The sequence below is a fragment of the Bizionia argentinensis JUB59 genome, assembly GCF_000224335.1.
In the GTDB taxonomy this organism is placed as follows: Bacteria; Bacteroidota; Bacteroidia; order Flavobacteriales; family Flavobacteriaceae; genus Algorimicrobium; species Algorimicrobium argentinense.
On sequence record NZ_AFXZ01000029.1, the window covers coordinates 1 to 57,671 of the forward strand.

Genomic DNA, 57,671 nt, shown 5'->3' on the forward strand with positions numbered 1-57,671 from the left:
TACTTATTTATTACGTAGCGTCTTTTTTATTGGATTATTTTGCTTGCTTTTTTTGAGAGTGTTTTAATTAATAGCGCCATTTTTTATACTATAAACTTCTTGGTTTAGTGTTGAGGTGTTTATTTTAGCTATTAGAATTATCAACCACAAATAATTGCTGAATTGAGAAATGATTATTTCTGGAATTTTTTCAAAGTATTTCATCTGACAATAAACCACTTTATTACTGCTCATTTAGCGACTAGAAATGCTTGATTTTATTGCGGCAAAGCCGAGGCTCATAATTGCATTTGCATTCATTAAGCGCTTTCCTACAGTGTAGTTTCTGCTTACAGATTTGTTTCCAGCCATCTTCAAACGCTATTAATATTTAATAATTAAGGTTTTAAAACATCACTAAGCTCTAGTGTGTTGACTATGTGTTGATTAACAGGATTTTGGATGCTTTAAATCTAAATTTTATTTAGATAAAAAAAGTATAAAAAAGGCTTGAAAGTCAAAAAAATATATTTCTTTTGCATCGCATTTAGCTGAACAAATTGAGAACTGTTTTTATGTTCGGGCCCTTGAACATTGGGAAGTCATATTCAAGAGCCGCTTACCGATTAAGCAACCGAATTTTAGAGCTAACTTCCGTGACTTATATTTACGCAAGCCAACATTTATATGGCTTTATTCCTACGACCCATTTTCAAATTCAAGTTTGATAATTTTAATTTTTAACGTTATATTAATTCTGAATATAGCATTCAGTTCGTATCTTTAAATTTTAAATATTCAAATAAATGAACACTAAATATATTGACTTAATCAGTCAGACCTTCGATTTTCCACAGGAAGAGTTTAAACTGGAAAACAAAACATTGGAATTCCATGATATCGACCTTATGCAATTGGTGGAGGATTATGGGACACCTTTAAAATTTACTTATTTACCACAAATATCTAATAATATTCAACGTGCTAAGGGGTGGTTTAAAAAAGCTATAAAAAACAATAAATACAAAGGCAAATATAATTACTGCTACTGCACTAAAAGTTCACATTTTAAACATGTCTTGGACGAAGCGTTAAAAAATGATATTCACATTGAAACATCATCTGCTTTCGATATTGATATTGTTGAAAGCCTAAAAGCGGAAGGGAAAATCACCAATGACACATATATTATTAGTAATGGATTCAAACGTGCCCAATACGTTACAAATATTGCACGCTTGATTAATGATGGACATAAAAATGCTATTCCAATTATTGATAATTATGAGGAGATCGATTTGCTTTCCGAAGAAATAAAAGGAAAGTTTAATATTGGTATACGTATCGCTTCAGAAGAGGAACCTAAGTTTGAATTTTATACGTCACGTTTAGGTGTTGGCTATAAAAATATTGTACCGTTTTATAAAAATCAAATTCAAGATAATAAGAAAGTTAAACTTAAAATGTTACACTTTTTTATAAACACAGGAATTCGTGATAATGCCTATTACTGGAATGAATTGGCAAAATGTTTAAAAGTTTATACGAGTTTAAAGAAGATTTGTCCGTCTCTTGATAGTTTAAACATTGGCGGTGGATTCCCAATTAAAAACTCATTGGCTTTCGATTTCGATTACGAGTATATGATTGATGAAATAATCAATCAAATTAAATTGGCTTGTGAGAGTGAAGATGTTGCCGTTCCTCATATTTTTACGGAATTTGGAAGTTTTACAGTTGGAGAAAGTGGTGGTGCCATTTACGAAGTACTGTATCAAAAACAACAAAACGATCGTGAAAAGTGGAACATGATTAATTCATCATTTATTACTACCTTACCTGATACTTGGGCCATAAATAAGCGTTTTATTATGTTGCCAATTAACCGTTGGCATGAAAGCTATGAACGTGTGCTTTTAGGTGGATTAACCTGTGATAGTGATGATTATTATAACAGCGAGCAACACATGAATGCTATTTACTTGCCTAAATATAATAAAGAGAAACCCTTGTATATAGGTTTCTTTAATACAGGTGCTTATCAAGAAACGATTGGCGGTTTTGGGGGCTTACAACATTGTTTAATTCCGTCGCCAAAACATATTTTAATTAATAAAGATGCTGATGGAAATATTAGCACAAAATTATTTGCTGAACAACAAAAAAGTGAAGACTTACTTAAAATATTAGGTTACGATGGACAATAAAACGTATGCGGGAATAGACGAACAATATTCCAAATTAGATAGTTCAAAAATTGTGCTAATTCCAGTGCCATATGATGGTACAAGTACTTGGCAAAAAGGTGCTGATAAAGGGCCTGAAGCATTTTTAAGTGCATCGGAAAACATGGAGCTTTACGATATTGAAACAGGTACTGAGGTATACAAACAAGGTGTATATTTAACAAAGCCTATAACCGAAAACTCTTCGCCAGAAAAAATGGTGGAAGCGGTTCATGAAGCAACTAAAAAGTATATAAAACGAAATAAATTTGTAACGGCTTTTGGTGGCGAACATTCCATTTCTATTGGAACAATTAGAGCTTTTAATGAATGTTTTGAAAACTTAACAGTTTTACAAATTGATGCTCATGCCGATTTACGTAAAGAATATGAAGGCAGTAAATGCAACCATGCTTGTGCGGTTTATGAGGCAAGCCAGACAACTAACTTAATACAAGTTGGTATTCGAAGTATGGATGTTATTGAAACGACGGTTATGGATTTCGATAAAACCTATTTTGCGCATGATATGGCTGTGGATGATACTTGGATGGATTCTGCAATCGACCAAATGACAGAAAACGTATTTATTACAATCGATTTGGATGCTTTTGATCCGTCTATAATGCCAAGTACAGGAACACCAGAGCCTGGTGGATTATTATGGTATGAAACACTTGATTTTTTACGTCAGGTTTTTGCTGAAAAGAATGTAGTAGGTTTTGATATTGTGGAATTATGCCCAAATGAAACAGAACGTTCTTCGGACTTTTTAGCAGCCAAGCTATACTATAAAATGCTATCTTATAAGTTTCTAGATGAAACTGCAGAAGATAGTTTCGATAATAATTTTAATGAATCAAAAGAAAATACCAATAAATTTTCTAAATTTAATGAAGACAATGACAACTAAAGGACACATATCACAATTTATAGAAAAATACTATTTACACTTTAACGCAGCTGCTTTAGTAGATGCCGCAAAAGGGTATGAAGATCAATTAAACAATGGTGCTAAAATGCTAGTATCTCTTGCGGGAGCAATGAGTACTGCAGAAATCGGGAAAATTTTTGCCGAAATGATTCGCCAAGATAAAGTTCAAATTATTTCTTGCACAGGTGCAAACTTGGAAGAAGATATTATGAACTTGGTAGCACATTCACACTACAAACGTGTTCCAAATTATCGCGATTTAACACCACAGGATGAGAGGGACTTAATGGACAAAGGTTTAAACCGAGTAACGGATACCTGTATTCCTGAAGAAGAGGCTTTTAGAAGAATTCAAGAACATATTGTAAAAATCTGGAAAGAGGCTGAAGCGAAAGGTGAACGTTATTTACCTCATGAGTATATGTATAAATTATTACTTTCTGGTGTTTTAGAAGAGCATTATGAAATTGATATTAAAGATTCTTGGATGTATGCTGCAGCCGAAAAAAATCTACCAATTATCTGCCCAGGTTGGGAAGATAGCACAATGGGTAATATTTTTGCTAGCTATGTTTTAAAAGGTGAATTAAATCCAAGTACTATGAAGTCTGGAATTGAATACATGACTTTTTTAGCTGAATGGTATACGAATAATTCTGAAAATGGTATCGGTTTCTTCCAAATTGGAGGTGGTATTTCAGGGGATTTTCCAATTTGTGTGGTGCCTATGTTATATCAAGATATGGAACGTACAGATACACCATTCTGGAGTTATTTCTGTCAGATTAGTGATTCTACAACAAGTTACGGATCGTATTCTGGAGCTGTTCCTAATGAGAAAATTACATGGGGAAAATTAGATGTTGATACCCCTAAATTTATAATTGAAAGTGATGCAACCATCGTTGCACCATTGGTTTTTGCTTACTTGCTAGGAATGTAATAATGGATACTCAAAAAATAGAGAATATTGAATTAAAATATCTAACGGTTGATGATTATGAGGAATTAAAATCAGCAACTTTAGAGTCTTATGGCGGTGTTTTAAATTCTTACTGGAAAGAACAACATATTAAAGATTTAACCACCAAGTTTCCAGAAGGACAAGTGGTTATTAAAATTGATGGTGATATTGCTGGTTGTGCTCTGTCCATTATTGTCGATTTTGATAATATTGATGATGAGCATACTTATGAGGATATTATTGCTGGAGAATCTTTTAAAAATCACGATCCAGATGGCGATGTTCTTTATGGTATTGATGTGTTTATAAAACCAGAATATCGCGGATTGCGATTAGGTAGACGACTTTATGATTACCGGAAAGAGGTTTGTGAAAACTTAAATTTAAAAGGAATTGTATTCGGTGGTCGTATGCCAAATTATCATGAGCATAAGAATTTATCACCTAAAGAATATTTTGAAAAAGTAAAGCGTAAAGAAATCCATGATCCGGTTTTAAACTTTCAAATTTCGAATGATTTTCACCCAGTTCGTATACTAAAAGGGTATTTAGAAGGCGATACGGCCTCTAATGAGTATGCTGTTTTAATGGAATGGGATAATATTTATTATACCAAACCAAATAAAAAGGCAAGCACCGTAAAAACCGTTGTGCGTTTAGGTCTTATTCAATGGCAAATGCGTACTTATACTGGTTTGGATGAACTCATGCAGCAAGTAGAATATTTTATTGATAGTGTTTCTGCTTACCGATCTGATTTCGCCGTGTTTCCAGAGTTTTTCAACGCACCATTAATGGCGGAGTTTAATCATATGCACGAGCCAGAGGCCATTAGAGAGTTGGCCAAGTTTACCGAAGTAATTGTAGAAAAGCTGAAGCAATTATCAATCTCCTACAATATTAATATCATTTCGGGAAGTATGCCTGAATTGGTGGATGATAAGCTATATAACGTTGGTTATTTATGTCGCCGTGATGGTAGTGTGGAACGCTATGAAAAAATTCATGTTACACCAGATGAAGCTAAAGTTTGGGGTATGCAAAACGGGAACAAATTACAAACTTTTGAAACCGATTGTGGGAAAATCGGTATTTTAATATGCTATGATTCGGAGTTTCCAGAATTATCACGTTTATTAGCAGATGAAGGCATGGATATTTTATTTGTTCCTTTTTTAACGGATACACAAAATGGCTATTCTCGTGTTCGCTTATGTGCACAAGCACGAGCAATAGAAAATGAATGTTATGTTGCTATTGCTGGAAGCGTAGGTAATTTACCCAACGTAAATAATATGGATATTCAGTATGCGCAATCGGCTGTTTTTACGCCTTGCGACTTTTCATTTCCAAGTAATGGAATTAAAGCGGAAGCAACGCCTAACACCGAAATGATTCTTGTAGCGGACGTTGATTTGAGTTTATTAAGAGAACTTCATTCGCATGGAGCTGTTAAAAACTTAAAAGATAGGCGAAAAGATTTTTATGATGTTATCCGAATTAATAACAATAAATAGTAATTTTGTTTTTTTAAAATGCATAAATATTGACCAAGTAATGAAAAAAAGAAATGATAATTTAAAACGCGTAATTGTCGACTTTAAAAAGTTAACACCAGAAATTTTAGCGTTACTCGTTGAAAAATATCCTGATGGTTATGATGAAGATCAAATTTTCTCCTTTAAAAATGCGAAAAACGAACTTATTGAAGCTGTCGAAGTTACTACGAGTGACACGAAGTATTTAGTGAAAGTAAGTACCAAGTTGGCGGCAACCATGGAGAATTATGATGAAGACGATTATGAAGATTTTGATGTTGCGGATCCAGAAGCTATCCAAGATCCAGAGCTTGAAATAGCTGACGAAGACGCTGAAGACGAAATAGATTAATTAATTTATAATGAGAACAGCTGTTTTTAAATCTTACGAGAATGGATATTATACCTTCTGGTTCGATAACGGGGAAGAGCTTGCTTTTGAAGAAGTGAGTCCTCGCGTATTAAAACAATACGATTTAAAAAATGACGAGAACTACGTCGATCAGGAGTTTAAAATAGTTTTTGTTGAAGCCCCTGATGGAAATGATGAAGATTCAGTTATATATAGAGTCGAAAGTTTAAAACCGCTTTAATTCCATTTAAATGGAAGATATTAAATGGTTGTTTTAACAGCTTTTGTCTATCAGATAGCATACGAAAATTTTAATAAAACAGGAAAGCAGCAATTGTATAACAGTTGCTGCTTTTCGTTTTTATAAATGAGTTATTATGATTTTAAAGCTGTTTTTTTAGCTCTTCATAATACTGTTTGGTAATATGCAAACCATTATGGGCGCCATCGATAATAGGAAACAATTGGATGTTGTCTGGAATTAAAGCTTTAAGTTTTTTAGCATTTGTTTCTGGGTTAATTAAATTATCACGTGTGCCATAAAATATAAGAATTGGGCACTTTACTTTTGTGATAAATTGATAGGTAGGAATATCATATCGTATTATAAACTCGGGAATCGGTGGTGCAATTTCTTCTGCAACTAAAATTTTCCACGAATAGTATGGTGCGTTTAAGATAAGTTTTTTAGGATTGTTTTTAGAAGCCACATAAGTGGCAATCCCTGATCCTATAGAATACCCTAAAATCACTATTTTATCCTCGGAATAACGCTTTTTTATGGCGTTGTAAACCGCTTCTCCATCATCAAAGAGTTCTTGAGTTTCAGAATAGGAGCCATCGCTTTTACCATAACCACGATAATCAAAAAACAGAATATCATAACCATTGTCAAGGTACAAAGGAGCGCGTTTTCCCCAATCGTGAATGGCACCAGCATTTCCATGGAAATAAACTATTACACCTTTCCGCGTTTGTTCAGTTTTAAATAGAAGAGCGTTTAAAGATATACCTTCCGATACCGGAATATTAAGTTCTTCAAAAGATTCTTTAAAGTTGAACACGTAATTTTTTTCTAAATGCTTCGGATTAAAAAAGAAACGTTCCTGTTTAATATATAAAAAAACTAAAGACAATATATAAAGCACAAAAAACAGTGCTATAATGCGAAATAAGCGTCTAAATAATTTTAGAAAATTAAGTTTCAAGTGGTTTGGGTTTAAATATATCGTGCAAAAATACACTAAAAACCACGAAGTATTCAAATGCAATAATCCAAAGGTTTTCAGAGTTTTTGGCATTAGAATAGGACAAATAGCTGAAAATAATCATAAAACTCCATACTAACGGGAATTTATAATTGGTGAAAACTCCTAATAAAACAAGTGTAGCCACATACCAAGGATGAACGGTTGTAGCTGTAAAGTAATAAACAGTTAAAACAATAAGCATGGTAAAAATAAGCTGTTTCGTGTTTTTTGGTTTTTTATAAATCGCCAAAATAATAACAAAGATAAATACAAAAATAGCAGTGAATTTTCCAATAATAGCTATCTGATTATAACCTGAAATCCAAAAACCTATTTGGCGAAAAATATAGTACAAACTAGCATTAAATTCAAAGTTTTGAAACCATAAAGCCACCGTGTTTGTGTAATTTGTTAAGAATTCAGTTGAATAAAAGGGTATAAAAAAGCATACAGTCGTTAGTCCAACAATCCCATAAAACATCAATAATTTAAGGATGTCATTTCTAGAAGTTTTTGTCAATTTATCTTCGATGCAGTGTTCTTTCCTAAACCACGTAAAAAGTAATGGTAAAAACAGTAGCGGAATTAATTTAACCGAAACGGAACAAGCAAAAACAACAGCCGCAAAAGGCCATTTGTGCTTCTCTAACAAGTATAAACTCCAAATTAGGAAGAACAACATTACACCTTCAAAATGAAGATTTCCGGTGAGTTCAATAATAATAAACGGGTTTAAAATATACCAGAAAATGAGGTGTGTAGGGAGTTTTAACTTCATCAATAACTTCTTGCCAAAATATAGTATTCCGAAATCGGCAGCAATTATAAGTAGCCGTAAAACGATAACAGAACCTAATATGCTTTGACCAGCAAATAGTCCTGCAATTATAAAACACAACTGATTTAAAGGTGGATAGTTGGTGAAGTTACTGGCACTTAATGAACCCATGCCATTATAAAGTTCTTGTGCTTGAGCAATGGGGAATTGGGAGTTAGCAATAAAAAATTCCGGTGTATATAAATACGGATTAAAACCTTCTAATATCATGCGTCCGTCCCAAATAAAGCGATAAAAATCTTGTGATAAACTAGGGATGGATAATATGAAAAGGGCACGAAAACCAAAAGCAAGCCACGTTAAAAATTTAATATTGTGTTTGGTGAGTTGGATGATTTTATAGAAAATGACGAATAAAGATGTATAAAGTATTAGTAGTTTTATACTGTCGGTTCGTTCCAGTTTATAAGCGAAGCTAGCATAGAATAACAAACTTGTAAAAGCGAGTAGGAGTGGGAATTTATAAAACTTAATAAAATTTGAAACTTGCATGGTTCAAATATACATTTTTGTTGCGTGTTGCATATGTTTATAGTCTTTTCATTAAATTAGTAAAATAGAATTTATGATTTAAGTGAAATTTAGAACCAAAATTCAAATGAATACGCAAGCATTAAGTCAGTACTTAAGTAAAACTATTATTTTTACTATAATTCTATTTCTAACAATTTTAACGAGTACTTTTGCTCAAGAAAATGAGACTTATATTAAAGCAGGTATTTTTTACGATAGCGAAAACAATATGCTACTGAAAAATAAGCTAATTCATATTCGAGGGAATAAAATAGTGAGCATAGTGACTTTTCCTGAAATTCCTAAAAACGCTAAATTTATTGATTTAACGAATTATACCGTGCTTCCAGGTTTAATTGATGCACATACTCATGTACTATTTTCTCAAGATTCAAATGTTGATTTTTCAGAACACAGTATTCAATCATTAACTATGGAAAGCGATGCCTTGCGGGCGTTGCGTGGTGCTAAAAGAGCAAGGTCTTATTTAGATGTTGGCATTACAACCATTAAGGATTTAGGTAATTCAGGGCTTTTTTTAGACGTTGCACTGCGGGATGCTATAAGTGAAGGAACTATTACCGGACCGAGAATATTAGCTTCTGGCCCTATCATGGGCGCTGCTGGTGGGCAGATTTACGGGGTATCTCCTAGTCATCAAAATCTTATCGATTTGGAATACCGTATAATAAAAGGCGTTGAAGATGCTAGAAATGCTGTGCGGGAACATGCAAATCAAAATGTGGATGTCATTAAAATCTGCGCTGATAATCTTCCCAACAAAACGTTTCTTACTATAGAAGAAATGAAAGCTATTGTTAACATGGCTCATGATTATGGATTAACCGTTACAGCGCATTCAGTTTCAAATCAATCTGCGTGGAATGCCATTCAAGCAGGAGTAGATGGTATAGAACACGGTTTTAACATAGCTGATTCTACCTTAACTTTAATGGCGAAAAAAAAGGTGTTTCTGGTGCCAACAGAAAACAGTCGGAAATATATGGAGGTTTATGCAGAACTTGCCGGCTATAAGAAAGGAGAGACAGCTTGGATTGAAAATTATTTGAATAATATGTCGAAAAGATTAAAACAAGCAATAAAATTAGGCGTTCCCATAGTAGTGGGTTCTGATAATTATACGGAAATTGGAACTACAAGAGGCTGTTCCTCTCAAGATATGTTTCGGGCTTATTTTGAAGCAGGTATGAAACCTCTAGATATTTTGCAATCGGCAACCTATTTGTCGGCAAGTCATTTAAATATGCAGAATGACATTGGAGTCTTAAAATCAAAATCGAAAGCAGATATAATTGCTGTTAAAGGTGATATAATTGCTAACTTTGTAAACACAATTGAAAATGTTGTTTTTGTTATGAAAGATGGTGTCATTTATAATCAAGAAACAAATTGAGAGACATTTAATCAAAAAAAAATCAACTAGTATTTAGTTGATTTTTCTATATACAAATGATTTACTTACAAGTTTTTTAAGCTTCCATTTTTGACACCTTATGCAAAGCATCGGCAATAAGCATATCACCTTTTATTATTTCGAAAGTTACTTTATTGGCAACATCATCGTTTAGTGTTCTAACCAAAGTTTGGGCGACATCATTTCTGCTAATTTCGCCGCGTTTATTAAGCTTCTCTTCTAATTCTATTTTATTTAATAATTCGTCATTCGTTAAAGCACCAGGCCTTACTATGCTGTAATTTAAACCACTTTCAGTTAAATGGGTATCTGCGATTTGTTTCGCTTTTAAATAGGCCTCTAATTCTGGGACAGATTCTGGCTTGTCCGCTCCCATGGAACTTAACATAACAAATTTCTTAATATTGTTGTTTTTAGAAGCATCAATCAGTTTTATAGCACCGTTTTGGTCAACGGCCTCTACATTTTTTCCGCCAGAACCGGCAGCAAAAATGACTTTATCAATGGGTTTTTTAAAAGCGTGAGATACATCTTTTTCTAAATCTGCTAAAACGGTTTCCACGTTTTTCGCCTTAAAAAAAGGAATTTGCTCCTCTTTTCTCACCATGGCTATGGGATTAAAATATTGCGATTCACTTAAAAGATTAACTATTTTTTTTCCTGTGGTACCGTGAGCACCGGCTACTAAAATATTTTCCATGTCTTAATATAACTATATATGAAGAGCTTTACAAGAAATTTAGGCTGTTTAACGAGACTTTAATAGTATTGCTAATGGATGATTAGTTTTTTAAAGACTTGAAGAACACGAAGCCAAATCCAAGAAATAGCATGAGGTGAAATGGGAATAATCCAAAATCGCCGCCACCATTTCCAACAACAAAAGCGCTGTACATACCAAATGCGAAATAAAGCATCAACAAACCTTCAAAAATAACATACCAAGATATTTTTTTCTTCAGATAGATATTCTGTTTCCAAGAGTCTTTATTGTTTGAATTAATATTAAATTTTGGTGTGCGAATAAAGTCACTCGGCTTTCTAAAATGTCCTTCAATAACGGCTATTGTATTATGCAGGGAAAACCCCATAGCAACAGAAAAGAAGGCGAAAAACATGCTGATGTATTTTATGAGATTTTTAATGCCAGAACCCTGTAAGCGCTTGTAGATAATCCAATAACTAATAAAGAAAATAATAGAACTAATTACAAAAAAACTAGTGGCATAGAAATACATTTTTAGCGTTTCATTTTGGTGCTTTATGTAAAGCATAGGCACACTTAAAACAGCCACGATTAGAATACTTAAAAACATGGTGCTATTTAACAAATGTAGAAAACCGTGCATTTTTGATTTAGCAGACATGTTTTCACTCTTTAGAATTCTAAAAAACATCTTCTGAAAATTCTCTGCACCACCTTTATTCCATCGAAACTGTTGTGAACGAGCTGCACTTATAACTATTGGTAATTCGGCAGGTGTTTCAACATGTTCTAAATATTTGAATTCCCAGCCTTTTAATTGGGCTCGGTAGCTTAAATCCAGATCTTCTGTCAATGTATCGCCTTCCCAATTTCCGGCATCTATAATACATGTTTTTCTCCAAACACCAGCCGTACCATTAAAGTTGATAAAATGTCCTTTCGTATTTCTACCTGTTTGTTCTAAAGTGAAATGCGCATCTAAAGCAAAAGCCTGAATTTTAGTTAAAATTGAATAATCGCGATTAATGTGTCCCCAGCGGGTTTGAACTACGCCAATGTTTTCATTTTTAAAATAAGGGATTGTTTGTTGTAGCCAATCTGATTTCGGCATAAAATCGGCATCAAAAATGACAATAAACGTACCTTTGGCATATTCTAAAGCGGCCTTAAGTGCGCCAGCTTTAAAACCTGTCCTATCGGTTCGGTGAATATGTGTAATATCGAAACCTATTTGCTTTAACTCGATTATTTTTTTTGCAGTAATTGTATAAGATTCGTCTGTGGAATCATCCAAGACTTGTATTTCTAATTTGTCTTTCGGATAATTAATTTTTGAAATATTATCTAACAAACGTTCCACCACATAAAGTTCATTATAAATTGGTAGTTGAATGGTAACAAGCGGAATTTCTTTAGTATTTGTTAAATCGAATCTAGCCGCATCTTCAATTTTTTTTTCAGCTGATAAATAGTTGAATAATAAATTTAATTGCGCCAAAGCAAACATGAAAATCAGGATTAATGCTAACGTGTAAATTGTTATAATGATGCCTTCAATAATCATTTTTTGAAACCGTATTTAAAAATCCATGCTAGAATTTTATATCCAGCAAATACAGCACCTTTAACTGTTCCAGATACTTTAGAAACGCCGATGCGGTTTCTATACGGCACGTCGATTTCCGTATAAGAAATATTTTGTTTTAAAACTTTTAATTGCATTTCCACCGTCCAACCATAAGTTTTGTCTTCCATGTTTAAAGCTAACAATTGATTATATTTAATTGCACGAAACGGGCCTAAATCGGTAAACTTGGAGCCAAACATGAATCGCATTAAAGTTGTTGCTAACCAATTACCAAATATCTGTGGCATGGTCATGGAGCCTTTTTCACGTAATTCTTTGCATCTAGCACCTACTACAAAATCGACTTTGTTATCTAGAATAGGTTGAATGATATTGGTGAGTTGTTCCGGGAAATCACTGTAATCGCCATCCAAAAAGACAATAATATCCGGTTTCGGGTTTTGTTGCGCCAGATAATCCATTCCCTTTAAACATGCCCAGCCATAACCTTTTCTGTTTTCTGTTAATACGGTTGCGCCTGCCACTTTTGCATTTATTTCTGTCGCGTCTGTAGAGTTATTACTCACCACAATAATTTCACTTACGATGTCAGGAATATCTTTAATAACTAATGATATGGCATCGGCTTCATTATAAGCAGGAATAATAACTTTTATATTGGGCATTTATTGTTTTCTTTGAAAGTGCAAAAATAGGCTTAACCGACTCAAGTTACCATAACTTGTATGGCTTTGTTTATTTTACTTTTGATTTACTAAATCTATTAAATCGACATCATTTCCTAATAAAATTTCGGTCGGATTAATACGTCCTTTCGTGCTGTCATTTTCTAGTTTTAAAACACCACGCGGACAAACAGCACTGCAAATACCGCAACCTACACAGCTAGATCTGACAATATTTTCGCCTTTTTGAGCATAAGCTCGAACGTCAATACCCATTTCGCAATAAGTAGAGCAATTTCCACATGAAATGCATTGTCCGCCATTAGTCGTAATTCTAAATTTAGAAAAAATACGTTGTTGAAATCCTAAAATAGCAGCCATTGGGCAACCAAAACGACACCAAACGCGATTTCCAAAAATAGGGTAGAAGCCTGTTCCAATCACACCCGAAAAAATTGAACCAATAAGAAAACCATAAGAAGATCGTAAAGTTTCTGCTTCAAATAAAAATAATTGTGAGCCATTCGAGAAATAATGCATGCCAATAAGAACCATAATAATTACAAAGTATCCAATAGCACCATAACGCGCATCTTTACCTAATTCATGGCGTTTGTAAATCATGGTTAATGTAAAAATAAGTGTCAAAAAACCAGCTACTAAAAATAAGAAAACTTCTTTTGTAAGCCAGTAATTCTCTGCATCGTAACCTAAATACGTATAAATAACGGCAGTCGTCATTAGTACAACGAATACTAATACACTATGAACCACCCAACGTTCAATTTTCCAGGCAGCTTGAGTTTTATCACTTAAGTGCCGGAAGGGGTCTCCTGCCGTTTCAGCCAATCCGCCGCAACCACAAACCCAGGAGCAATACCAACGCTTACCATATTTGTAGGTCAGAATTGGTGTAATAATAAGAATAGACGCCACACCGAAAATTAAGATTCCTACGCCAACATCGCCAGCGCTAATCATATCGTCTACGCGATATTGCTCGAAATTATAATAGTTTAAAGGCCAGATGTTTTTTAAATCATAATAAGGTAGACTAAAACTTTCGGAGTTTAACCTTGACATGAATTCAGGAATCAAAAAAGCAAAACCTAACTGAAAGAACATCACCGAGTACGTTCGCAATTGCTCGTAACGATTATGTCTGTATTTTAATAAAAACTTATATCCGAAAGCTAAAATTGCCAATGTGTAAAGAGTACCATAAACAAACCACTGACTTGCAGGACCACCGTTTAAAAGTCTACTTAAAGGATCGAAAAAAGAGATTAGTCCGGTGTTTGCCGCGCCATCTGTTCCTAAACCTAATAGGTGTGGGTAAAAGTATAACACAATGTAGAATAGTGTTAAAACAATTCCTGTTAACCAACCAACAGCTCCATGCGATGAAATAGATTTGAACCAAACACCATCATTTTTAATGCCTTTAGGTTTATTTAAGTAAGCGTCTGTTGTAAACCCGCCAATTCCTAAAGTTATAGCGCCAAGCGCGGCTGTTAAAGCCCAACCTGACATAATATCTAAATTAAATAAAGCCAGAACTAACGTGAATAAACCAATCAAACCAATGGTCAAAAATACTTTTTGTTTGGCCGATGTGTGATAGCCATCGGGTTTGGCTAATGATAAACTATGGTTTAATTTTTGACTCATGGTTGTTTTCTTTTTGAGACCTCACAGGTTTTTAAAACCTGTGAGGTCTGGAATATTAAATTCATTCTAAAAAATACGTTTCTGAAATATGAATTTTCTTTTGTTCATGGACATAGTTCAAATTATCTTCATTATCGAAAAGTTCTAAAACGAAACTTCTATCTAGTTTTGTTGGTTGTTTCGATAAAAGAGATTGAAACGATGAATATTTATAGGTTTTGAAATTATCTGTAAATCCATGATGAACAGGATTCAAATGAATATAAACCACTAAAGACTTCAAATAAGCCTCAACAGAGATTTTAATTCGAGAAAATCGATCTTTAAATAGGCCTCCAGTTCTTTGATGTTTTTTATTAAAAGCTTTCGCATAAGCATTGAAAAAATTAGAAAATGCTTGCGAAATTTTCTTCTGCTCTTGATTTTCTTTGGTTTTAACTAAAAAATGAAAATGGTTTTTCATTAAACAGTACGCTAATATATCCACCACATCCAATAGATACTTTTTTGTTAGCGATAGAAAATAAAGATAATTATCGTCCTCTAAAAAAATATCTTCTTTATTATTGCCACAATTATAAATGTGGTAATAATTATCTTCTATTAACGGTTCGTATTTCATTTAGATTAAATTAAAGCTTTTCATAAGACCTCACAGGTTTTTGAAACCTGTGAGGTCTGGAACGCGAATGTTTAAGCTTTTTTCAAATTCCTCTCGAATTCTTCTTTCAAAACGCTTATAAAATTCAGGATCAAAATTGGCTTCAGAAAGATGTTCCACAACATAATTAACGGAGCGATTCTCTGTCAGCCATCTATCAAAAACTTCGTGTTTCATGCGGATTCCAAAGGTGTTGATGCCTTTAAAATCTTGTGTTTCTTGGTTATATTCAATCGTAATGCATTTATCTTCAGTCGTATGTTTCCAATGAAAATGCGCGTGATTTTCTTTTAATTCAGGAAATACCCAACCATAAGTTTGATATTCGATATCGAAAAATTTAGCCGAATTAAACCAATGACTTGGATTATACGCCATGCGGTTTCCACAAATAGTTTGCGCCACCACTTCGCCCATCATGCGTCCGGTATACCAAACCGCTTCAATGGGTTTTCTGTTACCAATAGGTTCGTGTTGCTCGGCACAATCGCCAATAGCATAAACATCGGGGATATTGGTTTCTAAATATCGGTTCACTAAAACGCCTCGTTTAGTTTCCACGTTAATATTTTTTACGACTGAAATATTGGGTGAAACACCAGCGGTTAAACCCACAAAATCACAGATTATTTCTTCACCTGTTTCTTCAATAATAATAGATTTAACACGACCATTCTCATCCGATTTAATTTCTTTTAAATTTGTTTCCAAACGTAAATCAATTCCATGTTTTTTAATTTCATAATTAACCAACTTGCTATCGCCTTTTGGTAATACATTATTCCAAAAACTAGGTTCGCGGACTAAAAGTGTAACTGGGATATTGCGACTATTTAGCATTTCTGCGAGTTCAATACCAATTAAGCCACCGCCAACGACAACGGCACGTTTACAAGCTGAATTATTAGGCGCATAAACTTCCAAGTTATCTAAATCTTGTTTACTGTATAAGCCTTGAACACCATTTAAATCTTGACCTGGCCAACCAAATTTGTTAGGTTTGCTACCCGTTGCAACAATAAGTTTATCATAAGTTATGGAATCGCCTTCTCGAAAATGAAGTGTTTTTGTAGCTGTATCAATATCATCTACAAATCCCGATTTTAGTTCAATACGGTTTTTCTTCCAAAACCAATCTTCATACGGCTTCGTATGCTCGTATTTCATATGTCCCATGTAAATATACATCAGGGCGGTACGTGAGAAAAAGTGTTCGGTTTCAGCAGAAATAATAGTTATTTTATTTTGTGAAAGCTTACGAATATGCCGCGCAGCAGTCACGCCAGAGATGCCGTTTCCAATAATAACAACGTGTTCCATAAGATGGTTTTAATAACTCGTTGGTCGAAGGTTTATGTCCAACCTTAATGTTTTTTGTACAATTTGTTTAAAAATAAACATTATTAATCAGTTATGCCAAGTTATTAAGCGTGGTTTTAGCCCTTTCTGATATGTAAAAATTAAAAAAATCGAGAATATGTTTAATACACATTCTCAATATCTTCTTTTCTATTGAAATTAAAAACATTAATTTGAAGTTTCAATAATCTTGAAATTCTTGATTGCTGTATTAGGCTCAATAATATTATAGCCTTTCCAAAACTCTGGATCGTAGGCAGGAAGGTAAGTGGGTATTACATCTGCAACTTCTGTAAAATCATTGAATTCGGTTTCAGAAATTGGTGTGGATTCAAAAATAATCAATTCTTTTTTATCAATATTTCTAACGATAAAATGAATATCGGCAGCCAATTCATTTTGCTTACGTCGGCCTTTTACATTTTTATTCTTTTCAATTATTTTTAATGGTCGTTTAATCCCAACTTGCTGCCCATTTGTTTCATCAGCATATTTAAGTGTGTATTTATCCTTCGCATTTTTTTGAAAAATAATAGTACCTTCTTTTAAATATTCCTTCATTGAAATACCTAATAAGCCGAATTTTCGAAGCGGTTTTACATTTTTATAGTCTACACGTACAATGGCAAAATCCTGCGTGTTAATATATAAAGTGCCTTCAAAATCCGCGCTACGTTTGGGTTTGAAACTTATAGTGTAAACGAATTCATTATTGAAATAGACGAAATCGAGCATTTCAAATTCGTAACGACGAGACTTTTTAATAAAATTTAAATCTGAGTCTTCATTTAAAAAATTGGCATTCTCTAAATTATGAGCGGTACTTTTTTTCCACTTTAGGAAATTCTCTTGGCGTTTCGCTTCTTGTTCCTTTTTCTTTTCTATGAATTCAGCAGTCTCTTTTTGCTCTTGATTATCTCCAAAAAATGTGGAGTCGATTTCCTCTTTCGTACCAAACCAACCTGATTTTATTTTAAAATATGAATCACGTTTTACATGTTTTCTGATGATTTCGTTAAAGCGCTTTTCATAATTTTCTAATGTAATTTCAGTTTGCTTATCATATAAGCGAGACGCTTTTAAAATTTCCATTTTTTGAGGCTGTGAAGCTTTAACTTGGCCATATAATTCACCTAAAACTTCTGTATGTTGGTCTGTGTTTTTCGGAACTGACGTAATAATGCTATCTACAAAAGCTTGGTTGAATTCGGGAATTGTCGTTTTTTCAATTTTCACATCGGTTTTTAGCATTTGCGTGTAATACGATTCTCTGTAAAACAGTTTCCGTTTAGCGTATCCGAAATCGTAATTGATTTTTAAACCCTCTTTTACTTTGTCTAATATTTCATCAAGGGTATAATTTTTATTGGTGATAAAAACTTCACTTAAATCAATGTTTTTTGCGTTTAATGTAATAGTGCTTTCTGTAAAATTTTGAATGGCAAATGTCTTTTGCTCATAACCCATACAACTAATGTAAAGTGAATCGCTTGTAGAAATAGGACGATTAATTGTAAGATTAAATTCGCCTTTATCATTACTAATTGTGCCTGTTTTATCGTCTATTGAAATGGTAACAAATGGAATTGGCTCGTGTTTAGTAGAATCGATGATTTTTGCGGAAATAGTCTGTTGGGCTTTTGCAGAAAAAATTGTTAAGCAACAAAGTGCTAGAATAAGTTTGGTTAATGTCATTGGTTATAGTTTAGAAGGGGAAAGTATTCTTTTCGAACGTATGAAAGCAGTCTTTTTTATTTTTATTAAGTAAGATTTATCTTAATTTTAACATATAACCAATAGTGCATCAGGAAATTAAGAAATATGATTCTGGTAATATTTGTAGAGTACGTCCGGCGAAGCGCCAAGCCATTTCTTAACATAAATAGTCCAGAAATGATATTGTAAAGTCCAAATACCATGTCTTTCATAAAGTCTGGCAGAAGTTTTAATTTTATAGGGAATAACGACAAATTGCTTTCTGGAATACAATTCATTAATCAATATATTATCTTCATAGATGACGTATTCTTCACTGAAACCTCCTATTTCATAGAAGAGCTTTTTCGTGATAAATTGACTTTGATCGCCACCACGACAAGCGCGCCATGAAAATTGAGTTAGCCAACCAGCCAGACGAAGCCACCAATGATTATTGTTAAATTGGAGTCGGAAACAGCCCGCTAAATTTCCTTTTGAAACTTCATTGATAATGAGATCATCAAAATGTTTCGGTGGAAATGAATCCGCATGTAAAAAATAAAGAATATTTCCTGTTGCTTGTTTTGCGCCAAGATTCATTTGTTTTGCGCGGCCTTTTTCGGAATTTAGAAGAATTAGCTTTTTGTTATTGGATGAGGGCTTTTTAGTTATTTGCGGGCGACTTGATATAAATGCCATTACCAATTCTTGTGAATTATCCGAACTTCCGCCATCCACAATTATAATTTCTGCACTATTTTTTGAAGATGAATTAATAATAAGATGCTTCAAAACCGAAACAATATTTTCGGCTTCGTTGAGCATAGGGATAATAATGGAAATGCTATTAGTCATTTAATTCCCAGCTGTAATCCATGTATTTTGTTTTGGCATCTGATTGAATAGTTATTTCAGAATAGCTGTTTAGAAAATCGATTAAACTGGAGTTTTGTTTAAAATCTTTAGAAAACCATTTGAAGATTTTGGAAAGTTCTAATTTATCTTTCTCAATGTTATTTTTAGATGCATCATTTAAAAACTCTTTAGTTGTAGCCGTTAATTGTTGATCCAGTTTTTCAGAAACAAAAGCTTCATTTTGCAACTTCGGACAAGAAGTGGATGCGCAAACAATGGCAAAATGAATGCGTGGTTCATTCATGTTGCGTAAAATTTCATGTTCTATATAATTTAATGATATGTATTTTCCGTTAATAGGAATAAATTCCTGATCCCAAGGATTTTTAATGTCTTTGATACTTTTTAAAGGATAATTGTCTATAATTAATTTGACTGTAAAAGCATTATAAGCATTAATCCAATACGCTAATATTTCATTGTTGCTCCAAGAATCTTTAGGTGAAATTTTAATGAATTGGTTGAGGTAATTATTTAATTCAACATCATTCGCTTTGATGCTTATATAATTGACAGCTCCTTCTTTAGAAACATGTTTCTTGAGGAAGTTTGTCCAATCCGAGTGGTCTATGTTTTGACTAATAGCCGATATGCTCATACCAAAAGTAATAATAAAAATAATGATTTTGATTTTCATGATATAGATTTTGGATGTTGATATCGGGCTTTAAATTAGCGTCTTAGAGTGTTTTAATTAGCTCTTTAAATAGCGCAATCATTTGTGGTTCTGCTTTGCCAGCCATTGCAATAATTTCAGAAATGTTGACGGGTTTTAAATTATCTGGATCACATTCATCGGTTAAAACAGAAACAGCAGCCACCTTTAAATTTAAATGATTGGCGACAATAATTTCAGGAACCGTACTCATACCAACGGCATCTGCACCAATAATTTTAAGCATTCGGTATTCTGCACGCGTTTCCAATTGTGGGCCAACTACACTGGCATAAACACCTTTGTGAAGTGTGATACCTTTATCTTTGGCAATGGTTTCAAATTTCTTATTGATTTCTAAATCGTAAGGTGCACTCATGTCGGTAAAACGCTCACCCAGTTGTTCTACACCTCTAAACGCTAGAGGCGAACTGCCTTGCAAATTAATATGATCATCAATTAGCATCAATTCGCCTTTTTTAAAATTGGAATTAATGGCACCAGACGCATTTGAAACTAATAGAGTTTTAATACCTAACTGCTTCATAACACGAACTGGGTACGTAACATCTTGAAGCGAATAACCCTCATAAATATGAAAACGGCCTTGCATAACCACTACTTTTTTACCGGAAAGTGTGCCGTATATTAATTTACCTTTGTGAAACTCTACCGTTGCTGTTGGGAAATTTGGAATGTGATTATAGCTTACTTCAGCAATAATATCAATGTCATCTAGTATTTTCCCCAATCCTGTTCCTAGAATAATACCCAATTCAGGGCTTTCAAAACCTTTACTAATTAAGTAATCCGCAGTTTCTGTAATGTATTTAAGCATATTTTAATAGTATTTTTTTAGTGATTCAATACCTTCCATATCTTCAAAGGTGTCAATATCATTTAATGTTTTTAATAGATAAACGGTCTCATTTTTTAAATCGTTTAAGGTGGCTTCACGAACTGTTTGAGTTCCCCAATCTTTATTTTTGAATATTTTCGGATGCAATCTTTTCATTCCGAAAAGATAATACCCACCATCTTCGGCAGGACCTAAAACGTAATTATGCTGGTTTAATTTTTGAAATCCTTCAGTAACGATTTCGGCATTTAAATCTAATAAATCGCTACCAATTATCAGCACTTTTTCATAGCCTAATTGAAATAATTCGGAAAAGGCATTTTCCATACGCTCACCTAAATCTAAACCTTCTTGTCTTTTTTTCTTAAAGAATTCTGGATGCCAAATGTCATTATCTTGAATCATTTCTGAATAAAACACATAGCGATCGGCTGTAACATTTTTAGCAATTTCAACCGTATGATTTAATAAGTGTTTATAGATTTCTAAAGCAGATTCATCGCCAATTGTTTTGGCTAATCGGGTTTTACACTTTCCTAATTCTGGATTTCTAGTAAAAATAATCAGCGCACTTTTAGAAGTAGGAAAATAGAAATTTGTAACCTGATCTAAATCGCTATTGGTATTGTTATTTGTTGAAATACCCATTCAATATTAATTCTAATTATAAACTTTTTTGCCTTTATGTAACCATTTGCCCCACGTTTTTGAAAAGGCATGGACACTATCTGTTTCCTTGTTTTTTAAATTATAAACGGGGAAGTCGTTATTTTTCCATTCGAAAATACCGCCATATAAATTATATACAGCTGTATAACCAGCTTCTTTAAGTTTTTTTGAAATGTTTTCAGATCGGACTCCTAACGAACAATACACCACGATAGTGTCGTTTTTATTTGAGACTTCTTTTAATACGTTTTCTAGCTGAAAATGATCATGCCCTACAAATATAGCATCCTTTAAATGACTGACTTTATATTCATTGGGTTCACGAGCATCTAAAACTTTATAGTCGGTTTTAGGCACGGCTAATTCATGAACTGAAATATAAGGGATTTCGTTTGTGTTATAACGTTTAAGTAATCCATCTAATGAATCCTGCGCAAAACTGATTTGAATGCTTGATAAAAATATAACTATATAGAAAATGGATGTTCTCATATTGGTGTTCTTTCAATAACTATTCCACAACGCTTCCCTGACAACTGCTTCCTGCTCCTGCCGTGCAGCCATAACAATGTTGAGAAATCATAATGTTTCTACCTTCTAATAATTCATTATTATACTCGGAAATATGTTTTACAGAACTATTAACTGGTAGTTGTAACATTTGATTGAAATCACAATCATATAAATAACCGTCCCAACTAATTGACAATGTATTTGTGCACATTACATTTTTTACTGCAGCGGGATTATAGGCTTCCACCAAACTGTACATATAATCTTCATAATTTTCTGAAGCGATTAAATAGTCTAAAAAGCGTGCAATTGGTAAATTTGTAATTGTGAATAAATTATGAAACTGAATATCAAAGTCTTCTAAAAGTGCTTTTTTAAAGTCTTTTTCCATGGCTGCTTGATTGCCTGGTAAAAATGCACCGGACGGATTATAAACCAAATCCAAGCGTAAATTGCTGCCCGGTAAACCATAACCAACAGCATTTAACTCTTGCAATGCTTTAATAGATTTAGCAAAAACACCTTCGCCCCGTTGTTTGTCGGTTTTCCCTTTAGTCCAATGTGGCATCGAACTTACCACATGCACATTATGTTTTTTAAAGAACTCAGGTAAATCGTAATACTTTTTATTGGCACGAATAATAGTTAGGTTGGATCGTACAATAAAATCTTTAACGCCAACCTTGGCCGCCTCTTCCACAAACCAACGGAAATCGGGATTCATTTCAGGAGCGCCACCTGTTAAATCCAAGGTATGTGCTTCGGTATTTTTTATTACTTCCAAGCATTGCAACATGGTTTCCCGAGTCATAATTTCCTTTCGGTCAGGCCCGGCATCTACATGGCAATGCGTGCAAACTTGATTACACATATATCCGACATTTATTTGAAGAATTTCTAGCTTTTTCGCTTTAAGCGGAAACTGATTACTTTCAGAAATTTTATCTTTAAACGTTGGCAATTCACCCGATTTAAAAATGCCATTAGATAAAATTTCTAATTGGCGTTTACTATCGGCTAATGCGTTTTTTTGTTTTTTTAAGGATTTAATCATAAACTATTTACTGATCTAATTTATTTACTTTATTCATCATCTGAACGCCATGAACCAAAGATGCTCCACCTCGAATAGCCGCGGCTACATGCAAAGCTTCCATCATTTCTTCTTTGGTTATACCACGTTGCAATCCGTCACCTGTGTACGCATCAATACAATAAGGACATTGAATAGTATGAGATACGGCTAATGCAATAAGCGATTTTTCACGTTCAGATAAAGCACCTGCTTCAAAAACCTTTCCGTAATAATCAAAAAATTTAGCACCTAGCTCTTCATTCCATTCAGATATTTTACTAAATTTTTTAAGGTCTGCGGGATCGTAATATGTTTTTTGCATGATAAATTGGATGTATAAATAGTTATGTGAAAAATGAATATACGGTTTTATGTCGTAGAAATAAGTCAAAGATTACATAAAAGGATAGGTATATCATCCACATTCACCATTTAAAAAATAACTATCTTGCAACCTGAAACTTTTAATTTATGATCCAAGATTTAGCAGCACAATATGCACCGTTTTTTGAGAAAGAGTTAATCGATGAAATTAGTCAGATTGGTATTGTAAAAGATGTTCGCGAAGGTGAAACCCTTATTGAAATTGGGTCTTATGTTAAATCAATGCCTTTGCTAGTTACAGGTGCTATTAAAATTTTACGCCAAGATGATGATGGTGATGAGTTGTTGCTCTATTTTTTAGAAAAAGGCGATACTTGTGCTATGACATTAACATGTTGTTTGGGTCGTACAAAAAGTGAAATTAGAGCCATTGCCGAAACGGACGCAAGACTGATTATGATTCCTATTGAAAAGATGGAAGAATGGTCTGGTAAATATAAAAGTTGGCGAAATTTTGTCTTTGAAAGCTATCATAGTCGCCTGAACGAAATGCTGGATACTATTGATAGTATTGCCTTTTTAAAAATGGATGCCCGCTTGCTAAAATATCTTAATGAAAAAGCGCGTGTTTCTGAAGATCATGTTATTTATAGTACGCATCAAGAAATCGCTTATGAGCTAAATACTTCGCGTGTGGTAATTTCTAGATTACTGAAAAAATTAGAAAACATGGGCAAAGTTCAATTAAACCGAAATCATATTATTCTTCATTTAGATTAAAACGCTATGTAGCTTTCGATACTGTCTAAAAGAAATTTAAACTCTATTTTGGCAATTAATATTCGAAAACTATATTATGGAACTATTTGAAATTTTAGGATATTTAAGCGCGTTATTTTTGGGTGTTTTTATTGGGTTAATTGGAGTTGGCGGATTTATATTGGCCGTTCCAGTTTTAGCATACTTATTCTTATTCAATGAGAAGGTTACCACGGCTTATGCCTTGTTTATTGTAGGAATTACTTCATTAATTACTGGTTTACAGCAAAACAGAAAAGGCTTGGTGGATTGGCGAACAGCCATTTTTTTTGGTCTGCCAGCAATAATTGGTAGTATATTAGTCAGACGTTATCTTATTCCTGCACTTCCCGTAATAATGTTCACAATCACCGATTATAAATTTACTACACGCATGCTTATTTTTGGCATATTTTCAATTTTAATGATTCCTGCAGCTTTTTCTATATGGAAAGAACGCAATGAAACATCTTATTGTACGCTGGTTAGTTATAATTACAAAGGTATTCTTATACAAGGATTTTTAATTGGTGGAATTACCGGATTATTTGGAGTAGGCGGAAGTTTCTTAATTATTCCAGCATTAGTAATGTTGGCTAATATTCAAATAAAAGTAGCGGTTGCAACGTCCTTTATTGTTATTGCTATGAATGCTTTATTTGGCTTTTTTATAGGCGATGTTATGACGATGATTATCGATTGGAAATTTCTGGCAAGCTTCACATCAATTTCAGTAATCGGGGTTTTTATAGGCATTTATCTAAACGATTTTGTCAATGTGAGAAAAATTAGAAAAGGCTTTGGTTATTTTGTCTTTGTTCTAGCTTTCTTTATATTTTACTTGGAAATTTTAAGCAAAAGCCTATTGTAACTTTGGTTACCCGCCATATCAATAGTTATTTGTAATTTTGAAAATATATTAAAACGTAAAACGGAATAGTTATGAAAATAGAACAGATATACACCGGTTGTTTAGCACAAGGTGCGTATTACATCGAGAGTCAAGGCGAAGTGGCAATCATTGACCCACTGCGTGAAGTTAAACCTTACATAGATCGAGCGAAGAAAGACAACGCGAAAATCAAATATATTTTTGAAACGCATTTTCATGCCGATTTTGTAAGTGGACACGTAACATTAGCTAAACAAACAGGTGCCGATATCGTTTTTGGTCCTACAGCTAAAACGAGTTTCGATGCTGTTATAGCAGAAGATAATCAAGTATTTAAATTAGGAGATATTACCATAACCGCTTTGCACACGCCAGGGCATACTATGGAAAGTACAACCTATTTATTAAAAGATAAAAATGGTAAGGATTATGCTATTTTTAGTGGCGATACCTTATTTTTAGGGGATGTAGGTCGACCAGATTTAGCGCAAAAAGCAGCTAGTATGACGCAAGAAGAATTAGCAGGAATTTTATATGAAAGCTTACGAACTAAAATCATGACCCTTGCCGATGATGTTATAGTATATCCAGCACACGGTGCCGGATCTGCTTGTGGTAAAAATTTAAGTAAAGAAACCGTTGGGAGTATTGGTGATCAGAAGAAAACTAATTATGCGTTAAGAGCTGACATGACGAAAGAAGAATTTATACAAGAAGTAACGGATGGTTTAGCACCACCACCAAAGTATTTTCCTTTGAATGTGCAGATGAACAAAGAAGGTTATGACGATATTGACGTGGTTTTAGAACGCGGTACGCAAGCCTTGTCACCAGATGCTTTTGAAGCAGCAGCTAATGAAACTGAAGCTGTTATGTTAGATGTTCGTCATCAAGATAATTTTGTAAAAGGTCATATTCCACGCTCTATTTTTATTGGTATTGATGGCGGATTTGCTCCTTGGGTTGGTGCCTTAATTGCCGATGTCAAACAGCCTATTTTATTAATTGCTCCTGAAGGTCGCGAGGAAGAAACGATTACACGTTTATCTCGCGTTGGATTCGATTATACGATTGGATATCTAAAAGGTGGTTTTGACGCATGGAAAGCGGCAGGAAAAGATACGGATTCTATCAAATCTATTCCAGCCACCGAGTTTAAAACACTTTTAGACACAGATAATATTCCGGTTTTCGATGTTAGAAAAGAAAGTGAATTTACGGCCGCTCATATAGAAGGGGCGAGTTTAACCTCATTAGATTTTTTGAACAGTCATTTAAGCGAGTTTCCAACTAAAGAAAACTTCTATGTGCATTGCGCTGGTGGTTACCGAAGTGTTATTGCAGCCTCTATTTTAAAGAGTCGCGGTATACATAATTTAGTCGATGTTGCTGGTGGTTTTTCAGCTATTAAAGACGCTGGAATTCCAGTAACAGATTTCGTTTGCCCATCGACATTGAAATAATTATTATAATTTTAGTATATTGAAAAGAGTGGCGAAAGTCACTCTTTTTTAGTAACAAATGTTACGTATAAGGTTAAATTATCGATGTAAATTTATAGTAAATTAAAAACAATTAAAATTATGTCATTATTATCTATGCTATTCGGGACAGCTCAAAATTCCGCAGTTAAAGTTTTATCGGCAGAAGAATTTAAAGCCCAAATAGGAAAAGGAAAGGTTCAATTGGCTGATGTGAGAACGCCTGGCGAATTTAATTCGGGACACATTAAAAACGCGAAAAATATTGATTTCTTTACGGGATCATTTGCTGATAAATTCGAGAAATTAAGCAAAGAAAAACCTGTATACTTATACTGTCGTAGTGGCGCAAGAAGTAAAAAGGCTTCCAACAAATTAGTCACTATGGGGTTTACAGAAATTTATGATTTAAAAGGAGGTTATAATAACTGGAAATAAGAAATATTATGAAACGAGCATGCTAAAAGTATTATCGCCCTAGGGAATGATTAACCTGCCTGCCGGCAGGCAGGTAGCGAAAAGCATGTGACAATCAAAAACAAATAAATATAAACACATGAAAATAACATTAGAAATACAGAACTTAAAATGTGGTGGTTGCTCAAATACAGTTACAACTAAATTAGCAAGCGTTGCTGGTATTGAAAACGTATCTGTAATAGTAGAAACAAGCGAAGTTACTTTCAACTATACAACAGAAGATGCATTAGTAGCAGCTAAACAAAAATTAAAGTCTTTGGGTTATCCTGAAGCAGATACAGTCAATTCAGTAATAAGTAAGGCTAAATCTTTTATTAGTTGTGCAACCGGAAAAATGGCGACCAATGAATCTTAAATGGACAATTTTAAGTTTCGCATTCTTGCTGGTTGTTAGTTGTAAAAATAACAATGAAAAGAAATCTGATTATGTTGATACCGTAGCAATCAATAAGCAACAGGAGCATCCAGGAAAAAAACTCATGGAAGTTAATTGTTACGTATGCCATAGTCCAACAGCGAGCCATGACGACCGTATTGCGCCGCCAATGGTAGCTATTAAAAGACATTATCTAAATGATGGTATTAGTAAAGCCGACTTTATTAGCGACATTCAAAGTTATGTTAAAAATCCTAATGAAGCTGATTCCAGAATGCGCGGTGCAGTTAAGCGATTTGGTGTTATGCCAAAAGCACAGTATCCAGAGAAAACAGTAGCGCAAATTGCCGATTATTTATACGATTATGATGTGGAACAACCGGAATGGTTTGATGACCATGTAAAAGAACAAGGAGACAAAGGTAGAGGGAAAGGTCGCGGTAAAATGAACGGTGCTGGAAAGCAAAGAATGAATCAACAGCGGGCTTCTTTATGGGATTCTGCAATGACCTATGAAGAAATAGGTTTAAAATACGCCATGAGTACGAAGGCACAATTGGGTAAAAATTTAATGCAAACCATTCAAAAGAAAGGCACTTTAGCAGCTGTTGAGTTTTGTAATGTAGCCGCTTATCCGCTAACGGATAGTATGGCTGTTGCACATCAAGCCAATATAAAGCGTGTTTCAGATAAACCAAGAAATCCAGATAATCGAGCAAATAGTCAGGAACTTGAGCATATTGAAAAATTTAAAGCGTCTGTGGCTGCAAATAGGGAGCCACAAGCTATAGTTGAAGAAACCGATGATTTGGTTAAGTTTTACTATCCAATTGTTACCAATACCATGTGTTTACAATGTCATGGTAAAACGATAGAACCTGAAGTTTATAAAAGTATTAAAGCCTTATATCCAAAAGATGAAGCTATTGGTTATATGGAAAATGAAGTTCGTGGTATTTGGAGTATTTCTTTTGATAAAAATAGATAATTATGAGTCATTTTGAAATTAATTTATCATTCTGTTTTGGCATGTTTCAAGAGGTTTTCTAAAGCACCAAATAGATTATGTCAATCATGATATCTATATGGTACGTATTTGAAATCCAGTATATGTAGTATTCTTAAATTTCAACAAAACATTAATAGTTATTAAAACAGATAATTATGAGTAATTTTTCGAGTATAATAAATAAGGATAAGCCAGTCTTAGTTGATTTTTTTGCTGAATGGTGTGGCCCATGTAAAACCATGAGTCCTATTTTAAAAGAAGTGAAAGATGAATTTGGTGAAGGCGTTACCATTTTGAAAATTGACGTGGATAAAAATCAACAGTTAGCAGCGCAATTTAAAGTTCGTGGTGTGCCAACGCTTATTCTGTATAAAAGCGGAAAGCAGTTATGGCGCCAATCTGGATTATCTTCTAAACGCGATTTGATTTCCCTAATTAAATCACATGTTTAAAATGATGGATTTATCAGAATCGTTTTGGGATGGACGTTATCAAAATAAGGATACGGGTTGGGATTTAGGCGAAATTTCGTCGCCATTAAAAGACTATTTTGATCAGTTAGAAGATACATCGCTAAAAATATTAATTCCAGGTGCTGGTAATTCTTATGAAGCCGAATATTTGTTTAAAAATGGGTTTCAGAATGTCTTTATCGCCGATTTATCACAAACCGCTTTAGATAATTTTAAAGCACGTGTTCCTAGCTTTCCTTCTGAAAACTTGCTGCATACAAATGTCTTTGATATGTCATCCAAAACATTCGATTTAATTATTGAACAAACCTTCTTTTGCGCTTTAAATCCTGAACTTCGGAGTGGTTATGCTAAAAAGATTCACAGCTTACTAAAACCCCAAGGAAAGTTAGTTGGTGTCATGTTTGATGCGGCTTTAAATACGGATAAACCACCATTTGGAGGTTCTAAAGCAGAATACATCACTTATTTTAAACTGTATTTTAATATGGCTATTTTTGAACCGAGTTATAACTCTATGGAAAGTAGGAAAGATAGTGAGCTGTTTATTAAACTTATTAAAAAGTAAGGGTTTTAGATTGCTATTTTATAATTTTGAACACTGTATTGCTTTTAGACACGGGTTGTTTGCTAAAAAGGTTTGACACGAATACTCACGAATTTAATCGTGCTCTGAAAATACATGTGAGAATTACACTATTCATTTTACAAATTAACCAAGCTCTTCGCTCGTTTAAAAAATAAAATTCTATAGTGATTTAGTTTTTACTTCTTTTTTCCGAAGAAACCATATTTCATTTGTCCCCAGAAGGTTTTAGGCATCCACTCATCGCCTTCGTAGCCTAAAGTAATGGTGCCGCTTTCTTCAGGAATATAATCTGTTTTGAATATATAATCCCAAAGACTTAAACTAATGCCGTAATTCATACCGTATTGTTTCCCTTCTGGTAAATTATACGCGTGATGGTATAAATGCATTACTGGATTATTGAAAATATATTTTAATGGTCCGTAGGTGATTTTAATATTAGAATGGTTAAAATGTCCGATGGAAATAGCAATAAAGTGAACAATATAAGCTTGTTCAGGTTCAAAGCCTCCAAGAATCATCACCCCAAAAATTTTAAGTGGTTTGTATAGTATGTTCTCCATCCAATGGTAACGCAAATGCGCAGCAAAGCCCATTTCTTTCACGCTATGATGTACTTGGTGAAAACGCCAAAGCACAGGGTAACGATGCAGTAAAACGTGGGTAAACCATTGCACAAAATCTAAAACTATAAAGAAAACAAGCAGCTGTAACCACATAGGCCAAGCGCTCATATCTACTATTGCTAGACTAGTCATGGAAATACCGAAATCGTTAAAAGCAACTTCCATTAAGCGATACACACCACTAATAACAATGGCGAAAATAAAGAAGTTGAAAAACATATAAAATGCGTCCAACCAGAAGTCTTTTCTAAAAACAGCTTGGTTCTTTCGCCATGGGAATAGGATTTCTAATCCCCAAACAATAAAAGAAATAGCAATAAGTCCCCAGAAATAATTGGTAAACCAAGGCACCTCGAAAATTATCGATTTCCAAGTCCAATCAAGAGTACCAATAAAGGATTCTTTAAAAGCGTTAATATATTCCCACATAGCAGTTTATTGTTTTGCAAAGTTAATGAAGAAATTGCAAATGTTTACAAAGATAGTTTTGTTAAGGTTTAAAGTCAGTAACGAAAGTTACAAAGGATTTAGTTTCTATGTTTATTATCTGTTTCTTTGCAACAAAAATAAACACAAACATGTCATTTCTCCTAGAACCTTGGCCATGGTATTTTTCTGGCTTTATGATTGCATTCGTAATGTTTTTACTGCTTATGGTAGATAAACGCTTTGGAATGTCGTCCAATTTACGCACACTTTGTAGTATGGCAGGAGCCGGAAAACGAACCCCTTTTTTTAATTTCGATTGGAAGTCGCAACGTTGGAATTTAGTTGTTGTAATTGGCGCTATAATTGGCGGATTTATTGCTTCAGAATTTTTAACGCCTAACGACGCGGTTGCTATTAGCGAGCAAACCATTACAGATTTGCAAGCTTTAGGTTTTGAAAGTGCAGGAACCGCTTATATGCCAACCGAGCTTTTTGGTAAAGACGTCTTTTCAAGTGGGAAAGGTTTACTCATTTTAATTATTGGAGGTTTTTTAGTTGGATTTGGAGCGCGTTATGCCGGTGGATGTACATCAGGACACGCTATTTCCGGATTGAGTAACTTACAATTACCATCCTTAATTGCCGTAATTGGTTTCTTTTTAGGCGGCTTGGTTATGGTTCACTTATTATTTCCTTTAATTTTTTAAACAATGAGAACAGGTATATATTTAATAATCGGTGTGGTTTTTGGAATCACAATGTTTAAATCGGAAGCCGCTTCTTGGTTTCGAATTTTTGAGATGTTTCAATTTCAAGCATTTCATATGTATGGAATTATTGGAGTAGCTTTAGGTCTTGCTACATTAATGACGTTTTTAATGAAACGTTTTAAATTAAAATCCTTTTACGGAAATCAAATTCAGTTTAGTCCTAAAGAAAAAAGCTTTAAGCGATATATAATTGGCGGTACGTTATTCGGTTTAGGTTGGGCATTGGCAGGAGCTTGTCCGGGGCCAATATATGTTTTAATTGGCGCTGGTTATTGGCCAATTTTGGTTGTTATAGGTTCTGCTATTTTAGGAACTTATGTTTATGGCTTATTGAAGGATAAGTTGCCACATTAAGTTGTAAAACCTTTATTGTACTTTTTAATAAATACTTTTACTAGCCCAGATTTTTTGGAATAGTCTAAATTTATCGAACTAAATAGTATTCTTTAATTAGGATCGAAAGTGGGTGAGGCTATAAAAATTTAGCTCTAAGGATTTTAGTCAGGTATTCGCGTCGGAATTAATAGCCTGCTAGGATCTTGGACAACATTATTTATAGTCGCTCTAGAAAACGGAGATAAATGTAACCTAGAAAAATTACAACAAAAAACTGCTATGATTTTTCATAGCAGTTTTGAAATGAATTTTAATATGTTGCTTATTTTAATGTCGTTAACATTTCCTTATAGCCAGGAAAGTCATTTGGAGTTTTTATAAGCATTTCTTCTTTATCCGTCATATTTAGTAATTTATAGTCCGGAGCAGAGCTTGTCTGCACAATATAATCATAAGAAGCATCGTTGCCTGAAATGTTTTTGGAGTTAAAAGCGTATTCATACGTGTAAGATGCTGCTTGATTAATTTTATTACCTAAATCGCTTGATATCTTGTCAATTTCAACCAATATTTTTTCGTTTTTAGCAATTGCAGATTGTAGTTCTGCCACACTCACTTTGCTGAATTTTGAAGATCCTTCATTTTTATAGGCTTCTTGTCTCTCTAAACTTGATTTATTTCCGTCTAAAATTCGCTGATAAGATTGCTTAATATCCTTTATGTTATCACTGTATAATACAGAATCTCTTAACTTAAGCTGTGTAAACTTATAGCTTTCTGGATATTGTAATTTAGACTTCATGCTATTTTCCAATTTAGCTTGAATAATCATATCTCTATTTTCTTCTGAATTTTGAGATATGAATTCTTTGTCAGATTTGCAGGAAGTGAAACAAATTGTAATAAGAAATAATAAGGATAGAAAATTAATTGTAGTTTTTTTCATGATAAAAGGGTTGATTAAATAATAGTTCTAGGACGAAATGCATAAACATATGACGAAATGTAATAAAAAATTTTATTATAATAGAATTATCCTTAAAAACTTATAAACCAAAAACTGATATTTTAGTTTTTTTATGCGAAAGGAAGCCTTTTAATCGAGAAAGTTCGGGCTGTTAGATTTTCTTTTTCAAACTAAATCTAATTTTCTTTTTATTCTTTGGTTAAGGGCTCTAAGGATGCTGCTTGATTTTTTTAATCAATCACTTGGTGTGTCGAAAAATACAAATAATAGGTTATTCACTTTAATATTTAGCTTTGTAAGCAATGCTCTGAATAGTTACACGTTTTGTTCTCAACACTATAAAAGAAGCTCCAAGTCTATACTAATAGCGTTCATTATTCTTGCTTTGCTATTTTATAGTATGTGTTTTCAAATTTTTAATGAAACACATTCACTGCAACAATCACAATTAGAACACCTATTACCAAGCTGATTTTGCCCATTAATTCGATACGTTTTAAATTGTTCTCTGTATCATTTTTGTAATTATTTCTGACGTCATAATTGATTAGCATAATTAGAATTACGAGAATTAAAAATAATACTAATTTTAAAATTAATAGTGGCATTTCTGTTAAGACGGGCCAAAATGGAAGTAGTAGGTATATACCTGAAACCAATAGCAGTATAGTTCCTATAGATCCCATTTGACTTACACCTTTAATTTGAAGTCTAAATTTTTTAGCTTCATTTCTATTCATTTTAGATAGTGTTTTACCTAAAAAAGCATGTACGAAACCAGTGCCTAAGCCCATAGCCAAACCGATGAAGTGAACTATTAACATTGTCTCTCTCATAGTATTAATTCGATATATTAAGGTTAAATTTAAACAATATGTATTAGTACATCTTGCCTTAAGTTTTAAAATTTTGATTCATTGTTATTTTCAGGCTAAATCATATCAAACGTAAATTTTCACCTGAATATAATTACTGATTATATTCAATGTCTAACTGATATTTATAAAGTAAACCTTCAAGATTAAATCCAGAGAATTTAGCCTTCTTTAACTTGTTTATTTCGGGATCTATTGCATAGTTACTAGCAGTCCTAAAATCGACCTTTTCTAGGACGGTATTTGAGAATATGGTGCCAGACAGGTCACATTCATAAAAGACAGAAGCAGATAAATTTACTTCAGAAAAATCAGTTTCTTTCAAAGAGCATTTATCAAATTTTGTTTTCGGTAATTTAGTGCCAAAAAAGGTGCAATATTCCAAACTGCATTTATAGAATGAGAAAGAAAAAAGAAACTTATTGCATTGTGAAAAATCAACACCCATTATTTTACATTCCTTGAAGATAGCATTTCTAAAGCCAGCTCCTTTAACTTGCGTCATCGAGAAGTTGCAGTTTTCAAACGTACAATCTTCAAAGCTATTACCGATAAGATCGCTTTTGGTGAAATTGCATCCCATAAAAATGCATTTATAAAACTCTCTATCTCTTAGAATCTTCTCGGTATAATCAACATTGGTAAATGTCTTTCTTTCGTGGATTATTATTTCGTTTTCCATGGATTTAATTATATTTCATTGATTTATTAAGACCACAAAAACCAAGGGATTAAATAGGCTATAAGTCCAAATCCAAGTCCGTAATAAATCAGCAAGCGTCTGTATTTCGCTTTATCAGTTAAATTAGTTTTTTTAACAACTTTATATCCTATGGTAATTAAAACTGCAGCCAAAATCATGCCGATAGGATGCTCTACAATATAGAATCTTGATATTTTATGACCCATGGAATCTCCTGAAAAATTGGATAAGCCTAAAGGCGATAAAAAATAAAGTAAAAGACCTATTAATATTTGAATGTGAACGGTAATCAATCCAATTAAAGCCGTAATTTTTACAGATTTGTTGAAGGGTTTTTTGAGTAAAAATTTGGCTAGAATAATAACGATTATAATAAGAAGCAGGAATAATAATACCATTCCAATGCCATTATGCGATTCTTTAAGAATATTATACATATTTAAATTTTTTAGTTAACGTTAAATTTACCTTTCATAATTGAATAGTGTCCAGGGAATGAACATAGAAAATCATAAATTCCTTTTTCTGGCGCTTTAAAAGTAACGCTCACACTTTCGCCACCACCAATGAGACCCGTGTAGGCAATAACATTCTTTTCGTCAGTTGGAATATATGCATTGTCTTTAGCTTTCAATGCTTGCTTGGTAAAATCCGAAATAGCAGTTCCTTTGGTTAAAAGCACAAAGTTATGTCCCATGGCGCTAAGCGTCATTGTTCCTGTATGATGAAGCGTTAGGATTACAGTTTGACCTTCAAAAACAGTGATTTCTGATTTGTCAAATTGCATTTTATCATTAGAGTTTAATGTAACTCTTATGGTGTCCTGTTTTGATAGACTTTCCAATTCGTCAACAGTCGGAATGTTTTCATTTGTCGTTGCGTTTTTATCATTTCCACAGGACACGATGAATAGCAAGCTTAATGCAAGCATACCTAAAATAGACCTAGATTTAATATGTTTCATTGTATTTATTTTTCAGCAAATATAAGCTTCAAAGGGAAGAGTTTCAAGGACAGTGTCTGCAAGTACTAGGACAAATCAATCATTTTACGGTAGTTTGAAGGGGTGTAATTGGTTTCAATCTTAAACAAACGACTAAAATAGGAATCATCATTAAAACCGAGTTCTCTACTTATTTCCTTGATCTGCATGGTGCTTTGAAGAAGTAATACTTTAGCTTCAAGCATGGTTATTTCACGAATAACTTCTGAAGCGGTCTTACCGTTCTCCTGCTTTACGCGTTTATTTAAATGATTTGGTGTCATATTAAGCTGCGCTGCATATTCTTTAACAGGTAAATTTTGCTTGAATTGTTTATGCACCAAATTCTGAAAATTGAAAAAAACCCTATTGTACCTTGGTATTACAGTTGCTTGTTTTTTTAAAGTCAAAACCAAATCGGCAATAACGGTCGACAGATAGATAGGTATTAACCGGCAATTGTTTGGATTGCTTTTTCGGCTTTTATATAATTGATCAATCCGAGTTAATAAAAAGGATATGTTGGATGCGGCTTCTTGAGAAACCTGAATATAGTTTTGTCTGTTAAGTTGTGTTTGAAATGTGCTAATAATTGGATTTGTTCCGATAAAATCATCTGAAAAATGACAATAAAAGCCTTCTAAATCACTTGAAATAAATTCTGTGGTTGTAATACTGTTTTCGGGAGTGAAGAGGAAATCATGTTTTTTTAATTGAAATAATTCAATTCCTAAACTCCTGGTCATGCTGCCATTAGTAATGAACACAAAATCATTAACCGTTTTTTTATGTGGTGGCAATGGCAGATTTAGACTAATATCATTTTCTTTAAATGAATGGATAAAAAATTGCGTGATGCTGTCATCATTCAATAATTCATCCAAATTATTCTTAATATGGTTTTTTCTAAAATTTAGCGGACTTAAAATCGGTATGTTAAGTTTTGATTTCTTCAAATTCTATTCTTTTTTATAGATGTTGGATTCCTAACCACGCATTTTTAAGTTTATAGTATTTTTTAATTTTTGAAAGATATTCGAAAAGCAATATAGCAGTTTATTACTTAAAAGTAATAAACTGCTAAACAGCATAAAAAACATTAAAAATTGGTAATTAAATACCAGTTTTATACAAAGGCACTGTAGCCAGTAATGGCGCGACCTACAATCAAGGAGTTAATTTCTTTAGTGCCTTCATAGGAGTAAATGGCTTCGGCATCTGCAACAAAACGCGCGACGTCATATTCTAATAAAATCCCATTGCCGCCCATAACTTCACGAGCACGACTTACCACATCCCTGGTCCGCATGGAGCAGAATACTTTGGCTAATGATGCATGCTCATCGGTTAACAAACCTTGATCTTGTAATTCTGAAAGACGATATACCATGGCTTTCATAGCTGTTAAGTTGGCGAGCATTTCAACTAAATGATTTTGAATAAGCTGAAATTTCGCAATAGGTTTTCCAAATTGCTCTCGTTTTTTGGTGTATTTCAATGCACTTTCGTAAGCACCTCTGGCACAACCTAAAGCTTGCCAAGCAACACCAGCACGTGTCATTCTTAATACTTTAGCTGTGTCTTTAAAAGAGTTAGCTTTTTGCAAACGATCACTTTCAGGAATTTTACAATCGGTTAAGGTAATGAGGGCATTTTGTACGGTACGCAATGCCATTTTATTCTCAATTTTTTCAGCTTTATAATCTGGATTGCCTTTGCGTAATAAGAAACCTTTAGCTTGATTATCTTCTATATCTCTTGCCCAAATAATAATAACATCTGCAAAAGTAGCATTCCCGATCCACTTTTTCTGCCCATTTAAAACCCATTCATCACCAACTTTTTCACAGGTTGTTTCCATGCCGCCAGCAACGCCACTCCCAACGTTAGGCTCCGTTAAACCGAAAGCACCAATAGCTTCCATTTTTTGCATTTTTGGTAACCATTCTTGTTTTTGCTCCTCACTTCCGCAGAGGTAAATGGAACCCATGGCGAGTCCACTATGTACACCGAAAAATGTGGAAATAGATACATCAACTCGTGCTAATTCTTCAGCTATGATACCTTCCATTAAAAAAGGCATGTTTGGGCATCCATAACCATCATAGGTTACACCACAAATATTTAATGCCGCTAATTTGGGAATGATATCCATTGGAAATTCGGCTTTATTCCAGTAATGATTAGCAATAGGCTGGATTTCTGTTTCCATAAAGCTGCGGACTTTTAATTGAATTTCGCGCTGTTCTTGGGTTAGTTTTAAATCGTAATCATAGAAATCTCCATCAATAGGAGGCAGTTTGTGCTGTCCTTTTTTTGCCTTTTCAGTCAGCATTTTCATTAAGCCTTTGAGTTGTACATCATCTAATTCGCCAACAGATTTCATGATTTTGGGTAAATCTATCTTTTCTGAAATTTCACCTAATTCGGCAAAATCTATATTCTTCATTAAATGGGTAATTTGCTTAATTTTTTTAAAGAGTTCCATTTTTATTATTTTAATTAGGGTGTAATATTCGTTTTAATAGTAAAGTACAATTTTATTCTACAGTTATCTAATGTACTTAAAACTCATGTATAGTTTTAGGTATGTTCATCTTTTTTAAATATTAGATGTTGAGACTAAATTTATAATCATTATTGAAAAAATGAACATAGGTTAAATATTACTGGCAAGTACCTACGGGGTAAATTGTTAGAGTATACAGTGAAAAGTATGTGGGTTTTGTTAATAATTCAAAACTTACACACTGTAAGTCAATATGATTATTTCTAAAACTATGTTAAAAAAAACAAGAGTTATTTAAATTTCGTAACTTCGCCATACTTATGAATAAAGTATTCCATAAAATAATGTCTTTATCAATGGCTTTCGTCGTGTTGTTTTCGACGATGTCGTTTACTATAGATATGCATTATTGTGGCGGTACTTTAATGGATACAGCTATTTTCCATAAAGTAGAAACCTGCGGTATGGAAATGGAAAACCCATTAACTGAAGGATGCTCTATTGCAAAAACGAATTGTTGTATTGATGAGCAAGTTGTTTTGGATGGTCAAGACGAATTGCAATTTCATGTCGATAAAATTTCCTTTGAACAACAAGTATTTATTGCATCATTTGTTTATTCTTACATCAACCTTTTTGAAAGTGTTGATAATAACGGTTCTTCTTTTGAAGAATATGAACCACCACTCGTCATCAAACAAATCTTCAAGTTTGACGAGACCTATTTAATTTAATTTTTTAGTAGTTGGTTATAATACAAAATACTTTGTGTTATAGCCTGTTTATGTTTAGATGTTACTTTTGAAAGCTACTTCTAGAAATATTCTGTACCTAAATATTTTGTACTTACTGCTAAAATCTTATAACTCATGCTAAATAAAAGCATCAAATTTTTAATAGAGAATAAACTCGTAGCCGTTTTATTACTCGTCCTTTTTGTGGGATGGGGAACCGTAAACGCTCCTTTTAATTGGGATACTGGTTTTTTACCAAGTGATCCTGTGGCTGTGGATGCTATTCCAGATATTGGTGAAAATCAACAAATTGTTTTTACCAAATGGGAAGGTCGATCACCACAAGACATTGAAGATCAGATTACCTACCCATTAACAACCTCTTTACTTGGTATTCCAGGTGTGAAAACTATTCGTAGTTCATCTATGTTTGGTTTTTCGAGTATCTATATCATTTTTGAAGAAGATATTGAGTTTTATTGGAGTCGAAGTCGAATTCTGGAAAAACTAAATTCACTACCAAGTGGCCTATTACCAGAAGATGTTAACCCTGCTCTAGGACCAGATGCCACAGGTTTAGGACAAATATTTTGGTACACATTAGAAGGTCGTGATGAAAATGGAAACGTAACCGGTGGATGGGATTTACATGAGTTGCGCAGCATCCAAGATTATTATGTCAAGTATGCCTTGTCGTCTGCAAGTGGGGTCTCGGAAGTGGCTTCTATTGGTGGCTATGTTCAGGAATATCAAATTGATGTGAATCCAGAACTCATGCGTCAATACAATATTGGATTAGACCAAGTTGTAAAAGCAGTTAAGCAAAGTAATAAAGATATAGGTGCGCAAACTTTAGAAATTAATCAAGCTGAATATTTAGTTCGCGGTTTGGGATACGTTAAGTCGGTTTCCGATATTGAAAATGCAGTTGTTACTTCTGAAGATTTTACGTCTATAAAAATTAAAGACATTGGGAAAGTGGCGTTAGGTCCTGCTGCAAGACGCGGAATTTTGGATAAAGAAGGCGCTGAGGTAGTTGGTGGTGTGGTAGTAGCACGTTATGGTGCCAATCCAATGGAAGTAATTAATAATGTTAAAGTACAAATCAATGAATTAAGTGCTGGTTTACCTTCAAAAGTATTATCGGATGGCAGAACCTCACAACTTACTATTATTCCTTTTTATGACCGTTCAGAACTGATTCAAGAAACATTAGAAACACTTAATGAAGCCTTAACATTAGAAATTTTAATTACTATACTGGTTATTATCGTTATGGTATTTAATCTTCGTGCATCGATTTTAATTTCCGGATTATTACCCGTTGCCGTTTTAATGGTGTTTATAGCTATGAAACTTTTTGATGTGGATGCGAATATTGTGGCATTATCGGGAATTGCAATTGCCATTGGTACCATGGTGGATGTGGGAGTCATACTTTCCGAAAATATCATACGTCATCTCGATGAAGAAGATGGTAAAGAACCTATAAACACGGTAGTTTACAATGCTACAAAAGAAGTTTCTGGTGCTATTGTAACAGCAGTTATGACTACCATTATTAGTTTTATTCCTGTCTTTACTATGATTGGTGCCGAAGGAAAACTGTTTAGACCTTTAGCATTTACTAAAACATTTGCCTTAACAGCCTCTTTGATTGTTGCTTTATTTTTAATACCGCCTTTTGCAGCTTTTTTATTCAGAAGAAAAAGCATTAAAAAGAGTTTTAGCTACATGATAAATATAGCTTTAATTGTAGCTGGAATTATCGCTGTTATTTATGGTTATTGGTTAGGTATTATCTTAATCGGCTTTGGCGTTGTTGGAATATTAAAACTTCAAGAAACCGTAAGCGAAAAGCAAGCCAACGGTATCAATATTATCATTTCGGCATTATCAATCGTGTTTTTACTAGCTGAATACTGGCGACCATTGGGTGTTGATAAAAGCATTTTTTGGAATCTGATTTTTGTAGGTGTTATTTGTTTCGGATTATTAGGCGTTTTTACGCTGTTTAAAAATTACTATACACGTATTTTACGTTGGTGTTTAGATAATAAAATATTGTTTCTGTCTTTACCTACTGCTATTGTAATTGCTGGCTTTTTCATTATGAAAAATACAGGAAAAGAGTTTATGCCGTCGTTAAATGAAGGTTCTTTTCTGCTCATGCCTACATCTATGCCACATTCTGGTGTAGAAGAAAATAAACGTGTTTTACAACAGTTAGATATGGCCGTAGCCAGTATTCCAGAAATTGAAACCGTTGTGGGTAAAGCTGGTCGCACAGAATCGGCTTTAGATCCTGCGCCTTTATCTATGTATGAGAATATTATTCAGTATAAATCTGAATATATGCTGAATGAAAACGGCGAGCGACAACGTTATAAGGTGAATGATGACGGTTTATTTGAATTGAAAGATGGACGTTTTATTGGAAATCCAAATGCAACTGAAAATGGCACTTTGAGTAACGTTAAAAACTCGCAGCTAATCCAAGACAATGACGGTGAATTCTACCGCAACTGGCGACCAGAAATTAAATCGCCAGACGATATTTGGAAGGAGATTGTACGCGTTACTAAATTACCTGGCGTAACATCTGCACCTAAATTACAGCCAATTGAAACCCGACTGGTCATGCTTCAAACCGGCATGCGTGCACCTATGGGAATTAAAGTTAAAGGACAAGATTTAAAACAAATTGAAGCTTTTGGTGTCGAGTTAGAAAACATATTAAAACAAGCTGAGGGTGTTAAAAAGGAAGCTGTTTTTGCAGACCGTATTGTAGGTAAACCCTATTTGTTAATCGATATTGATAGAGAAAAAATTGCCCGATATGGTATTACCATTGAAGACGTTCAAAGTGTATTGCAAGTCGCCATTGGTGGTATGGTCTTAACGCAAACAGTAGAGGGTAGAGAGCGTTATGGCGTTCGAGTTCGTTACCCAAGAGAGTTACGTGCCAACCCAACGGATTTAGAGCAAATTTATATTCCTGTTGAAAAAGGAAGTCCGGTTCCTTTAAGTGAGTTAGCAACTATTCGTTACGAACAAGGGCCACAAGTTATTAAAAGTGAAGACACCTTTTTAGTCGGTTATGTATTGTTTGATAAGTTGGATGGTTTTGCGGAAGTGAATGTGGTTGAAGGTGCACAAGCTTTAATTAAAGAGAAGATTGATTCAGGTGAATTAATTGTCCCTAAAGGAATTAATTACCAGTTTACAGGAACGTATGAAAATCAGCTACGAGCAGAAAAAACCTTATCGGTTGTGGTGCCTTTGGCATTGGCAGTTATCTTTCTAATTTTATATTTCCAATTCCGTTCTGTAGCAACATCATTGATGGTTTTTACAGGAATAGCAGTCGCCTTTGCAGGTGGTTTTATTATGATTTGGCTGTACGGGCAGGACTGGTTTTTAAACTTTAATTTCTTCGGAGAAAACTTACGAGATCTATTCCAAATGCATCCTATTAACTTAAGTGTAGCCGTTTGGGTTGGGTTTATTGCACTCTTCGGAATTGCAACCGATGACGGTGTGGTTATGGCAACTTATTTAACCCAAACCTTCGATAGGAATACACCAGATAACAAAAAGGAAATTAGAGCCTCTATTGTTGAAGCAGGAGAAAAACGTATTCGCCCGTGTTTAATGACAACAGCAACTACCATTTTAGCATTATTACCAATTTTAACCTCTACAGGACGTGGAAGTGATATTATGATTCCCATGGCAATTCCTAGTTTTGGAGGTATGCTAATAGCATTAATTACCTTATTTGTAGTGCCAGTCTTATATAGCTGGAGAGCGGAATCTCAACTTAAAAGAGCAACAAAATGAAACACATAAAATCACATATAAAAACCCTGTTAATTTTGAGTTCCTTTCTCTTTGTGCTTTCCCTTCAAAGCCAAGAATTGAAAAGCCTCATTGACGAAGCATTAACCAATAATCCAGAGATTAAAAAGTTTGATTTTCAGTATCAAATTGCTTCGGAAAAAGTAAATGAAGTCAACAGTTTACCAAACACCGAATTTAATGCAGGTGTTATGGCTATTGCACCGGAAATGGACATGCCTATGGAACGTTTTCGAGTCGCTGTCATGCAAATGCTGCCGTGGTTTGGTACTATTTCAGCAAGAGAAAACTATGCAACATCCATGGCCGACGCGCAATATATTGAAGTCACTATTGCCAAACGAAAATTAGCGCTTTCTGTTTCTGAATTTTACTATCTACTTTATGAAATTAGAGCCAAACAGGATGTGCTTGATAAAAATATAGCACTTTTAGAGTCTTATGAGCAGCTAGCGCTTAATTCCTTGGAAGTTGGTAAAGCATCGGCAGTAGACGTTTTAAGATTACAGATTCGGCAAAACGAACTTATTCAGGAGAAAGACGTTTTAATTCAGCAAAACAAAGGGATTCAAGCCGCTTTGAATAGTTTAATGAATCGCGAATATGATGTGGTTGTAACCGTAGTTGATTCTATGGGGATTCCCGAAGAAGACCCTTTTTATGGTTATGAAGCTTTGTCGGTAAATCCAGAGTTACTAAAATATGATAAGCTTTATGAGTCAGTTGAACAATCCGAATTACTAAATCAGAAAGAAGGTGGGCCGATGATTGGTTTTGGACTAGAATATATCAATCAAGAAAATAGCCCTATGATTACCAGCTCGTATAAAGATATGATTATGCCTATGGTTTCAGTATCTATTCCAATTTTCAGCAAAAAGTATACATCTCAAACTAGACAAAACGATTTGCGAAAGTTAGAAATTCAATCCCAAAAAGATGAAAGATTAAATATGCTAACCTCGGAATTATCAAAAGCTATTTCGCAGCGCAATCAGGCACGTATTAAATTTAATACACAAGATAAAAATCTGAAGCAAGCTAAAAACGCCGAAGATATTCTTATCAAAAATTATGAAACTGGAACTATTAATTTTAAGGATGTTTTAGATATTCAGGAATTGCAGTTAAAGTTTCAAATGGGCCAAATTGAAACCACAAAACTATATTATGTGCAATCCGCTTTAATTAATTATTTAATCAACTAACTATGGTACAGAACTTCTACATAAAGAATATGGTATGTGATCGGTGTATCAAAGTATTACAGGATGAATTAAAGGAAAAGAATTTCGAATTGCTCGAAATTGAATTGGGGAGAATAAAGCTGAATATTCTAGCTGCTGAAGACAAAGAAAATTTGGTTTCCATCTTGGAGAAAAATGGATTTTCATTAATTGACAGTCCAGAAAAACAGTTAGTAGAGCATGTGAAAATCGAGTTGATTAAGTTATTGAAGAATTTGCCATTGGATTTAAGCCGAAAACTCTCGGTCTATCTTGAAGAAAAACTCAATAGAGAGTATTCTAAAACAAGCAAGTTGTTTTCAGTAACTGAAGGCATAACCATTGAGAAATATTTTATCAAATTGAAAATTGAAAAAGTAAAAGAACTCATTGAAAATCAAGAATACAATTTCACTGAAATAGGTCAGCTCCTTAATTATAGCAATATAAATCATTTAAGCAGACAATTTAAAAGTGAAACTGGAATTAATCTAACTGATTATAAGTCAGAAAAGAAAAACAACCGCACACCTTTAGACCGAATTATATAACTATAAACCAATATTATGACACAAATAGCTAAATATAAATGTTAATTTTATATAAAATAACCAATGAAAAAGACAGTATACATATTTATTCTCGTATTAACCTGTAATTATTCCGCATTTTCACAATCATTACAAGGAAATGTAGATGATTTACCAGTTCACGAATACACTTTGACTATCAAAGAAGACATGGTTAATAAGGCAGGAAAAGAAGTGAAAGGAATGACTGTTAACGGTACTATTCCTGGGCCCACTTTAGAATTTACAGAAGGCGAATATGCCGTTATTTATGTGAAAAATGATATGAGCGTGGAGACGTCAATTCATTGGCATGGTATGTTATTGCCCAATTTTTACGATGGTGTTCCTTATTTAACAACGCCACCTATAAAACCGGGGACAACTTTTAAGTATGAATTTCCTATTAGACAATCAGGTACATATTGGTATCATTCGCATACTATGCTTCAAGAGCAGAGTGGTGTTTTTGGTTCCTTATTAATTCACCCTAAAGAGAAAACTTTGGATTATGACCATGATTTGGTTTTGATGTTGTCCGATTGGACAAATGAAAAACCTCAAAGCGTTATGCGCAATCTAAAGCGTGGTAACGAATGGTATCAAATGAAAAAAGGCACATCAACGCCTTTAAATAAGGTAATTGCGCGTGGTGCATTTGGCGCACAACTCGATTTTTGGCGACAACGAATGGGTGGTGCCGATATAGCCGATGTCTATTATCCAGCGTTCTTAATAAATGGCGAAGAGTCTGTTGAATACCCAGAATATAAACCAGGAGAAAAATTGCGTTTACGCATTATAAACGGTTCAGCGTCCTCACAATTCTGGATGACATTTGGAGGCGAAGCACCTTTATTAGTGTCTGCCGATGGAATGGATGTCATTCCAGTTGAACACAGCAAGACCTTTATCGCCACGGCTGAAACTTATGATTTTATAGTGACTGTACCTCAAAATGGGAAAATTGAGTTACGGGCAATGGCGCAAGACGGTTCGGGAACGACCACCGCTTATTTTGGTACAGGCGAAACACTTCCTGCTGAAATTATTGCTAAACCTGATAAAATCAAGATGATGCAACAAATGGCCAAAATGGATATGAAAATGGGCGCGCATGCCTTAAAATTTCAACCTAAAAAAGATGCCCGTTTTGAAATGAAAGAGGAATATGGGATGAAAATGGATCACTCAAAAATGAATATGAAAGATGACAAAATGAATATGGAGGTGCCGAAGGATTCAATGATGAAAGAGAAGATGGATCACTCCAACCTGCCTCCCGGCGAGGCAGAAATGGATTATTCTATGATGAACATGAAGAAAGATACAATGGAAATGGATCATTCTAAAATGGATCATTCGAAGATGAATATGGATATGAAAAAAGATTCAAAAGGAAATATGGATGACATGCACCTGCCTGCCGAACAGGCAGGAATGGAAGGAATGGATATGTTTTCCGAATACAACTACGATTATCTAAAATCCCCTAAAAAAACGGCCTATGATAAAAATCTTCCCGTAAAGGAAATTCTATTGAATCTTACAGGAAATATGCAACGTTACATTTGGAGTATGAATGGGGTTCCGTTGAGTGAAGCCGATAATATCAAAATAAAAGGAGGAGAAGTAACCCGAATGACTTTCAATAATTTAACGATGATGCACCACCCGATGCATCTTCATGGTCACTTTTTTCGCGTCATTAATAAAAATGGAGACTATTCGCCTTTAAAACATACAGTTAACGTTCCACCCATGCAAGAAGTAACCATTGAATTTAGTGGGAATAACGGTGATGAATATGGCGATTGGTTTTTTCACTGCCATATTCTGTACCATATGATGAGTGGCATGGCGCGCGTGGTAAGTTATGACACGCCACGAGACCCACGAATGGCAGAATATCCTGTTAAAAACTTGATTAAAGAAGCAGACCAATTTTATACGTGGTCGTTGGTGGATGCCGCATCACATATGGCAGCGTTTGATTTCGTGGCGTCTAATCTTCGAAACCAATTTAATGTGTCAGCAGAATATGGCTGGAACCAAAATATGGAAGCTGAAGTAACCTACGAACGCTATCTACATGACTATTTTCGTGTATTTGGTGGTGTGAATATTGAAAATAAATTGGAGGATAATATGGATAAAATTTCGACCACTGCCATTGCCGGAATTCGGTTTTTAACGCCTTATCTTTTCAATCTAGATGTCCGGGTTGATAGCAAATTGCGACCGCAAATTAGTCTTAACCGTGAAATCCTCATTTTCCCAAGAACCGCTGTTTTCGGAAATTTTGAATATCAAGCAGATTTTGGTTGGGTGGATAATCTTCCTATGGGTTCTGATTTCGCAAATGAAGTGACTTGGAATGCGGGTGTCGAATATTTTTTATCACGAGACTTTTCCTTAATGGCAAGCTATGATAACCGTTTTGGAGCAGGTGGTGGACTATCAGTAAGATTTTAAATATGTATAATAAATATAAAAAAGACAGTTTATCACTAATAGGAGCCGTAGCATTAGGTACTGGTGTAATGATTGGTGCTGGGATTTTTGCCTTATTGGGTCAGGTCGCTGAACTATCGGGCAATTTATTTCCATTTGCCTTCATGGCTGGAGCGATAATTTCAGGGTTTAGTGCATATGGCTATATCAAATTGTCAAATGCCTTTCCATCGTCGGGTGGTATCGCCATGTATTTGGTCAAAGCCTATGGTAAAGGAACAGTTGCAGCATCGGGTGCACTATTAATGGCATTTTCAATGATTATTAATGAGAGTCTGGTCGCCCGGACTTTTGGTTCTTATACTTTACAGCTCTTTAATGTGGGCAACAATAGTGTTTGGGTGCCAATACTAGGTGTAATCCTAATTGTGGGTGCCTTTCTGATTAATATTTCTGGTAATAAAATTATTGGAAAGTCGTCATTAATTATGGCTATTGTTAAGGTTGGAGGTATCGCTATTTTTGCAGTAGGAGCTCTCTGGGCTGCTGGATTTTCTTTTCAAGATGCTGTTTCATTGCGTAATTCGACAGATTATGCGACAACAGATTATTTAGGCGCATTGGCTTTATCCATTTTGGCATATAAAGGATTTACTACAATCACAAACAGCGGTGGAGAAATTGTAAACCCAAATAAGAATGTGGGACGGGCAATTATAATTTCTCTTTTAATCTGTACTGTAATATATCTGTTAGTGGCATTTGCAGTTTCCTCTAATTTAACTATTTCAGAAATTGTAGGAGCTAAAGATTATTCATTGGCCGAAGCTTCAAAGCCAGCTTTTGGTAAATACGGATTATGGTTCACCGTTGGTATTGCCATAGTAGCAACCATATCTGGAATTATAGCCAGCGTCTTTGCTGTATCAAGAATGACAGCCATGTTAACGGATATGAAACTTATCCCACATAAACATTTTGGTATGCCAGGAAATATTCAAAAACATATGTTGGTGTATGTTGCTGTAATTGCAATTGTACTCACTATATTTTTTGATTTAAGTCGTATAGCATCTTTGGGTGCCATATTTTATTTAGTAATGGACATCGGCATCCAATGGGGAATACTGCGAAACTTAAGAAAAGAAGTTAAGGCTAATTCAGCTATAATTATAACTGCAATACTTTTAGATGTCATCGTTTTAAGTGCTTTTTTATGGATTAAAGCAAGCTCTGATGTAACGGTTATTATTGTTGCAATAGTGGCTATGATTCTTATTTTTTTGGGAGAAAGATGGTTTTTGAAAAACGAGCACAATTAGAATTTATAAATAAACAATAAGTATTAATTTAAATATAAATCAAAATGAAAAACATGAAAACAATAGTAAAAACCTTAATGGTTATTGCTTTAATTAGTACAGTGGTTAGCTGTAAGTCGACCTTTAATGCTTCCGAAACAATGGAAAATCAGGAAAATCGTAATGCGTTATATCAAGAAATAATCACGAATCCAAGCCAATTTAGTGAATTTATAAAACTAGCACAACAAGATGAAGGGGCAAAAATGGTAATGATGAATAACCATATGCAAATGATGGAATCTGGAAACATGAAAATGATGATGCACAAAAATCCAGACATGATGGAAAAAATGCAGTCCCATATGCAGATGATGATGGAAAAAAAACCAGAGATGATGCAACAGATGCAATCAAGAATGCTCGGTAAAATGATGGGAAATGAAATGGGTCGTAAAATGCTAATGGATACAATTCACAACAACAAAACGATGAAAAAGGAAATGAAAGTAAAGATGATGCAAATGATGGATGAAAACCCTGAAATGAAGGAAGAAATGATGAAAAAAAATCCTGAAATGAAGAAAAAGATGAAAGGAAAAATGAAAAATAAAGAATAATAAACTCCTGCTCTAAATAGTGGAGTATTTATAAATAAAAATAATTAGTTAACCATTAAAACGATACAATTATGATGATGTGGGGGTGGATATTAATACCAGTTTTGCTTGTGTTGGGCGTATTTCTATACAATGGAAGAAATAGACAAAATACCGTAAAGAGAGAAAATCCTATGGATATTCTGGATAACCGATTCGCCAAGGGTGAAATATCCAAAGAAGAATATGAAGAACAAAAACGAACGTTGAACACTAAAAATTAAAAAATTATGAAATACTATTTTAATAAAACAATCAAAGGCACTTTTGAAGAAGTTATCGATAAAGTCACCAAAGGACTGAAAGAAGAAGGTTTTGGCATACTCACAGAAATCGATATCAAAGAAACCATGAAAAAGAAACTTGATGTGGATTTCAAGAAGTACAAAATCCTTGGCGCCTGTAATCCACCTTATGCATACAAAGCCCTACAGGCAGAAGATAAAATTGGAACCATGTTACCTTGTAATGTCATCGTGCAGGAAATTGAAGACGGCGTTGTAGAGGTCGCTGCGGTAAGCCCAATGGCATCAATGCAAGCTGTGGAAAATGAGAAGCTGAACGGGATCGCCAAGGACATAACGGCCATGCTCGAGAAAGTAATTGAAAAATTATAAAGCTCTTCAAAAAAGAGTATAATCATAAACTTAAATCAAATCAAAATGAAAAAAGTAAGCATAACAACAGCGATTTTTGCAATGGCTTTCGTAAGCCTAACTGCAATGTCTTGTAAAGACAGTGAAAAAGAGCAAAGCAAAGCTCAAGACAATTATACAGAAATGAATCACGATAGTGCAGATTCTGGAATGAACCACGACAATATGAGTGCTTCCAATGATATGATGGACTCCAACACACAAAGCTCTGATGCCAAACAAGTATTAGCAGATTATATGGCTCTTAAAGGTGCTTTGGTGGCTACCGATGAAGCTGCTGCAGCTAAAGCAGGGAGAAAAATTGAAACCTCGCTAAAAGGTTTTGATGTCAGTAACTATACGTCTGATCAGCAAAAAGAATTAAAGGATATTATTGATGATGCTATTGAACACGCAGAGCACATTGGAAAGAGCGAAATGGATCATCAACGAGAACATTTCAAAATATTAAGTAAGGATATGATAGATATGGTTGCTATTACCGGCACGGACAATACGTTATATCAGCAATATTGCCCAATGTATGATAAAGGATCAGCGTGGTTAAGTATGAGTAAAGACATTAAAAATCCTTATTATGGCAGCAAAATGATGACCTGTGGTAAAGTACAAAAAGAAATAAACTAAAAAGAGTTATAGGACTGATTGACATAAGATCTAGGGCTAAATAATTAGCCCTAGATCTTATGTTTAATCTTTATAAGTGACATTCGATATGAAAATGGTAAAAATCATTGTATTAGTTTTATTGGTGATCTTTGTGGGCATTCAGTTTGTACCTTCAGAGCGAAACCAAAGTAATCTTGTACCAGAAGCCGATTTTTTGTTGGTAAACCATACACCAGAAAATATTGGGAAATTATTGCAAGTATCCTGCTATGATTGCCACAGTAACAATACAGAATACCCTTGGTATAACAAAATACAACCTGCTGCTTGGTTTTTGGAAGATCATATTAATGAAGGAAAAGCAGAGTTAAATTTTAGCACATGGGACTCCTTGTCAAGTAGACGAAAGGCGAGTAAGTTAAGGTCTATTATCAAGCAGATTGAAAGTGATGAAATGCCACTTTTTTCATATACCTTAATTCACAGGGAAGCTGTGTTCTCTGATGCTGAAAAAAAGAATTTTATTCAATATATAACGCAATTAAAAGATAGCTTATCACATTAATTTAAATATCATGAAACATACATATCACATACACGGAATGACCTGCAACGGTTGTCGAAGTCACGTGGAAGAAATACTTTCTAAAGTGAAATACGTTTTAAAAGCTTCAGTCGATTTAGAAAAAGAGGAAGCAACCATTGAAATGGAATCCCATATTCCTATTGAAAAATTTCAAAATGCTCTTAAAAATGATGGCGGTAGATACAGTATTCATAAAAATCCCCTCCCAGGCTCCCCAAAGGGGAGGAGCAACAAAACGGATAAGAGCAAGAGTGAGAAAAGCCCCCTTCGGGGGTTGGGGGATACCTTTTATTGTCCAATGCACTGCGAAGGGGATAAAATCTACGACAAACCTGGTGATTGTCCAGTTTGTGGTATGGATTTAGTGGAAGAACAAAATTTATCGACTTCAAATTCAGAACAATGGACCTGCCCAATGCATCCAGAAGTTGTAAAAGATGAAGCAGGTCCTTGTCCTATCTGTGGTATGGATTTAGTACCGATGCAAGCAGATAGTTCAGCAGAAGAAAAAACGTATAAAAAGTTATTGAAGAAATTCTGGATAGCATCAATATTCACCTTGCCCATTTTTATAATGGCTATGAGCGAAATGTTGACTAATAATCCATTATATGACATCATGGATCAGAAAAACTGGAATTGGGTTCAGTTTGCGCTTTCTATTCCGGTTGTTTTTTATGCGACCTGGATGTTTTTCGAGCGTGCTTATAAAAGTATCAAAACATGGAATCTCAATATGTTTACGCTTATTGGTATCGGAGCAGGAGTCGCTTGGTTGTTTAGTGTGTTCGGGATGTTTTTCCCCGATGTATTTCCAAGCCAATTTAGATCGGAATCCGGAGCAGTACACGTGTATTTTGAAGCAGCCACCGTAATATTAACATTGGTGCTTTTAGGACAGCTTTTAGAAGCGCGTGCACACAGTAAAACCAATTCAGCCGTAAAAGAGTTGCTGAAATTAGCGCCCAATAAAGCCACAAAAGTAGTGAATGGCGAAGATGTTGAGGTCAGTATTGATAATATTGAGCTAAATGATATACTAAAAGTAAAGCCGGGTGATAAAATCCCTGTAGATGGCGTGATAACCGAAGGCGTTACTACGATTGATGAATCTATGATTACAGGCGAACCTGTTCCTGTTGATAAAACAGAAGGCGATAAAGTGAGCAGCGGAACTATTAACGGTAATCAATCCTTTTTAATGAAAGCTGAAAAAGTAGGTAGCCATACCTTATTGTCTCAAATTATTCATATGGTTAATACTGCCAGTAGAAGTCGCGCGCCTATTCAAAATTTAGCGGATAAAGTGTCTGGTTATTTTGTGCCTGTTGTAGTTTTAATATCTTTAATAACGTTTGCCGTTTGGGCTATTTGGGGTCCAGAACCTGCTTATGTATATGCTTTAGTCAATGCTATTGCCGTATTAATAATTGCTTGCCCTTGCGCTTTAGGACTAGCAACACCCATGTCTGTTATGGTTGGGGTTGGGAAAGGTGCTCAAAATGGTGTTTTGATTAAAAATGCGGAGGCTCTCGAGAAATTAGACAAGGTAGATACTTTAATCGTTGATAAAACAGGAACCATTACCGAAGGAAAACCAACCGTTGAAAAAATGGGTGCTTTCAGTGATGTTTTTAGTGAAAGCGATGTGTTACAATATATCGTATCACTAAATAGTAATAGTGAACATCCATTAGCCGAGGCTACCGTGAAATATGGTAAAGAACAAAAAGCTGAAATTATAAAATCAGACGCCTTTAGTGCTGTTACTGGCAAAGGAGTTGAAGCTACTATCAACAATAAAAAAGTAGCCTTGGGTAATCCTAAAATGATGGAATATGCACAAGCAGAAATTACTTCACAAATGCAAGATGAAGCTAAAACCTATCAAAAACAAGGGAAAACTGTTTCGTATTTAGCTATAGATAAAATCGTTATTGGCTATGTGGTTATTGGCGATAAAATTAAAGCAACAAGCGCTAAAGCTATTAAGGAACTTCAAGATAAAGGTATTGCAGTAATCATGTTGACAGGCGATAATCATGATACAGCGCAAGCTGTAGCATCCGAACTTAATCTAGCCGATTTTAAAGCCAGTATGCTTCCAGAAGATAAACTTAAAGAAGTAGAGAAACTACAAAAAGAAGGTAAGGTAGTTGCCATGGCTGGCGATGGAATAAACGATGCGCCAGCATTAGCAAAAAGTGATGTCGGTATTGCTATGGGCACAGGTACAGATGTAGCAATTGAAAGCGCCATGATAACTTTGGTGAAAGGCGATTTAAACGGTATTGTAAAAGCAAAACATTTAAGTCATGCTGTTATGAAAAACATCAAGCAAAATCTGTTTTTCGCACTTATTTATAACACATTGGGTGTTCCTATAGCAGCAGGTGTATTGTTTCCGATTTTTGGAATTTTATTATCCCCAATGATTGCAGCACTTGCCATGAGTTTTAGCTCGGTTTCTGTGATTGCAAATGCCTTAAGATTAAGAACTATTAAAATATAATTAATTATGGAAAACACAAAACATCACTCTAGTAAAGGAAGTTATAAAACATTTTTATTAATGCTGGTTTGTTCATTTGTCGCTATGTATGTCACTATGTATTTAAATACATACGCTATAGATCATGTGTATTTTAGCTTAACCCGTTTTTATATGACCTGTTTGGGTATTTCAGCAATGGCAGTAATCATGTGGTTTTTTATGCGAAAAATGTATCAAAATAAAAAAAAGAACATCGCTATTCTTGCAGGTAGCTTAGTGTTATTTGTTAGTGCATTGGGATTAGTTCGTGCTCAAAAACCAATTATTGGCGATATGCTTTGGTTACGCGCCATGATTCCGCATCATTCCATTGCTATATTAACTAGTGAAAGGGCCGATATTCAAGATCCAGAAGTTAAAAAACTGGCAAATGATATTATTGAAGCACAGCGAAAAGAAATTGAACAAATGAAAAAAATGATAAAACGTTTAGAAAATGAAAAATAATAAAGTAGTCATATACATCGGTATACTAGCCATAGGGGTTCTTTTAGGCTGGGTACTCTTTAGTGGTGGTTCGTCAAGTACTGAAACGCATGACCACGACACTGTAGCAGAAACTAATCAAATGTGGACATGCTCTATGCATCCACAGATTATGCAACCAGAACCAGGCGATTGTCCTATTTGCGGCATGGATTTAATTCCGGCAGAAAGTAGTGCAGATGGTTTGATGGCGGATGAATTTAAACTAACAGAAAACGCCATGGCTTTAGCCAATATACAAACATCTGTTGTTGGTAGTACTGATACTCAAGATAAAGCCATTAAGCTTTCAGGAAAAATTGTTGAAAATGAAGAATCAAATGCCGTTCAAGTCAGTTATTTTTCGGGAAGAATAGAGCGTTTGAATGTGAGTTTTACAGGCGAAGAAATCCGTAAAGGTCAATTATTAGCAACTATCTACTCCCCAGAATTGTATGCAGCACAACAAGAGTTGCTTACTGCAGCGTCGATAAAAGAATCGCAACCTGCTTTATATAAGGCAGTCCGGAATAAATTAAAATTATGGAAACTATCCGAAAATCAGATAAACCAAATTGAAGAATCTGGTGAAGTGAAAGAAAATATGCCTGTTTATGCAACGGTTTCAGGTGTAGTTACTGAAAAACTGGTCGAGCAAGGTGATTATGTTAAACAAGGTCAACCTTTGTTGAAGGTTGCCAATTTAAGTTCCGTTTGGGGTAATTTTGATGTGTACGAAAACCAAATAGACCTGTTTAAAAAAGGACAAGAGGTTAAGGTGACTTCAAATGCCTACCCAAATAAAGAGTTTAAAGGTAAAGTAGATTTTATAAATCCAACATTAAATACAGCAACCCGAACTGTTAGCCTGCGCGTGATATTGGATAATAAAAACGGTGTTTTTAAGCCTGGTATGTTTGTGAAAGCAATTATTGAAAATGTTTCAGATAATAAAGGAGAGGTGATAACTATTCCTTCATCAGCCGTTTTATGGACAGGTGAACGTTCTGTGATATATATAAAAACGAACCCTCATGAACCCGTTTTTGAGATGAAAGAAGTTGTTTTAGGGAATAGAATAGGTGATAATTACGAAATAGCCGAAGGATTATCTAACGGCGACGAAATAGTCACCAATGGTACATTTACTGTAGATGCTGCCGCGCAATTGCAAAGCAAAAAGTCCATGATGAATAACTCAAAAAGTAATACAGGTCACGACGATCATCAAGGAACGGACTCTCCATCTTTTAATACGAATGAAAGATTGAAAGTGTCTGTGGATTTTCAAAAGCAGTTGAAAGTAGTTTTTGATGACTATATCAAATTGAAAGACGCATTAGTTGAAGATAAATCGAAAAAGGTGTCAGCAGAAGCTGAAAATCTGCTTACTAATTTAGCTAACATTGATATGAAATTACTGTCAGATGACAAGGCTCATAACCATTGGATGACTTTAGAAAAAGAAATTAAAATGTATGCTAATTCAATCGCTTACGAAAAAGACATAGCATCACAAAGAAATCATTTTAAACCGTTATCTTCATATATGGCAAACGCTTTAGAGGTGTTTGGGATTAATGAAAAAGTGTATCATCAATTCTGTCCTATGGCAGATAATGACAAGGGTGCGTATTGGTTAAGTAGGGAAGAGCATGTATTAAATCCTTATTTTGGTGATGCCATGTTAAAATGTGGCGACGTAAAACAAGTAATAGAATAAGTGAAATCAATTAATAATAATTAAATTTTTTAAAAAATGAAGAAAGTAATTTTAAGTATAGCAGTTATAGCTGCTATGGGTTTAACAAGTTGTAAAGACAATGCTAAACAAGAAACAGCGACAGAAACAGAAGTGTCGGCAGAAATGGCTATGGCCGATTTGTCTTTTGGTGTAAGAGGAAATTGTGGTATGTGTAAAACTACCATTGAAAAAGCAGCAAATGGTGTGGAAGGTGTTTCAAGTGCCAATTGGGATGTTGATAAAAAGAAAATCGATGTAGCTTTTGATGATACTAAAACAGATGCTATGGCCATTCATAATGCTATTGCAGCATCAGGTTATGATACTGAAAAAGCAACTGGTAATTTAGATGCTTATGAAAACTTACCTGGCTGTTGTAAGTATGATCATGATATGACGATGAATCAATCTGGCGAAGTTAAAGCAGATGATCATTCCAATAATGATATGTAAAAATAAGAAAAGGACTTTTTAAAAAGAGTTTGGAGCATTTGCTTTAGGCTACTCCTATTATTTTAGACCTCACAGTTCCGATGTTTCGGGATTAAAGCCTGTGAGATCTTGGTTTGTGTAATAAAAAACCCTGTAAACATTATGTTTATAGGGTTTTCTATTTGACTTAAGTTCTTAATTTTTAGAAAAATGTAATAAGTTCTCTTAAAAAACACCTACTAAAAACCAAAAAACCCAATCTTTTCAGATTGGGTTTTGGTGGTGGTGCCTCTAGCTCCGACGCTTCGGAGGAATCAGGGACACGTTATGGAGTTGTTAGAATGTCTTTCAGAATTTCATTGTTTTCAATAATCTTATGAATAAACTTTCTGCTTTTCATTCGTTTAACAAATGTTTCTAGAAATAATGCATCCTTTTTAGTTGCACATTTATAGTCTAATACAACGTGCCAGTCTTTTGCAATTTTAGTAAAACTCCTTTTGTAACTATGGTTATTGTGTTTGTGTAATCTTAAAGTAATATCTTCTGTTTCACCTATGTAAAACTTGTCTTTTGTATTACTATAAATAATGTAGAAGCTATGATTCAAACGATTTTGAATTTAGAAATAAGTTAAAACTAATGAAAAAGTCAGAATATCTACCTACTTAAAACCAAAAAACCCAATCTTTTCAGATTGGGTTTTGGTGGTGGTGCCTCCAGGAATCGAACCAGGGACACAAGGATTTTCAGTCCTTTGCTCTACCAACTGAGCTAAGGCACCAGCGCTAATTGCGGTTGCAAATATAGCTAGTTTTTATTATTCACCAAAAGAAATTTTATAAAAAATCGTTTTGTAGCTTTGTAACTTTAAAATAAATGATGAATTTAATAGTAGATGTTGGTAATACGTTAGTCAAATTAGCTGTCTTTCAGGGGGGTGACCTGATTGATAAAGAAAATGACGTTTTGGAAAATTTTAATGTTAATTTTGAGCAACTGCTTAAAAAATATCCGAAAATACAGAAATGTATCCTTTCTTCGGTGGGTTTATTAACCGATAAGCAGTTGGAATTTGCAAAAAAGCAGCTAAATATTCTAATTTTAAATGGCGAAACACCGCTTCCATTTATTAACGATTATAAAACACCTCAAACTTTGGGTGTAGATCGTATTGCTCTCGTTTGTGCAGCAGTTAAAAATTTTCCAAACCAGAATACTCTAATTATAGACGCTGGTACATGCATAACTTACGATTTTGTTACTCAGACCAATCACTATTTAGGTGGATCTATTTCACCAGGTATTCGATTGCGATATACATCATTAAATAATTTAACAGCTAATTTACCGTTGTTAACAAAAGAAGTTCCTGAAACTATAATTGGTGATACCACGAAATCAGCGATACACGCTGGTGTTGTGCTGGGTAGTTTATTTGAAATAGAAGGTGTTATACTAACCTATCAAAGAAAATATTCAGATTTAACAGTTATTTTAACAGGAGGAGACGCTAATTTTTTGTCTAAACAATTAAAAAGTAGCATATTTGCCCATCCTAATTTTTTATTAGAAGGGTTAAACTACATTTTACAATATAATTCAAACGAATGATTAAAAAACTGATATTAGTTTTTATTGCGGTATTTGCATTTAAAAGTTATGCGCAAGACGGTACGGCATCGCCCTATTCTTTTTACGGAATTGGAAGCTTGAAGTTCAAAGGGACTGTGGAAAACCGCAGTATGGGAGGTATAAGTGTTTATACAGATAGTATACACCTTAATTTACGAAATCCCGCGTCGTACGGAGGAGAGAATTTAGAGGTCTATGGAAATGAAAGTAGACCTGTTATATTTTCTGTAGCTGGCTCGCATTCTCGATTAAATTTAAAGAGTCAAAACGGAGAAGATGAACTGAAGTCGTCAACTTTCGACTATTTATCTATGGGAATTCCGCTGGGAAGACTCGGTATCGGTTTCGGATTAATTCCATACTCATCGGTTGGATATAAATTGGAAACTAGAAATAACGATTTTAGTCTTAAAGAACGCTTTCGGGGAGAAGGTGGTGTAAACAGAACTTATATTTCGGCTGGTTACTTTATAAATAAAAACTTTAGTGTTGGAGTAGATGTTAA

At 34.2% G+C, this 57,671-nt stretch carries 59 protein-coding genes and 1 tRNA gene (1 of these 60 running past the window's edge); 34 read left to right on the top strand and 26 right to left on the bottom strand.

Translation table 11 applies throughout. The annotated features are described in order from the left end of the window. Nucleotides 1–785: 785 nt before the first annotated feature. The 6 genes from BZARG_RS08230 to BZARG_RS08255 are packed head-to-tail and all read left to right on the top strand — an operon-like array spanning nucleotide 786 to nucleotide 6,233. Nucleotides 786–2,186 carry an arginine decarboxylase gene (locus BZARG_RS08230; RefSeq protein WP_008637403.1) on the top strand — a complete coding sequence of 467 codons (1,401 nt, stop codon included), beginning with the start codon at nucleotides 786–788 and terminating at the stop codon, nucleotides 2,184–2,186. Further along, entirely contained in the window at nucleotides 2,176–3,117 is a 942-nt protein-coding gene (gene speB, locus BZARG_RS08235; RefSeq protein WP_008637354.1) for an agmatinase, read from the top strand. Before BZARG_RS08230 ends, speB begins: the two co-directional genes overlap by 11 nt. Next, on the top strand, nucleotides 3,107–4,081 hold the full coding sequence (locus tag BZARG_RS08240; RefSeq protein WP_008637374.1) for a deoxyhypusine synthase family protein: 975 nt from the start codon (nucleotides 3,107–3,109) through the stop codon (nucleotides 4,079–4,081). Before speB ends, BZARG_RS08240 begins: the two co-directional genes overlap by 11 nt. 2 nt (nucleotides 4,082–4,083) lie before the next feature. Next, a complete protein-coding gene (locus BZARG_RS08245; protein WP_008637401.1) occupies nucleotides 4,084–5,619 on the top strand; it encodes a bifunctional GNAT family N-acetyltransferase/carbon-nitrogen hydrolase family protein in 1,536 nt (511 codons plus the stop codon). Between the two features lie 40 nt (nucleotides 5,620–5,659). Beyond that, nucleotides 5,660–5,992 carry a hypothetical protein gene (locus BZARG_RS08250; RefSeq protein WP_040288292.1) on the top strand — a complete coding sequence of 111 codons (333 nt, stop codon included), beginning with the start codon at nucleotides 5,660–5,662 and terminating at the stop codon, nucleotides 5,990–5,992. Nucleotides 5,993–6,002: 10 nt separating this feature from the next. Beyond that, complete coding sequence (locus BZARG_RS08255) at nucleotides 6,003–6,233, top strand: hypothetical protein (RefSeq protein ID WP_008637284.1); 231 nt, start codon at nucleotides 6,003–6,005, stop codon at nucleotides 6,231–6,233. Between the two features lie 142 nt (nucleotides 6,234–6,375). Here the strand turns inward: BZARG_RS08255 and BZARG_RS08260 are convergent, their stop codons facing one another. Beyond that, nucleotides 6,376–7,200, bottom strand: coding sequence for an alpha/beta hydrolase (locus BZARG_RS08260; protein WP_123766900.1), 825 nt, complete (start codon nucleotides 7,198–7,200; stop codon nucleotides 6,376–6,378). Beyond that, a complete protein-coding gene (locus BZARG_RS08265) occupies nucleotides 7,190–8,572 on the bottom strand; it encodes a hypothetical protein (RefSeq protein WP_008637313.1) in 1,383 nt (460 codons plus the stop codon). The genes BZARG_RS08260 and BZARG_RS08265 overlap by 11 nt, the downstream gene beginning before the upstream one ends. Before the next feature lie 106 nt (nucleotides 8,573–8,678). Between BZARG_RS08265 and BZARG_RS08270 the strand changes: the two genes are divergently transcribed. Beyond that, nucleotides 8,679–10,007, top strand: a complete 1,329-nt coding sequence (locus BZARG_RS08270; RefSeq protein ID WP_008637264.1) for a metal-dependent hydrolase family protein — start codon at nucleotides 8,679–8,681, stop codon at nucleotides 10,005–10,007. Nucleotides 10,008–10,083: 76 nt separating this feature from the next. On the opposite strand, the gene BZARG_RS08275 is transcribed toward BZARG_RS08270, so the two are convergent. From BZARG_RS08275 to BZARG_RS08340, 14 genes are all read right to left on the bottom strand, one after another. Further along, nucleotides 10,084–10,728 (bottom strand): SDR family oxidoreductase, encoded by a 645-nt coding sequence (locus BZARG_RS08275; RefSeq protein WP_008637250.1) that lies wholly within the window; start codon nucleotides 10,726–10,728, stop codon nucleotides 10,084–10,086. Nucleotides 10,729–10,810: 82 nt separating this feature from the next. After that, nucleotides 10,811–12,298, bottom strand: a complete 1,488-nt coding sequence (locus BZARG_RS08280; RefSeq protein ID WP_008637341.1) for a cellulose synthase family protein — start codon at nucleotides 12,296–12,298, stop codon at nucleotides 10,811–10,813. After that, complete coding sequence (locus BZARG_RS08285) at nucleotides 12,295–12,987, bottom strand: glycosyltransferase family 2 protein (RefSeq protein ID WP_008637334.1); 693 nt, start codon at nucleotides 12,985–12,987, stop codon at nucleotides 12,295–12,297. The genes BZARG_RS08280 and BZARG_RS08285 overlap by 4 nt, the downstream gene beginning before the upstream one ends. A 75-nt stretch (nucleotides 12,988–13,062) precedes the next feature. Next, nucleotides 13,063–14,658: a 4Fe-4S binding protein gene (locus BZARG_RS08290; protein ID WP_008637377.1), complete on the bottom strand. Its 1,596-nt coding sequence runs from the start codon at nucleotides 14,656–14,658 to the stop codon at nucleotides 13,063–13,065. A gap of 61 nt (nucleotides 14,659–14,719) precedes the next feature. Further along, nucleotides 14,720–15,280 carry a transposase gene (locus tag BZARG_RS08295; protein WP_040288267.1) on the bottom strand — a complete coding sequence of 187 codons (561 nt, stop codon included), beginning with the start codon at nucleotides 15,278–15,280 and terminating at the stop codon, nucleotides 14,720–14,722. 30 nt (nucleotides 15,281–15,310) lie between these two features. Then, on the bottom strand, nucleotides 15,311–16,639 hold the full coding sequence (locus tag BZARG_RS08300) for an NAD(P)/FAD-dependent oxidoreductase (RefSeq protein WP_008637255.1): 1,329 nt from the start codon (nucleotides 16,637–16,639) through the stop codon (nucleotides 15,311–15,313). Nucleotides 16,640–16,846: 207 nt separating this feature from the next. Then, nucleotides 16,847–18,373 (bottom strand): carboxypeptidase-like regulatory domain-containing protein, encoded by a 1,527-nt coding sequence (locus BZARG_RS08305; protein WP_008637304.1) that lies wholly within the window; start codon nucleotides 18,371–18,373, stop codon nucleotides 16,847–16,849. A 117-nt stretch (nucleotides 18,374–18,490) separates the two neighbouring features. After that, nucleotides 18,491–19,231 carry a TIGR04283 family arsenosugar biosynthesis glycosyltransferase gene (locus BZARG_RS08310; RefSeq protein ID WP_008637270.1) on the bottom strand — a complete coding sequence of 247 codons (741 nt, stop codon included), beginning with the start codon at nucleotides 19,229–19,231 and terminating at the stop codon, nucleotides 18,491–18,493. Next, complete coding sequence (locus tag BZARG_RS08315; protein WP_008637364.1) at nucleotides 19,224–19,928, bottom strand: DUF547 domain-containing protein; 705 nt, start codon at nucleotides 19,926–19,928, stop codon at nucleotides 19,224–19,226. The genes BZARG_RS08310 and BZARG_RS08315 overlap by 8 nt, the downstream gene beginning before the upstream one ends. Before the next feature lie 43 nt (nucleotides 19,929–19,971). Then, the gene (locus BZARG_RS08320; protein WP_008637315.1) at nucleotides 19,972–20,784 is read right to left on the bottom strand and encodes a purine-nucleoside phosphorylase; all 813 of its coding nucleotides are present in this window, start codon (nucleotides 20,782–20,784) and stop codon (nucleotides 19,972–19,974) included. Nucleotides 20,785–20,787: 3 nt separating this feature from the next. Then, the gene (locus tag BZARG_RS08325; protein ID WP_008637412.1) at nucleotides 20,788–21,453 is read right to left on the bottom strand and encodes a TIGR04282 family arsenosugar biosynthesis glycosyltransferase; all 666 of its coding nucleotides are present in this window, start codon (nucleotides 21,451–21,453) and stop codon (nucleotides 20,788–20,790) included. A gap of 12 nt (nucleotides 21,454–21,465) precedes the next feature. Continuing rightward, on the bottom strand, nucleotides 21,466–21,966 hold the full coding sequence (locus BZARG_RS08330; protein ID WP_008637247.1) for a rhodanese-like domain-containing protein: 501 nt from the start codon (nucleotides 21,964–21,966) through the stop codon (nucleotides 21,466–21,468). A 19-nt stretch (nucleotides 21,967–21,985) separates the two neighbouring features. Then, a complete protein-coding gene (gene arsS / locus BZARG_RS08335) occupies nucleotides 21,986–23,041 on the bottom strand; it encodes an arsenosugar biosynthesis radical SAM (seleno)protein ArsS (protein ID WP_008637299.1) in 1,056 nt (351 codons plus the stop codon). 7 nt (nucleotides 23,042–23,048) lie between these two features. Next, nucleotides 23,049–23,384, bottom strand: a complete 336-nt coding sequence (locus tag BZARG_RS08340; RefSeq protein ID WP_008637280.1) for an arsenosugar biosynthesis-associated peroxidase-like protein — start codon at nucleotides 23,382–23,384, stop codon at nucleotides 23,049–23,051. A 149-nt stretch (nucleotides 23,385–23,533) separates the two neighbouring features. Between BZARG_RS08340 and BZARG_RS08345 the strand changes: the two genes are divergently transcribed. The 8 genes from BZARG_RS08345 to BZARG_RS08380 all read left to right on the top strand — a co-directional run bounded on the left by BZARG_RS08345 (nucleotide 23,534) and on the right by BZARG_RS08380 (nucleotide 29,463). After that, entirely contained in the window at nucleotides 23,534–24,166 is a 633-nt protein-coding gene (locus BZARG_RS08345) for a Crp/Fnr family transcriptional regulator (protein ID WP_008637345.1), read from the top strand. A gap of 76 nt (nucleotides 24,167–24,242) precedes the next feature. Beyond that, a complete protein-coding gene (locus BZARG_RS08350; RefSeq protein WP_008637246.1) occupies nucleotides 24,243–25,055 on the top strand; it encodes a sulfite exporter TauE/SafE family protein in 813 nt (270 codons plus the stop codon). A gap of 71 nt (nucleotides 25,056–25,126) precedes the next feature. Then, nucleotides 25,127–26,539, top strand: a complete 1,413-nt coding sequence (locus BZARG_RS08355; RefSeq protein ID WP_008637266.1) for an MBL fold metallo-hydrolase — start codon at nucleotides 25,127–25,129, stop codon at nucleotides 26,537–26,539. 120 nt (nucleotides 26,540–26,659) lie between these two features. Further along, complete coding sequence (locus BZARG_RS08360) at nucleotides 26,660–26,995, top strand: rhodanese-like domain-containing protein (protein WP_008637362.1); 336 nt, start codon at nucleotides 26,660–26,662, stop codon at nucleotides 26,993–26,995. Between the two features lie 118 nt (nucleotides 26,996–27,113). After that, on the top strand, nucleotides 27,114–27,392 hold the full coding sequence (locus BZARG_RS08365; RefSeq protein WP_008637323.1) for a heavy-metal-associated domain-containing protein: 279 nt from the start codon (nucleotides 27,114–27,116) through the stop codon (nucleotides 27,390–27,392). Then, nucleotides 27,382–28,401: a Tll0287-like domain-containing protein gene (locus BZARG_RS08370; protein WP_008637335.1), complete on the top strand. Its 1,020-nt coding sequence runs from the start codon at nucleotides 27,382–27,384 to the stop codon at nucleotides 28,399–28,401. Before BZARG_RS08365 ends, BZARG_RS08370 begins: the two co-directional genes overlap by 11 nt. Nucleotides 28,402–28,577: 176 nt before the next feature. After that, the gene (trxA, locus tag BZARG_RS08375; RefSeq protein WP_040288268.1) at nucleotides 28,578–28,874 is read left to right on the top strand and encodes a thioredoxin; all 297 of its coding nucleotides are present in this window, start codon (nucleotides 28,578–28,580) and stop codon (nucleotides 28,872–28,874) included. 4 nt (nucleotides 28,875–28,878) lie between these two features. Beyond that, on the top strand, nucleotides 28,879–29,463 hold the full coding sequence (locus BZARG_RS08380) for a methyltransferase domain-containing protein (RefSeq protein WP_040288298.1): 585 nt from the start codon (nucleotides 28,879–28,881) through the stop codon (nucleotides 29,461–29,463). Nucleotides 29,464–29,660: 197 nt separating this feature from the next. On the opposite strand, the gene BZARG_RS08385 is transcribed toward BZARG_RS08380, so the two are convergent. Beyond that, nucleotides 29,661–30,539, bottom strand: a complete 879-nt coding sequence (locus BZARG_RS08385; protein WP_008637254.1) for a sterol desaturase family protein — start codon at nucleotides 30,537–30,539, stop codon at nucleotides 29,661–29,663. Nucleotides 30,540–30,688: 149 nt separating this feature from the next. On the opposite strand from BZARG_RS08385, the gene BZARG_RS08390 reads away from it, so the two are divergent. Continuing rightward, entirely contained in the window at nucleotides 30,689–31,246 is a 558-nt protein-coding gene (locus tag BZARG_RS08390; RefSeq protein ID WP_008637347.1) for a YeeE/YedE family protein, read from the top strand. Between the two features lie 3 nt (nucleotides 31,247–31,249). Then, the gene (locus BZARG_RS08395) at nucleotides 31,250–31,663 is read left to right on the top strand and encodes a YeeE/YedE family protein (protein WP_008637309.1); all 414 of its coding nucleotides are present in this window, start codon (nucleotides 31,250–31,252) and stop codon (nucleotides 31,661–31,663) included. Nucleotides 31,664–31,967: 304 nt separating this feature from the next. On the opposite strand, the gene BZARG_RS08400 is transcribed toward BZARG_RS08395, so the two are convergent. The 7 genes from BZARG_RS08400 to BZARG_RS08430 form a co-directional block, all read right to left on the bottom strand. Continuing rightward, complete coding sequence (locus BZARG_RS08400; protein WP_040288269.1) at nucleotides 31,968–32,591, bottom strand: hypothetical protein; 624 nt, start codon at nucleotides 32,589–32,591, stop codon at nucleotides 31,968–31,970. Nucleotides 32,592–33,028: 437 nt separating this feature from the next. Further along, complete coding sequence (locus BZARG_RS08405; RefSeq protein ID WP_008637289.1) at nucleotides 33,029–33,448, bottom strand: DUF2269 family protein; 420 nt, start codon at nucleotides 33,446–33,448, stop codon at nucleotides 33,029–33,031. A 133-nt stretch (nucleotides 33,449–33,581) separates the two neighbouring features. After that, the gene (locus BZARG_RS08410) at nucleotides 33,582–34,169 is read right to left on the bottom strand and encodes a pentapeptide repeat-containing protein (protein ID WP_008637302.1); all 588 of its coding nucleotides are present in this window, start codon (nucleotides 34,167–34,169) and stop codon (nucleotides 33,582–33,584) included. Between the two features lie 26 nt (nucleotides 34,170–34,195). Then, nucleotides 34,196–34,627 (bottom strand): hypothetical protein, encoded by a 432-nt coding sequence (locus BZARG_RS08415; RefSeq protein WP_008637259.1) that lies wholly within the window; start codon nucleotides 34,625–34,627, stop codon nucleotides 34,196–34,198. An 11-nt stretch (nucleotides 34,628–34,638) separates the two neighbouring features. Continuing rightward, nucleotides 34,639–35,154: an azurin gene (azu, locus tag BZARG_RS08420; protein ID WP_008637346.1), complete on the bottom strand. Its 516-nt coding sequence runs from the start codon at nucleotides 35,152–35,154 to the stop codon at nucleotides 34,639–34,641. A gap of 65 nt (nucleotides 35,155–35,219) precedes the next feature. Beyond that, the gene (locus BZARG_RS15245; RefSeq protein ID WP_008637298.1) at nucleotides 35,220–36,128 is read right to left on the bottom strand and encodes a helix-turn-helix domain-containing protein; all 909 of its coding nucleotides are present in this window, start codon (nucleotides 36,126–36,128) and stop codon (nucleotides 35,220–35,222) included. A 170-nt stretch (nucleotides 36,129–36,298) separates the two neighbouring features. Further along, on the bottom strand, nucleotides 36,299–37,660 hold the full coding sequence (locus tag BZARG_RS08430) for an acyl-CoA dehydrogenase family protein (protein WP_008637296.1): 1,362 nt from the start codon (nucleotides 37,658–37,660) through the stop codon (nucleotides 36,299–36,301). 341 nt (nucleotides 37,661–38,001) lie between these two features. Here BZARG_RS08430 and BZARG_RS08435 point away from each other — a divergent pair, with 341 nt between their 5' ends. The 15 genes from BZARG_RS08435 (at nucleotide 38,002) to BZARG_RS08505 (ending at nucleotide 55,552) form a co-directional block, all read left to right on the top strand. Beyond that, nucleotides 38,002–38,415 carry an HYC_CC_PP family protein gene (locus tag BZARG_RS08435; protein ID WP_008637263.1) on the top strand — a complete coding sequence of 138 codons (414 nt, stop codon included), beginning with the start codon at nucleotides 38,002–38,004 and terminating at the stop codon, nucleotides 38,413–38,415. A gap of 135 nt (nucleotides 38,416–38,550) precedes the next feature. Further along, nucleotides 38,551–42,258 carry an efflux RND transporter permease subunit gene (locus BZARG_RS08440; protein ID WP_008637265.1) on the top strand — a complete coding sequence of 1,236 codons (3,708 nt, stop codon included), beginning with the start codon at nucleotides 38,551–38,553 and terminating at the stop codon, nucleotides 42,256–42,258. Next, entirely contained in the window at nucleotides 42,255–43,484 is a 1,230-nt protein-coding gene (locus BZARG_RS08445; RefSeq protein WP_008637383.1) for a TolC family protein, read from the top strand. Before BZARG_RS08440 ends, BZARG_RS08445 begins: the two co-directional genes overlap by 4 nt. A 2-nt stretch (nucleotides 43,485–43,486) precedes the next feature. Further along, a complete protein-coding gene (locus BZARG_RS08450) occupies nucleotides 43,487–44,053 on the top strand; it encodes a helix-turn-helix domain-containing protein (RefSeq protein WP_040288271.1) in 567 nt (188 codons plus the stop codon). Between the two features lie 63 nt (nucleotides 44,054–44,116). Further along, nucleotides 44,117–46,546, top strand: coding sequence for a multicopper oxidase domain-containing protein (locus BZARG_RS08455; RefSeq protein WP_008637344.1), 2,430 nt, complete (start codon nucleotides 44,117–44,119; stop codon nucleotides 46,544–46,546). 2 nt (nucleotides 46,547–46,548) lie between these two features. Next, a complete protein-coding gene (locus BZARG_RS08460; protein WP_008637258.1) occupies nucleotides 46,549–47,847 on the top strand; it encodes an APC family permease in 1,299 nt (432 codons plus the stop codon). A 53-nt stretch (nucleotides 47,848–47,900) separates the two neighbouring features. Beyond that, a complete protein-coding gene (locus BZARG_RS08465) occupies nucleotides 47,901–48,446 on the top strand; it encodes a DUF4175 domain-containing protein (RefSeq protein ID WP_237702583.1) in 546 nt (181 codons plus the stop codon). A gap of 71 nt (nucleotides 48,447–48,517) precedes the next feature. Next, nucleotides 48,518–48,709 carry an SHOCT domain-containing protein gene (locus BZARG_RS08470; protein ID WP_008637312.1) on the top strand — a complete coding sequence of 64 codons (192 nt, stop codon included), beginning with the start codon at nucleotides 48,518–48,520 and terminating at the stop codon, nucleotides 48,707–48,709. Nucleotides 48,710–48,715: 6 nt separating this feature from the next. Beyond that, nucleotides 48,716–49,102 (top strand): DUF302 domain-containing protein, encoded by a 387-nt coding sequence (locus BZARG_RS08475; RefSeq protein ID WP_008637397.1) that lies wholly within the window; start codon nucleotides 48,716–48,718, stop codon nucleotides 49,100–49,102. A gap of 45 nt (nucleotides 49,103–49,147) precedes the next feature. Then, on the top strand, nucleotides 49,148–49,768 hold the full coding sequence (locus tag BZARG_RS08480) for a DUF3347 domain-containing protein (protein WP_008637356.1): 621 nt from the start codon (nucleotides 49,148–49,150) through the stop codon (nucleotides 49,766–49,768). A gap of 88 nt (nucleotides 49,769–49,856) precedes the next feature. Further along, a complete protein-coding gene (locus BZARG_RS08485; RefSeq protein ID WP_008637321.1) occupies nucleotides 49,857–50,315 on the top strand; it encodes a heme-binding domain-containing protein in 459 nt (152 codons plus the stop codon). 10 nt (nucleotides 50,316–50,325) lie between these two features. Then, nucleotides 50,326–52,848, top strand: a complete 2,523-nt coding sequence (locus BZARG_RS08490) for a heavy metal translocating P-type ATPase (RefSeq protein WP_040288272.1) — start codon at nucleotides 50,326–50,328, stop codon at nucleotides 52,846–52,848. A gap of 6 nt (nucleotides 52,849–52,854) precedes the next feature. Continuing rightward, the gene (locus tag BZARG_RS08495) at nucleotides 52,855–53,337 is read left to right on the top strand and encodes a DUF305 domain-containing protein (protein ID WP_008637277.1); all 483 of its coding nucleotides are present in this window, start codon (nucleotides 52,855–52,857) and stop codon (nucleotides 53,335–53,337) included. After that, nucleotides 53,327–55,078 carry an efflux RND transporter periplasmic adaptor subunit gene (locus BZARG_RS08500; protein WP_040288273.1) on the top strand — a complete coding sequence of 584 codons (1,752 nt, stop codon included), beginning with the start codon at nucleotides 53,327–53,329 and terminating at the stop codon, nucleotides 55,076–55,078. Before BZARG_RS08495 ends, BZARG_RS08500 begins: the two co-directional genes overlap by 11 nt. Before the next feature lie 36 nt (nucleotides 55,079–55,114). After that, entirely contained in the window at nucleotides 55,115–55,552 is a 438-nt protein-coding gene (locus BZARG_RS08505; RefSeq protein ID WP_008637249.1) for a heavy-metal-associated domain-containing protein, read from the top strand. Between the two features lie 304 nt (nucleotides 55,553–55,856). Here BZARG_RS08505 and BZARG_RS08510 read toward each other — a convergent pair whose 3' ends face one another. Together BZARG_RS08510 and BZARG_RS08515 are read right to left on the bottom strand one after the other, a co-directional pair. Continuing rightward, nucleotides 55,857–56,141 carry a GIY-YIG nuclease family protein gene (locus BZARG_RS08510; RefSeq protein WP_008637252.1) on the bottom strand — a complete coding sequence of 95 codons (285 nt, stop codon included), beginning with the start codon at nucleotides 56,139–56,141 and terminating at the stop codon, nucleotides 55,857–55,859. Nucleotides 56,142–56,239: 98 nt separating this feature from the next. Then, nucleotides 56,240–56,315, bottom strand: a tRNA-Phe gene (locus tag BZARG_RS08515). Nucleotides 56,316–56,413: 98 nt separating this feature from the next. Here BZARG_RS08515 and BZARG_RS08520 point away from each other — a divergent pair. Continuing rightward, nucleotides 56,414–57,145: a type III pantothenate kinase gene (locus BZARG_RS08520; RefSeq protein ID WP_040288274.1), complete on the top strand. Its 732-nt coding sequence runs from the start codon at nucleotides 56,414–56,416 to the stop codon at nucleotides 57,143–57,145. Next, a protein-coding gene (locus tag BZARG_RS08525; RefSeq protein ID WP_008637337.1) for a membrane protein crosses the window boundary here: on the top strand, nucleotides 57,142–57,671 show its beginning. The gene runs 793 nt beyond the window's last position; the window shows 530 of its 1,323 coding nt (coding positions 1–530); it begins with the start codon at nucleotides 57,142–57,144; its stop codon lies off the right edge, out of view. The genes BZARG_RS08520 and BZARG_RS08525 overlap by 4 nt, the downstream gene beginning before the upstream one ends.

What these genes read in the sequence shown, in the direction of transcription:
- BZARG_RS08230 (WP_008637403.1), top strand. Translation starts at nt 786, where the DNA reads ATGAACACTAAATATATTGACTTAATCAGTCAGACCTTCGATTTTCCA.
- speB (WP_008637354.1), top strand. Translation starts at nt 2,176, where the DNA reads ATGGACAATAAAACGTATGCGGGAATAGACGAACAATATTCCAAATTA.
- BZARG_RS08240 (WP_008637374.1), top strand. Translation starts at nt 3,107, where the DNA reads ATGACAACTAAAGGACACATATCACAATTTATAGAAAAATACTATTTA.
- BZARG_RS08245 (WP_008637401.1), top strand. Translation starts at nt 4,084, where the DNA reads ATGGATACTCAAAAAATAGAGAATATTGAATTAAAATATCTAACGGTT.
- BZARG_RS08250 (WP_040288292.1), top strand. Translation starts at nt 5,660, where the DNA reads ATGAAAAAAAGAAATGATAATTTAAAACGCGTAATTGTCGACTTTAAA.
- BZARG_RS08255 (WP_008637284.1), top strand. Translation starts at nt 6,003, where the DNA reads ATGAGAACAGCTGTTTTTAAATCTTACGAGAATGGATATTATACCTTC.
- BZARG_RS08265 (WP_008637313.1), bottom strand. Translation starts at nt 8,572, where the DNA reads ATGCAAGTTTCAAATTTTATTAAGTTTTATAAATTCCCACTCCTACTC.
- BZARG_RS08270 (WP_008637264.1), top strand. Translation starts at nt 8,679, where the DNA reads ATGAATACGCAAGCATTAAGTCAGTACTTAAGTAAAACTATTATTTTT.
- BZARG_RS08275 (WP_008637250.1), bottom strand. Translation starts at nt 10,728, where the DNA reads ATGGAAAATATTTTAGTAGCCGGTGCTCACGGTACCACAGGAAAAAAA.
- BZARG_RS08280 (WP_008637341.1), bottom strand. Translation starts at nt 12,298, where the DNA reads ATGATTATTGAAGGCATCATTATAACAATTTACACGTTAGCATTAATC.
- BZARG_RS08285 (WP_008637334.1), bottom strand. Translation starts at nt 12,987, where the DNA reads ATGCCCAATATAAAAGTTATTATTCCTGCTTATAATGAAGCCGATGCC.
- BZARG_RS08290 (WP_008637377.1), bottom strand. Translation starts at nt 14,658, where the DNA reads ATGAGTCAAAAATTAAACCATAGTTTATCATTAGCCAAACCCGATGGC.
- BZARG_RS08295 (WP_040288267.1), bottom strand. Translation starts at nt 15,280, where the DNA reads ATGAAATACGAACCGTTAATAGAAGATAATTATTACCACATTTATAAT.
- BZARG_RS08300 (WP_008637255.1), bottom strand. Translation starts at nt 16,639, where the DNA reads ATGGAACACGTTGTTATTATTGGAAACGGCATCTCTGGCGTGACTGCT.
- BZARG_RS08305 (WP_008637304.1), bottom strand. Translation starts at nt 18,373, where the DNA reads ATGACATTAACCAAACTTATTCTAGCACTTTGTTGCTTAACAATTTTT.
- BZARG_RS08310 (WP_008637270.1), bottom strand. Translation starts at nt 19,231, where the DNA reads ATGACTAATAGCATTTCCATTATTATCCCTATGCTCAACGAAGCCGAA.
- BZARG_RS08315 (WP_008637364.1), bottom strand. Translation starts at nt 19,928, where the DNA reads ATGAAAATCAAAATCATTATTTTTATTATTACTTTTGGTATGAGCATA.
- BZARG_RS08320 (WP_008637315.1), bottom strand. Translation starts at nt 20,784, where the DNA reads ATGCTTAAATACATTACAGAAACTGCGGATTACTTAATTAGTAAAGGT.
- BZARG_RS08325 (WP_008637412.1), bottom strand. Translation starts at nt 21,453, where the DNA reads ATGGGTATTTCAACAAATAACAATACCAATAGCGATTTAGATCAGGTT.
- BZARG_RS08330 (WP_008637247.1), bottom strand. Translation starts at nt 21,966, where the DNA reads ATGAGAACATCCATTTTCTATATAGTTATATTTTTATCAAGCATTCAA.
- arsS (WP_008637299.1), bottom strand. Translation starts at nt 23,041, where the DNA reads ATGATTAAATCCTTAAAAAAACAAAAAAACGCATTAGCCGATAGTAAA.
- BZARG_RS08340 (WP_008637280.1), bottom strand. Translation starts at nt 23,384, where the DNA reads ATGCAAAAAACATATTACGATCCCGCAGACCTTAAAAAATTTAGTAAA.
- BZARG_RS08345 (WP_008637345.1), top strand. Translation starts at nt 23,534, where the DNA reads ATGATCCAAGATTTAGCAGCACAATATGCACCGTTTTTTGAGAAAGAG.
- BZARG_RS08350 (WP_008637246.1), top strand. Translation starts at nt 24,243, where the DNA reads ATGGAACTATTTGAAATTTTAGGATATTTAAGCGCGTTATTTTTGGGT.
- BZARG_RS08355 (WP_008637266.1), top strand. Translation starts at nt 25,127, where the DNA reads ATGAAAATAGAACAGATATACACCGGTTGTTTAGCACAAGGTGCGTAT.
- BZARG_RS08360 (WP_008637362.1), top strand. Translation starts at nt 26,660, where the DNA reads ATGTCATTATTATCTATGCTATTCGGGACAGCTCAAAATTCCGCAGTT.
- BZARG_RS08365 (WP_008637323.1), top strand. Translation starts at nt 27,114, where the DNA reads ATGAAAATAACATTAGAAATACAGAACTTAAAATGTGGTGGTTGCTCA.
- BZARG_RS08370 (WP_008637335.1), top strand. Translation starts at nt 27,382, where the DNA reads ATGAATCTTAAATGGACAATTTTAAGTTTCGCATTCTTGCTGGTTGTT.
- trxA (WP_040288268.1), top strand. Translation starts at nt 28,578, where the DNA reads ATGAGTAATTTTTCGAGTATAATAAATAAGGATAAGCCAGTCTTAGTT.
- BZARG_RS08380 (WP_040288298.1), top strand. Translation starts at nt 28,879, where the DNA reads ATGGATTTATCAGAATCGTTTTGGGATGGACGTTATCAAAATAAGGAT.
- BZARG_RS08385 (WP_008637254.1), bottom strand. Translation starts at nt 30,539, where the DNA reads ATGTGGGAATATATTAACGCTTTTAAAGAATCCTTTATTGGTACTCTT.
- BZARG_RS08390 (WP_008637347.1), top strand. Translation starts at nt 30,689, where the DNA reads ATGTCATTTCTCCTAGAACCTTGGCCATGGTATTTTTCTGGCTTTATG.
- BZARG_RS08395 (WP_008637309.1), top strand. Translation starts at nt 31,250, where the DNA reads ATGAGAACAGGTATATATTTAATAATCGGTGTGGTTTTTGGAATCACA.
- BZARG_RS08400 (WP_040288269.1), bottom strand. Translation starts at nt 32,591, where the DNA reads ATGAAAAAAACTACAATTAATTTTCTATCCTTATTATTTCTTATTACA.
- BZARG_RS08405 (WP_008637289.1), bottom strand. Translation starts at nt 33,448, where the DNA reads ATGAGAGAGACAATGTTAATAGTTCACTTCATCGGTTTGGCTATGGGC.
- BZARG_RS08410 (WP_008637302.1), bottom strand. Translation starts at nt 34,169, where the DNA reads ATGGAAAACGAAATAATAATCCACGAAAGAAAGACATTTACCAATGTT.
- BZARG_RS08415 (WP_008637259.1), bottom strand. Translation starts at nt 34,627, where the DNA reads ATGTATAATATTCTTAAAGAATCGCATAATGGCATTGGAATGGTATTA.
- azu (WP_008637346.1), bottom strand. Translation starts at nt 35,154, where the DNA reads ATGAAACATATTAAATCTAGGTCTATTTTAGGTATGCTTGCATTAAGC.
- BZARG_RS08430 (WP_008637296.1), bottom strand. Translation starts at nt 37,660, where the DNA reads ATGGAACTCTTTAAAAAAATTAAGCAAATTACCCATTTAATGAAGAAT.
- BZARG_RS08435 (WP_008637263.1), top strand. Translation starts at nt 38,002, where the DNA reads ATGAATAAAGTATTCCATAAAATAATGTCTTTATCAATGGCTTTCGTC.
- BZARG_RS08440 (WP_008637265.1), top strand. Translation starts at nt 38,551, where the DNA reads ATGCTAAATAAAAGCATCAAATTTTTAATAGAGAATAAACTCGTAGCC.
- BZARG_RS08445 (WP_008637383.1), top strand. Translation starts at nt 42,255, where the DNA reads ATGAAACACATAAAATCACATATAAAAACCCTGTTAATTTTGAGTTCC.
- BZARG_RS08450 (WP_040288271.1), top strand. Translation starts at nt 43,487, where the DNA reads ATGGTACAGAACTTCTACATAAAGAATATGGTATGTGATCGGTGTATC.
- BZARG_RS08455 (WP_008637344.1), top strand. Translation starts at nt 44,117, where the DNA reads ATGAAAAAGACAGTATACATATTTATTCTCGTATTAACCTGTAATTAT.
- BZARG_RS08460 (WP_008637258.1), top strand. Translation starts at nt 46,549, where the DNA reads ATGTATAATAAATATAAAAAAGACAGTTTATCACTAATAGGAGCCGTA.
- BZARG_RS08465 (WP_237702583.1), top strand. Translation starts at nt 47,901, where the DNA reads ATGAAAACAATAGTAAAAACCTTAATGGTTATTGCTTTAATTAGTACA.
- BZARG_RS08470 (WP_008637312.1), top strand. Translation starts at nt 48,518, where the DNA reads ATGATGATGTGGGGGTGGATATTAATACCAGTTTTGCTTGTGTTGGGC.
- BZARG_RS08475 (WP_008637397.1), top strand. Translation starts at nt 48,716, where the DNA reads ATGAAATACTATTTTAATAAAACAATCAAAGGCACTTTTGAAGAAGTT.
- BZARG_RS08480 (WP_008637356.1), top strand. Translation starts at nt 49,148, where the DNA reads ATGAAAAAAGTAAGCATAACAACAGCGATTTTTGCAATGGCTTTCGTA.
- BZARG_RS08485 (WP_008637321.1), top strand. Translation starts at nt 49,857, where the DNA reads ATGAAAATGGTAAAAATCATTGTATTAGTTTTATTGGTGATCTTTGTG.
- BZARG_RS08490 (WP_040288272.1), top strand. Translation starts at nt 50,326, where the DNA reads ATGAAACATACATATCACATACACGGAATGACCTGCAACGGTTGTCGA.
- BZARG_RS08495 (WP_008637277.1), top strand. Translation starts at nt 52,855, where the DNA reads ATGGAAAACACAAAACATCACTCTAGTAAAGGAAGTTATAAAACATTT.
- BZARG_RS08500 (WP_040288273.1), top strand. Translation starts at nt 53,327, where the DNA reads ATGAAAAATAATAAAGTAGTCATATACATCGGTATACTAGCCATAGGG.
- BZARG_RS08505 (WP_008637249.1), top strand. Translation starts at nt 55,115, where the DNA reads ATGAAGAAAGTAATTTTAAGTATAGCAGTTATAGCTGCTATGGGTTTA.
- BZARG_RS08520 (WP_040288274.1), top strand. Translation starts at nt 56,414, where the DNA reads ATGAATTTAATAGTAGATGTTGGTAATACGTTAGTCAAATTAGCTGTC.